At 70.6% G+C, this 55,326-nt stretch carries 52 protein-coding genes, 1 tRNA gene and 4 pseudogenes (1 of these 57 only partly in view); 30 read left to right on the forward strand and 27 right to left on the reverse strand.

Features of this window, described 5'->3' with window-relative positions; genetic code table 11:
- Positions 1–58, reverse strand: the beginning of a protein-coding gene (locus ACQ86L_RS01460; protein WP_434317377.1) for a hypothetical protein. 572 nt of this gene lie to the left of the window's left edge; the window shows 58 of its 630 coding nt (coding positions 1–58); the start codon lies at positions 56–58; the stop codon falls past the left edge of the window.
- A gap of 572 nt (positions 59–630) precedes the next feature.
- On the opposite strand from ACQ86L_RS01460, the gene ACQ86L_RS01465 reads away from it, so the two are divergent.
- The gene (locus ACQ86L_RS01465; protein ID WP_434317378.1) at positions 631–1,899 is read left to right on the forward strand and encodes an LCP family protein; all 1,269 of its coding nucleotides are present in this window, start codon (positions 631–633) and stop codon (positions 1,897–1,899) included.
- Here ACQ86L_RS01465 and ACQ86L_RS01470 read toward each other — a convergent pair whose 3' ends face one another.
- Positions 1,900–2,106 (reverse strand): DUF6186 family protein, encoded by a 207-nt coding sequence (locus ACQ86L_RS01470; RefSeq protein ID WP_370053110.1) that lies wholly within the window; start codon positions 2,104–2,106, stop codon positions 1,900–1,902. It lies immediately after the preceding gene.
- A 13-nt stretch (positions 2,107–2,119) separates the two neighbouring features.
- Entirely contained in the window at positions 2,120–2,746 is a 627-nt protein-coding gene (locus ACQ86L_RS01475) for a hypothetical protein (RefSeq protein WP_434317379.1), read from the reverse strand.
- Between the two features lie 65 nt (positions 2,747–2,811).
- Here ACQ86L_RS01475 and ACQ86L_RS01480 point away from each other — a divergent pair, with 65 nt between their 5' ends.
- Positions 2,812–4,221, forward strand: a complete 1,410-nt coding sequence (locus ACQ86L_RS01480; RefSeq protein WP_434317380.1) for an MFS transporter — start codon at positions 2,812–2,814, stop codon at positions 4,219–4,221.
- Here ACQ86L_RS01480 and ACQ86L_RS01485 read toward each other — a convergent pair.
- Positions 4,208–5,044 carry a UbiA family prenyltransferase gene (locus tag ACQ86L_RS01485; protein WP_434317381.1) on the reverse strand — a complete coding sequence of 279 codons (837 nt, stop codon included), beginning with the start codon at positions 5,042–5,044 and terminating at the stop codon, positions 4,208–4,210. The genes ACQ86L_RS01480 and ACQ86L_RS01485 overlap by 14 nt on opposite strands.
- Before the next feature lie 98 nt (positions 5,045–5,142).
- Between ACQ86L_RS01485 and ACQ86L_RS01490 the strand changes: the two genes are divergently transcribed.
- On the forward strand, positions 5,143–6,297 hold the full coding sequence (locus ACQ86L_RS01490; protein ID WP_434317382.1) for a glycoside hydrolase family 3 N-terminal domain-containing protein: 1,155 nt from the start codon (positions 5,143–5,145) through the stop codon (positions 6,295–6,297).
- A gap of 18 nt (positions 6,298–6,315) precedes the next feature.
- Here the strand turns inward: ACQ86L_RS01490 and ACQ86L_RS01495 are convergent, their stop codons facing one another.
- Entirely contained in the window at positions 6,316–7,224 is a 909-nt protein-coding gene (locus ACQ86L_RS01495) for a hypothetical protein (RefSeq protein ID WP_434317383.1), read from the reverse strand.
- Positions 7,225–7,430: 206 nt separating this feature from the next.
- On the opposite strand from ACQ86L_RS01495, the gene ACQ86L_RS01500 reads away from it, so the two are divergent.
- Complete coding sequence (locus tag ACQ86L_RS01500; protein WP_434317384.1) at positions 7,431–7,982, forward strand: YceI family protein; 552 nt, start codon at positions 7,431–7,433, stop codon at positions 7,980–7,982.
- Between the two features lie 69 nt (positions 7,983–8,051).
- On the opposite strand, the pseudogene ACQ86L_RS01505 reads toward ACQ86L_RS01500, so the two are convergent.
- From ACQ86L_RS01505 to ACQ86L_RS01535, 7 genes and pseudogenes are all read right to left on the reverse strand, one after another.
- Positions 8,052–11,443, reverse strand: a pseudogene (locus ACQ86L_RS01505) (error-prone DNA polymerase).
- 75 nt (positions 11,444–11,518) lie between these two features.
- Positions 11,519–12,379, reverse strand: a complete 861-nt coding sequence (locus ACQ86L_RS01510) for a hypothetical protein (protein WP_434317385.1) — start codon at positions 12,377–12,379, stop codon at positions 11,519–11,521.
- Positions 12,301–13,011 (reverse strand): hypothetical protein, encoded by a 711-nt coding sequence (locus ACQ86L_RS01515; protein ID WP_434317386.1) that lies wholly within the window; start codon positions 13,009–13,011, stop codon positions 12,301–12,303. The genes ACQ86L_RS01510 and ACQ86L_RS01515 overlap by 79 nt, the downstream gene beginning before the upstream one ends.
- A gap of 88 nt (positions 13,012–13,099) precedes the next feature.
- Positions 13,100–13,795: a hypothetical protein gene (locus tag ACQ86L_RS01520; RefSeq protein ID WP_434317387.1), complete on the reverse strand. Its 696-nt coding sequence runs from the start codon at positions 13,793–13,795 to the stop codon at positions 13,100–13,102.
- Positions 13,796–13,860: 65 nt separating this feature from the next.
- On the reverse strand, positions 13,861–15,078 hold the full coding sequence (locus ACQ86L_RS01525; protein ID WP_434317388.1) for a hypothetical protein: 1,218 nt from the start codon (positions 15,076–15,078) through the stop codon (positions 13,861–13,863).
- Between the two features lie 63 nt (positions 15,079–15,141).
- Positions 15,142–15,987 (reverse strand): DUF3097 domain-containing protein, encoded by an 846-nt coding sequence (locus ACQ86L_RS01530; protein ID WP_434318963.1) that lies wholly within the window; start codon positions 15,985–15,987, stop codon positions 15,142–15,144.
- A gap of 80 nt (positions 15,988–16,067) precedes the next feature.
- A complete protein-coding gene (locus tag ACQ86L_RS01535) occupies positions 16,068–16,358 on the reverse strand; it encodes a DUF6504 family protein (protein WP_434317389.1) in 291 nt (96 codons plus the stop codon).
- A 174-nt stretch (positions 16,359–16,532) separates the two neighbouring features.
- On the opposite strand from ACQ86L_RS01535, the gene ACQ86L_RS01540 reads away from it, so the two are divergent.
- Together ACQ86L_RS01540 and ACQ86L_RS01545 are read left to right on the forward strand one after the other, a co-directional pair.
- The gene (locus tag ACQ86L_RS01540; RefSeq protein WP_434318964.1) at positions 16,533–17,366 is read left to right on the forward strand and encodes an aldo/keto reductase; all 834 of its coding nucleotides are present in this window, start codon (positions 16,533–16,535) and stop codon (positions 17,364–17,366) included.
- Positions 17,367–17,399: 33 nt separating this feature from the next.
- Positions 17,400–17,882: a DUF1707 domain-containing protein gene (locus ACQ86L_RS01545; RefSeq protein ID WP_434317390.1), complete on the forward strand. Its 483-nt coding sequence runs from the start codon at positions 17,400–17,402 to the stop codon at positions 17,880–17,882.
- 65 nt (positions 17,883–17,947) lie between these two features.
- Here ACQ86L_RS01545 and ACQ86L_RS01550 read toward each other — a convergent pair whose 3' ends face one another.
- The 4 genes from ACQ86L_RS01550 to ACQ86L_RS01565 all read right to left on the reverse strand — a co-directional run bounded on the left by ACQ86L_RS01550 (position 17,948) and on the right by ACQ86L_RS01565 (position 21,174).
- Complete coding sequence (locus tag ACQ86L_RS01550) at positions 17,948–19,048, reverse strand: VIT1/CCC1 transporter family protein (protein WP_434317391.1); 1,101 nt, start codon at positions 19,046–19,048, stop codon at positions 17,948–17,950.
- Complete coding sequence (locus tag ACQ86L_RS01555; RefSeq protein ID WP_434317392.1) at positions 19,045–20,025, reverse strand: helix-turn-helix transcriptional regulator; 981 nt, start codon at positions 20,023–20,025, stop codon at positions 19,045–19,047. Before ACQ86L_RS01555 ends, ACQ86L_RS01550 begins: the two co-directional genes overlap by 4 nt.
- Positions 20,026–20,064: 39 nt before the next feature.
- Positions 20,065–21,033, reverse strand: coding sequence for a cation diffusion facilitator family transporter (locus ACQ86L_RS01560; protein WP_434317393.1), 969 nt, complete (start codon positions 21,031–21,033; stop codon positions 20,065–20,067).
- 55 nt (positions 21,034–21,088) lie between these two features.
- A tRNA-Leu gene (locus ACQ86L_RS01565) sits at positions 21,089–21,174 on the reverse strand.
- Between the two features lie 124 nt (positions 21,175–21,298).
- Between ACQ86L_RS01565 and ACQ86L_RS01570 the strand changes: the two genes are divergently transcribed.
- Both ACQ86L_RS01570 and ACQ86L_RS01575 read left to right on the forward strand, forming a co-directional pair.
- Positions 21,299–22,618: a M20/M25/M40 family metallo-hydrolase gene (locus tag ACQ86L_RS01570; protein ID WP_434317394.1), complete on the forward strand. Its 1,320-nt coding sequence runs from the start codon at positions 21,299–21,301 to the stop codon at positions 22,616–22,618.
- Between the two features lie 10 nt (positions 22,619–22,628).
- Positions 22,629–23,492: an undecaprenyl-diphosphate phosphatase gene (locus ACQ86L_RS01575; protein WP_434317395.1), complete on the forward strand. Its 864-nt coding sequence runs from the start codon at positions 22,629–22,631 to the stop codon at positions 23,490–23,492.
- Positions 23,493–23,546: 54 nt separating this feature from the next.
- On the opposite strand, the gene ACQ86L_RS01580 is transcribed toward ACQ86L_RS01575, so the two are convergent.
- Positions 23,547–24,488: a proteasome assembly chaperone family protein gene (locus ACQ86L_RS01580; RefSeq protein ID WP_434317396.1), complete on the reverse strand. Its 942-nt coding sequence runs from the start codon at positions 24,486–24,488 to the stop codon at positions 23,547–23,549.
- An 89-nt stretch (positions 24,489–24,577) separates the two neighbouring features.
- Between ACQ86L_RS01580 and ACQ86L_RS01585 the strand changes: the two genes are divergently transcribed.
- From ACQ86L_RS01585 to lnt, 10 genes and pseudogenes are all read left to right on the forward strand, one after another.
- Positions 24,578–25,282 carry an HAD family hydrolase gene (locus ACQ86L_RS01585; protein WP_434317397.1) on the forward strand — a complete coding sequence of 235 codons (705 nt, stop codon included), beginning with the start codon at positions 24,578–24,580 and terminating at the stop codon, positions 25,280–25,282.
- On the forward strand, positions 25,279–26,349 hold the full coding sequence (locus ACQ86L_RS01590) for a tRNA (adenine-N1)-methyltransferase (RefSeq protein WP_434317398.1): 1,071 nt from the start codon (positions 25,279–25,281) through the stop codon (positions 26,347–26,349). The genes ACQ86L_RS01585 and ACQ86L_RS01590 overlap by 4 nt, the downstream gene beginning before the upstream one ends.
- Before the next feature lie 83 nt (positions 26,350–26,432).
- Entirely contained in the window at positions 26,433–27,353 is a 921-nt protein-coding gene (locus tag ACQ86L_RS01595; RefSeq protein ID WP_434317399.1) for an FKBP-type peptidyl-prolyl cis-trans isomerase, read from the forward strand.
- A 20-nt stretch (positions 27,354–27,373) separates the two neighbouring features.
- Positions 27,374–28,396 (forward strand): annotated as a pseudogene (locus tag ACQ86L_RS01600) (helix-turn-helix transcriptional regulator); the annotation flags it as partial.
- 39 nt (positions 28,397–28,435) lie between these two features.
- Positions 28,436–29,389: a helix-turn-helix transcriptional regulator gene (locus ACQ86L_RS01605; RefSeq protein WP_434318965.1), complete on the forward strand. Its 954-nt coding sequence runs from the start codon at positions 28,436–28,438 to the stop codon at positions 29,387–29,389.
- A 9-nt stretch (positions 29,390–29,398) separates the two neighbouring features.
- Entirely contained in the window at positions 29,399–29,749 is a 351-nt protein-coding gene (locus ACQ86L_RS01610) for a hypothetical protein (protein ID WP_434317400.1), read from the forward strand.
- Positions 29,750–29,752: 3 nt separating this feature from the next.
- Positions 29,753–30,013, forward strand: coding sequence for a Sec-independent protein translocase subunit TatA (gene tatA, locus ACQ86L_RS01615; protein WP_434317401.1), 261 nt, complete (start codon positions 29,753–29,755; stop codon positions 30,011–30,013).
- A 43-nt stretch (positions 30,014–30,056) separates the two neighbouring features.
- Complete coding sequence (tatC, locus tag ACQ86L_RS01620; RefSeq protein WP_434318966.1) at positions 30,057–30,809, forward strand: twin-arginine translocase subunit TatC; 753 nt, start codon at positions 30,057–30,059, stop codon at positions 30,807–30,809.
- 9 nt (positions 30,810–30,818) lie between these two features.
- Positions 30,819–33,254: a DEAD/DEAH box helicase gene (locus ACQ86L_RS01625; protein ID WP_434317402.1), complete on the forward strand. Its 2,436-nt coding sequence runs from the start codon at positions 30,819–30,821 to the stop codon at positions 33,252–33,254.
- Positions 33,255–33,312: 58 nt separating this feature from the next.
- On the forward strand, positions 33,313–34,911 hold the full coding sequence (lnt, locus tag ACQ86L_RS01630; RefSeq protein WP_434317403.1) for an apolipoprotein N-acyltransferase: 1,599 nt from the start codon (positions 33,313–33,315) through the stop codon (positions 34,909–34,911).
- Positions 34,912–34,950: 39 nt separating this feature from the next.
- Here the strand turns inward: lnt and ACQ86L_RS01635 are convergent, their stop codons facing one another.
- The 4 genes from ACQ86L_RS01635 to ACQ86L_RS01650 form a co-directional block, all read right to left on the reverse strand.
- Positions 34,951–35,322, reverse strand: coding sequence for an RNA polymerase-binding protein RbpA (locus ACQ86L_RS01635; protein WP_434317404.1), 372 nt, complete (start codon positions 35,320–35,322; stop codon positions 34,951–34,953).
- Between the two features lie 116 nt (positions 35,323–35,438).
- Positions 35,439–36,188 (reverse strand): glycerophosphodiester phosphodiesterase family protein, encoded by a 750-nt coding sequence (locus tag ACQ86L_RS01640; RefSeq protein WP_434317405.1) that lies wholly within the window; start codon positions 36,186–36,188, stop codon positions 35,439–35,441.
- Entirely contained in the window at positions 36,185–37,195 is a 1,011-nt protein-coding gene (locus tag ACQ86L_RS01645) for an SPFH domain-containing protein (RefSeq protein ID WP_434317406.1), read from the reverse strand. The genes ACQ86L_RS01640 and ACQ86L_RS01645 overlap by 4 nt, the downstream gene beginning before the upstream one ends.
- The gene (locus ACQ86L_RS01650; protein WP_345835121.1) at positions 37,192–37,692 is read right to left on the reverse strand and encodes an NfeD family protein; all 501 of its coding nucleotides are present in this window, start codon (positions 37,690–37,692) and stop codon (positions 37,192–37,194) included. The genes ACQ86L_RS01645 and ACQ86L_RS01650 overlap by 4 nt, the downstream gene beginning before the upstream one ends.
- 141 nt (positions 37,693–37,833) lie before the next feature.
- Here ACQ86L_RS01650 and ACQ86L_RS01655 point away from each other — a divergent pair, with 141 nt between their 5' ends.
- Both ACQ86L_RS01655 and ACQ86L_RS01660 read left to right on the forward strand, forming a co-directional pair.
- Positions 37,834–38,622 carry an SDR family oxidoreductase gene (locus tag ACQ86L_RS01655; protein ID WP_434317407.1) on the forward strand — a complete coding sequence of 263 codons (789 nt, stop codon included), beginning with the start codon at positions 37,834–37,836 and terminating at the stop codon, positions 38,620–38,622.
- A pseudogene (locus ACQ86L_RS01660) lies at positions 38,619–40,612 on the forward strand (S9 family peptidase). Before ACQ86L_RS01655 ends, ACQ86L_RS01660 begins: the two are co-directional and overlap by 4 nt.
- On the opposite strand, the gene ACQ86L_RS01665 reads toward ACQ86L_RS01660, so the two are convergent.
- On the reverse strand, positions 40,609–41,247 hold the full coding sequence (locus tag ACQ86L_RS01665) for an HdeD family acid-resistance protein (protein WP_434317408.1): 639 nt from the start codon (positions 41,245–41,247) through the stop codon (positions 40,609–40,611). The pseudogene ACQ86L_RS01660 and the gene ACQ86L_RS01665 sit on opposite strands and share 4 nt — an antisense overlap.
- A gap of 174 nt (positions 41,248–41,421) precedes the next feature.
- On the opposite strand from ACQ86L_RS01665, the pseudogene ACQ86L_RS01670 reads away from it, so the two are divergent.
- Positions 41,422–43,802 (forward strand): annotated as a pseudogene (locus ACQ86L_RS01670) (ATP-binding cassette domain-containing protein).
- 4 nt (positions 43,803–43,806) lie between these two features.
- On the opposite strand, the gene ACQ86L_RS01675 reads toward ACQ86L_RS01670, so the two are convergent.
- Entirely contained in the window at positions 43,807–44,433 is a 627-nt protein-coding gene (locus tag ACQ86L_RS01675; RefSeq protein WP_434317409.1) for a septum formation family protein, read from the reverse strand.
- Between the two features lie 9 nt (positions 44,434–44,442).
- Positions 44,443–44,604 (reverse strand): hypothetical protein, encoded by a 162-nt coding sequence (locus ACQ86L_RS01680; protein WP_434317410.1) that lies wholly within the window; start codon positions 44,602–44,604, stop codon positions 44,443–44,445.
- Positions 44,605–44,659: 55 nt separating this feature from the next.
- On the opposite strand from ACQ86L_RS01680, the gene ACQ86L_RS01685 reads away from it, so the two are divergent.
- From ACQ86L_RS01685 to ACQ86L_RS01695, 3 genes are all read left to right on the forward strand, one after another.
- A complete protein-coding gene (locus tag ACQ86L_RS01685) occupies positions 44,660–45,172 on the forward strand; it encodes a hypothetical protein (RefSeq protein WP_434317411.1) in 513 nt (170 codons plus the stop codon).
- Between the two features lie 63 nt (positions 45,173–45,235).
- Positions 45,236–45,880 carry a hypothetical protein gene (locus ACQ86L_RS01690; RefSeq protein ID WP_434317412.1) on the forward strand — a complete coding sequence of 215 codons (645 nt, stop codon included), beginning with the start codon at positions 45,236–45,238 and terminating at the stop codon, positions 45,878–45,880.
- Positions 45,859–46,470: a S8 family serine peptidase gene (locus ACQ86L_RS01695; RefSeq protein ID WP_434317413.1), complete on the forward strand. Its 612-nt coding sequence runs from the start codon at positions 45,859–45,861 to the stop codon at positions 46,468–46,470. The genes ACQ86L_RS01690 and ACQ86L_RS01695 overlap by 22 nt, the downstream gene beginning before the upstream one ends.
- A gap of 63 nt (positions 46,471–46,533) precedes the next feature.
- On the opposite strand, the gene ACQ86L_RS01700 is transcribed toward ACQ86L_RS01695, so the two are convergent.
- Positions 46,534–47,265 (reverse strand): flavodoxin family protein, encoded by a 732-nt coding sequence (locus ACQ86L_RS01700; protein ID WP_434317414.1) that lies wholly within the window; start codon positions 47,263–47,265, stop codon positions 46,534–46,536.
- Between the two features lie 208 nt (positions 47,266–47,473).
- Between ACQ86L_RS01700 and ACQ86L_RS01705 the strand changes: the two genes are divergently transcribed.
- The 3 genes from ACQ86L_RS01705 (at position 47,474) to ACQ86L_RS01715 (ending at position 50,870) form a co-directional block, all read left to right on the forward strand.
- Positions 47,474–49,489 carry an MDR family MFS transporter gene (locus ACQ86L_RS01705; protein WP_434317415.1) on the forward strand — a complete coding sequence of 672 codons (2,016 nt, stop codon included), beginning with the start codon at positions 47,474–47,476 and terminating at the stop codon, positions 49,487–49,489.
- A gap of 62 nt (positions 49,490–49,551) precedes the next feature.
- On the forward strand, positions 49,552–50,139 hold the full coding sequence (locus ACQ86L_RS01710) for a TetR/AcrR family transcriptional regulator (protein WP_434317416.1): 588 nt from the start codon (positions 49,552–49,554) through the stop codon (positions 50,137–50,139).
- Positions 50,140–50,495: 356 nt separating this feature from the next.
- Complete coding sequence (locus tag ACQ86L_RS01715) at positions 50,496–50,870, forward strand: DUF1003 domain-containing protein (RefSeq protein ID WP_434317417.1); 375 nt, start codon at positions 50,496–50,498, stop codon at positions 50,868–50,870.
- Between the two features lie 109 nt (positions 50,871–50,979).
- On the opposite strand, the gene ACQ86L_RS01720 is transcribed toward ACQ86L_RS01715, so the two are convergent.
- On the reverse strand, positions 50,980–51,804 hold the full coding sequence (locus ACQ86L_RS01720) for an alpha/beta fold hydrolase (RefSeq protein WP_434317418.1): 825 nt from the start codon (positions 51,802–51,804) through the stop codon (positions 50,980–50,982).
- Positions 51,805–52,010: 206 nt separating this feature from the next.
- The gene (locus tag ACQ86L_RS01725; protein WP_434318967.1) at positions 52,011–52,286 is read right to left on the reverse strand and encodes an SDR family oxidoreductase; all 276 of its coding nucleotides are present in this window, start codon (positions 52,284–52,286) and stop codon (positions 52,011–52,013) included.
- On the opposite strand from ACQ86L_RS01725, the gene ACQ86L_RS01730 reads away from it, so the two are divergent.
- The 3 genes from ACQ86L_RS01730 (at position 52,258) to ACQ86L_RS01740 (ending at position 54,361) form a co-directional block, all read left to right on the forward strand.
- On the forward strand, positions 52,258–52,845 hold the full coding sequence (locus ACQ86L_RS01730) for a hypothetical protein (RefSeq protein ID WP_434317419.1): 588 nt from the start codon (positions 52,258–52,260) through the stop codon (positions 52,843–52,845). The genes ACQ86L_RS01725 and ACQ86L_RS01730 overlap by 29 nt on opposite strands.
- Positions 52,846–53,039: 194 nt before the next feature.
- Positions 53,040–54,029: an AlbA family DNA-binding domain-containing protein gene (locus ACQ86L_RS01735; protein WP_434317420.1), complete on the forward strand. Its 990-nt coding sequence runs from the start codon at positions 53,040–53,042 to the stop codon at positions 54,027–54,029.
- 41 nt (positions 54,030–54,070) lie between these two features.
- Positions 54,071–54,361, forward strand: coding sequence for a hypothetical protein (locus ACQ86L_RS01740; protein WP_434317421.1), 291 nt, complete (start codon positions 54,071–54,073; stop codon positions 54,359–54,361).
- Positions 54,362–55,326 lie beyond the last annotated feature (965 nt).

Below are 55,326 nucleotides of genomic sequence, written 5' to 3' on the forward strand. Positions count from 1 at the left end.
CGGCCGCGACGGCGACGACGGCGCCCAGGCCGATCACCGCCTTGGTTCTCCTGGACATTCCGCGCTTCTCGGGCGCGGCGGCTTGCTGCGTCATTGCTCTCCCTTGGTGTCTCGGACGGCCTCGCCGTCATCAGGGACGTGACGGTAGCACCGCGTGAATCCGATGCTCCGGCGCAGAAATCCGGGATTCTCCGCGGAGTGGACCGGCGGCGATCGCAGTGGGAGGCGCGGGAATCGTCTGGGCTTTCACCCTTGCCGCGCCCGGGCGTGTCGCGGGGGCGGTCGCGGCTCACGTACGGGTGAGATTCGCCGGCGGGGAGGGGCCGCGGGCTCTCACCTCACGGGTGGGGACTCGACCGTGACGCGGATGCCGTCGGTGGTTCCGCGGATGCGCGCGCTGTGGACGCCGGCGACCCTCCCGGCGACGGGCACCCGGCGCAGGGCGTCCGCGGCCTCCGGCGCCGCCGACAGCCGCGCCGTGCCCCGCGCCTCCGCTGTACCCGCGTGCCCCCGCAGCGCAGGAAAGCGCCCATCGCTTAGGATTCACCCAGTTCCGTTCGTCGAACCGCACCGGGGGATCCGCATGACCGACCTGCCTCGCCGTCAGCAGCGTGCGCGCGGCCCGCGCCGGTGCGGCACGGGAGGCTGCCCCGGCGGAGGCTGATCGCCTCGCTGTCGAAGCTGCTCGCGGGCGTCGTCGCGGTGGCCGTGGTCAGCAGCTTCTCGGTCGCCGCATACGCGGTGTGGGACGTCGCTCGCTCGGTCAAGCACGGCGTCACCCTCGTCACGCTGCCGGGTCACACGGCTGTACCGCAGGACATCCCGAACGTGGGCGCCATCCCGGGAGGCGTCAACCTGCTGCTGGCGGGCACCGACAGCCGCACGGGTCTCGGCGGCGTCTACAACTCGGCCGCGGAGCAGGACGCCAGCTCGGGCGCGGGCAACAACGACGTGACGATGCTGCTGCACATCGCGCAGGACCACAAGAGCATGATGGTGGTCAGCTTCCCGCGCGACCTCATGGTGCGCATCCCCACCTGCCCGACGCCGGACGGCAAGGACACGGTGAGCGGGTCGTCGTATGCGCAGTTCAACACGTCGCTGTCGCGCGGCGGGCTGGCCTGCGTCGTGCTGACGGTCGAGAAGCTCACCGGCGTGACGATCCCGTTCGCAGCCGTCATCAACTTCGACGGCGTGAGCGCGATGTCGACGGCGGTCGGCGGCGTGACGGTGTGCCTGGCGTCGAAGGTGAAGGACGACTACACCAACCCGCCGCTCGACCTCCCGGCGGGGGAGAGCACGCTCGTGGGGGACCAGGCGCTCTCGTTCCTGCGCAGCCGGCACGGCGTCGGCGACGGCAGCGACCTCGGCCGCATCTCCAACCAGCAGGTCTTCCTCTCCGCGCTCGCGCGCAAGATCGTGAGCGGGGGAGTGCTCGGCAACCCGGTGCAGCTGTACGCGCTCGCCAAGGCCGCTGTGCAGAACGTCACGCCGTCCGAGACGCTCACCAACCCGACGACCCTGGTGGAGATCGCGCTCGCGTTGAAGGACACCGGGCTGCAGAACATGGTCTTCCTGCAGTATCCGGCCGTGTCCGATCCGCAGAACGTCAACCGCGTCATCCCGGACGAGGAGGCCTCCACCGCGGTGAACAACGCGCTGGTCAACGACCAGCCGGTGGCCCTCACCGGCACGACCGGACGCGCCGCGGAGGACCCGAGCGCGACGGCGACGCCGACGCCCACCGCCACGGAGAGCGCTGCCCCGCAGACCGCGCCCGCCGCACCGACCGGCACCGGGACGCCCGCGCCGACGAACTCGTCCGGCGCGGTCGAGCTGCCCTCCAACGTCACCGGTCAGACGGCCGCGCAGCAGACCTGCACGAAGGGCAACAACTAGTCACACTGTCGGCGGCGTGACCAGGAAGTGCCAGCCGATCCACCACCAGAACAGCAGGATGGTGACTCGCGCCGCGCGGTCGGCCATCACGCGGTCGAGGAGGCTGCCGAGCGGCGCGATCCGGTCGGGACGGCGCCGGGACTGGACGACGAGCGCCACGATCAGAAGGCCGCACAGCACGAAGCCGCCGATGGTGACCCACCTCATGCCGGCCTCCCGTTCATGCCGGCCTCCCGCGCCGCAGCAGTGCGTACCCGCCGAGCAGCCAGCACGCGACCAGCAGCACCCGCGCCGGCGGCCAGGCCAGCACAGGGTCGAGCAGATCGGAGAGCGCCGGGTAGGCGGTCGTGCTCCCCGAGAGGTCCCGGCCGAGGAAGAACACGCCGATCTCCCACAGGCAGCCGGCGACGAGGACGATCGACCACAGGATCGCCGCGCGGCGCACGGCCGACCCGGGCGGCCGCGCCTCCGCCCTGGTCCGGTCGGCCCAGGCCACCGGCAGCAGCAGAACGCCGAGCCCGACGACGATCGCCGTGTCCGCCGGGCTGTAGAGCGGGGTGAAGCCGAGCGTCAGGGACGCGACCGCGATCAGCGTCCCGGCGAGGACGCGGCGGGAGACGGTGTCGCGGGCGGCGGGCATCCGCAGCGGGACGCGCAGCCAGCCGAGCGCGTCGAGCGTGAGCACCGCCGCCCCGGCGACGTAGATCGCGGAGTCCACCGGCGCGCCGCGCACGGCGTGGAAGACCGCCGTGATCACGAGCACGCCGATCCAGCCGGCCCGCATGACCGTGGTCGGGTCCGGCCGTCGCCGGCCGGAGGATCGCTCGGAGCGCGACAACTCTGACACGACGCAAACCGTACGCCCGGCGCGCGTGCTTGCGCGATCAGCACGCCGGGACGTTGAATGAGCACATGGCCACCGAGAAGATGACGTCCCTGCAGCTGCGCGTCCTGCTGATCGCGATCCTGGCCAGTTTCGTGGCGTTCCTCGACGGCGCCGTCATCAACGTGGCGCTGCCCGCGATCGACCGGGAGCTCGGCGGCGGACTGCCGTTGCAGCAGTGGGTGGTCGACGCCTACCTGGTGACGCTCGGCTCGCTGATCCTGATCGCCGGCTCGCTCTCCGACGTGTTCGGGCGCAAGCGCATCCTCTACGTCGGGCTGATCGGGTTCGGGATCACGTCGCTGCTGTGCGCGTTCGCGCCGAGCGGGGTGTTCCTGGTGCTCTCGCGGGCCCTCCAGGGCGTGGCGGGAGCGTTGCTCGTCCCCTCGTCGCTGGCCATCATCATCTCCCGGTTCGAGGGGCCGGCCCAGGCCAAGGCGATCGGGCGCTGGACGGCGTGGACCGGCATCGCCATGATCGCGGGCCCGGTGGTCGGCGGGTTCTTCGTGGACGCGCTGTCCTGGCGCTGGGTGTTCGTCATCAACGTGGTGCCCATCGCGGTGACGCTCGTGCTCATGTGGACGCTCGGCGACACCGACAAGGGGATGGGCGGCCGCGTCGACATCCTCGGCGCCGTGCTCGGGTCGGTCGGTCTGGCCGGGACGGTGTTCGCACTCATCGAGCAGGGCACCTACGGGTGGGAGAGCCCGCGGGTCTGGATCCCGTTCGTGGTCGGGGTGCTGTCGCTGATCGGCTTCTTCTTCGCCGAGACGCGGGTGAAGCAGCCGATGCTGCCCCTGGGCCTGTTCTCGGTGCACAACTTCTGGGTGGGCAACCTGGCCACGGCGTTCGTCTACGGCGCGCTGTCGTTCGGTCCGCTCATGGTGACGCTGTTCCTGCAGCAGGTCGCCGGGTTCTCGGCGTTCGTCGCGGGCTTCGTGTTCATCCCCTCGACGCTCTGCATGCTGCTGCTGTCCAGCTACTTCGGCGGCCTGGCCGGGAAGTACGGCCCCCGGTTCTTCATGGCGGTCGGGCCGATCGTGGCCTCGGCAGGCTTCCTTTGGCTGCTGATGGTCGGCACCAGCGTGGACTACTGGTTCGAGCTGCTGCCCGCGGTGCTGCTGTTCGGCGTCGGGCTGTCGATGACGGTCGCGCCGCTGACGAGCGCGATCCTGGGCTCCATCCACCCGGGCCAGGCGGGCATCGGCTCCGCGGTCAACAACGCGGTCGCCCGCATCGCCGGGCTCCTGACGGTCGCGATGGCCGGCATCGTGATCGGCCAGAAGCTGGACGTGGACGGGATGCACCGGGCGATGCTCGCGACGGCGGGCCTGCTCATCGTCGGCGGCGTGGTGTCGGCCATCGGCATCCGCAACCACGAGCCGGCCGCTGAGCCGATCGCGACGGCGGTCGAGAGGCCTCCCGCTATCCCGAAGTGATCGACTGGCCGGCCAGGGCCAGCATCGCCACGTCGACGACCGCGCAGGTCATGATGAGCTGCATGAGCAGCCGGGTCGGGCTGCGCCGCAGCAGCAGCACGACGCCCGCGACGACGGCCGCCAGCCCGATCGCGAGGCCGACGAGGAGCAGCGGACGCACCGGGAGTCCCGGCCCGAACGTGATCAGCACGGTCGCGACGGCCAGGCAGCCGAACGCGAGCAGCCCGCTGGCCCGCGCGCCGAGGCGGTGCGGGAGGCCGCGGATGCCGGTCCGGGCGTCGTCGGCGAGGTCGGGCAGCACGTTGGTGACGTGCGCCGCGACGCCGAGCAGCGCACCGGCCGCGAGGACCCACGGCGCCGGCCACGCCGGCTGCTCCTGGCCGAGCGTCGCGATCGCGGGGAGGAGCCCGAAGCTGACGGCGAACGGGACGAAGGACGCGGCGGTCGACTTGAGCCCGAGGTTGTAGGCCCAGCCGCCCGCGATCGCGACCGCGTGCGCGATCAGCGCCCCGGCGCCGAGGAACGCGGTGACGGCCAGCGAGAGGGCGAGCGCGACGAACGCGGACGCGCGCACGAGGCCGAGCGGCACGTCGCCGCGCGCCGCGGGCTTGTCCGCCCGCGCGACCTCCCGGTCCCGGGCGGCGTCGAGCCAGTCGTTGGACCAGCCGATCGACAGCTGCCCGAGCAGGATCGCGAGGGCCAGGACGGCGAGCCGGCCGGGCGGGTAGCCGAGGCCGATGCCGAGGCCGACGGCGACCACCGTCACCACCGCGGTGGGTCCAGGGTGGCTGGCGAGCAGCAGCGAGATCGGCTTGGACGCCATCCCGTCATCGTAGGACGCGCCGCCGCGGGAGGGCGACGGCACGGCGGGCACGGCGGCACTCGGAGGGGCCGTCAAGGGCTGAGGGCTACCATCGGGGGATGCGCCGCGCCCGAGGGATGACGGCCGCCGCCCTCCTGGTGCTCGCGACGACGCTCGGCGGGTGCGCGGCCAGCGGCTCGGCGCACCCTCGGGAGGCCACGCCGACTCCGGCAGTGCGGGCCTCGTCGGCGCCCGACCCGCTTCAGGGCTACGCGGACGAACGCCTGCGGAATATGACCCTCCGCCAGAAAGTCGCGAGCCTGTTCATGCTGCACGCGCCCGGCACCGATCCGGCGGCGCTGCGCCAGTTCGTGGACCGCTACGGCCTGGGCGGCGTCATCCTGATGCCGGACAACATCCCCGCGACGCCGCAGGCACTCGCGGCGGAGACCGCGGCGACCCGCGCCTCCGACCCCGCGCTGCCCCCGCTGGTCGGGATCGACGAGGAGGGCGGCGACGTGACCCGGTTGCCGTGGGACGGCCAGCCCGGGGCCGAGGCACTGCGGTCGCTGCCGCCCGCGGCGACGCAGCAGGCGTTCGCCCAGCGCGCCGCGCTCCTGAAGCAGGCCGGCGTGAACCTCAACTTCGGGACGGTCGCCGACGTGACGGCCGACCCGCACTCGTTCATCGCAGACCGCATCCTGGGAACCGACCCGGCCTCCGCCGCAGCGCGGGTGGCGGCGTCGGTGACAGGGGAGCGCGGGACGGTGCTCAGCACGCTCAAGCACTTCCCGGGCCACGGCGAGACGGAGGCCGACTCGCACCATACGGTCCCGACCGCCGCCGTCGACCACGCCCGCTGGGCCGCGCAGGACGCGCCGTCCTTCCGCGCGGGCATCGCGGCCGGCGCGGAGGTGGTGATGTTCGGCCACCTCGCCTACAGCGGGGTGGACGCGGCGCCGGCCTCCCTGTCGCCGGCCTGGCACCGCATCCTCACCGACGAGCTGGGCTTCCACGGCGTGACCATCACCGACGACCTCCGGATGCTGCAGGACACCGGGCTGCCGCAGTACCAGGACGCCGGCGCGAACGCGGTGGCCGCCCTCGCGGCGGGCAACACGATGGTGCTGATGATCCAGGGCGCGGAGGACCCGGACGCCCTGATCGACCCGGTGGTCGCCGCGGTGCAGTCCGGGCGGCTCCCGCTCGCCCAGGTGGACGCGGACGCCCGCGCGCTGCTCGTCCTGCGGGCGTCGCTCGCAGCACGCGGGTGACCGGCCGGGCGGTGGTCGTCAGTACTCGATGAGCCACATCGCGCGGTACTTCGGGAACCGCGGGAAGGTCCAGCTGAAGAACGCCGATCCGCCCGGGTTGGCGGTGTTCGACCGGGTTCCGCGCACCGCGGGGACGACCCTCATCAGGATGAGTCCGCCGACGCTGGAGCTGCGTCCGGACTGGAACGTGCCGCCGATCGGCATCCCGGAGAACGCGAACCCGGACTGCTCCTTCCAACGCAGGTTAGGGCTGGCAGTCGTGTGGACGTCGAGGCGCCAGTCGATGCTGCCGGTGATGGCCTTCGGGGCGCCGATGCCCCCGCCGAAGAGGGTGCCCGCGGGGGTGAAGGTGTTCGACGCGGAGGTCGACGCGTACTGCCACCGTCCGGTCCAGGTGTCGGTGATCGTCCCGTCCGCCGACACGGTGCGGAGGCCGTGCGAGGTCGTCGGCGTCAGGGTGTTGCTCGATGACGCGACGCCGAACGGCGAGTTGCGCGCCATGAAGAACAGCCCGTCGTTGTAGGTGACCGTCAGCGTGGTGGTGGCGGGCAGGTAACCGGGCGCACTGACGGTGATGGTGGTGGAGCCGTTCCTGTCGAGGCCGGTCACTGGGAGGGCGATGAGCGTCGCGCCGCCGGTGGCGACGGCGGTGGGGCCGTCCACGATGCCGGGCGTGCCGTAGCCGACGGAGACGGAGGCCGGGGGCCGTTCGCCCGGCGCGGGGGTGAACCGCACGGCCAGCTGTGCGGTGTGCCCGCTGCCGATCAGGTCCTCCGGGTCGACGAACGCGATGACGCCGGGGGTCGACGTCGCGTGCGCCGGGGAGGCTGTCGTGAGGGCGATGGCCGGGGCGGCCCAGGCGGCCGCGCCGACGATCGTCCGGCGTGTCGGGCGCGGATCCGGGCCGTTGGGGAAGGGTGTCGACATGGTCGGTTCTCCTGTACTCGCTCTGGCATGAAACATAACAACACTGAAAATGCTACGGATCGCCGCGCCGAGACACATCCGTCCCCAGGATGAGAATGGATGTCGTGTCAACTTTTTTCGCGAGTTCGGAATAGCCCCGGAATCCATACGGTTGCATGAACCTGACAGCGTCCGACATGCGCAAGCTTCGAGCAAGGAGAAACCGAATGAGCATCGACATCCCCGGATACAAGGCCGGCACCTGGACCATCGACCCCGTGCACAGCGAGGTCGGCTTCAGCATCCGCCACCTCATGATCAGCAAGGTCAAGGGCGTCTTCGAGAACTTCGACGCGACCTTCGTCACCGCAGAGAACCCGCTGGAGTCGACCGTCTCCGCGAAGGCCCACGTGGCCTCCATCAACACCAAGAACTCCGACCGTGACGCGCACCTGCGCACCGGCGACTTCTTCCTCGCCGAGGAGTTCCCGACCATCGACTTCGTCTCCACCGGCGTGCGCCACGAGGACGGCGAGTTCCTGGTCGACGGCGACCTCACGATCAAGGGCGTGACCAAGCCGGTCACCTTCGAGTTCGACTTCGGCGGCTTCGGCCAGGACCCGTACGGCAACTACAAGGCCGGCGCGACCGCGAAGACCAAGGTCAACCGTGAGGACTTCGGCCTCACGTACAACGCCGCGCTCGAGACCGGCGGCATGCTGCTCGGCGACGACGTCACCATCACCCTCGAGCTCCAGGCCGTGCTCGCACAGGCCTGACCTCCTCTCTGAAGGGCACGTTGTTGTCACTTTTTCCCCGTGAAAGTGACAACGACGTGCCCTTCGGCGTTAACGGAAGTCGCGGGAGGTGGTGCGGATGGCGGTGTCGAGGGGTTCCAGGCGATCGGCGATCACGTTGACCACGCCCTCCTCGCTGCGCTCCAGGATGCCGCGCACGATCATCGCGGGCGCCTGCCTGGCGACCCGGCGGTAGCGGTTCCACACCCCGACCGGGCAGATGACGTTCACCAGGCCGGTCTCATCCTCCAGGTTGAGGAAGGTCACCCCTGCCGCCGTCGCCGGTCGCTGCCGGTGGGTGACCACGCCGCCCACCTCGATGCGCCGCCCCGACTCGGCGACCGAGAGCGTGTCCGCCGCCCGGACGCCGCGCGCCGCCAGCCCGGGGCGCAGGAAGCGGATCGGGTGGTCGTCCGTGGAGATCCCGGTGGCCCACAGGTCGCTCGCGAGCTGCTCGGCGGGGAGAGCATCGGCAGCAGCGGCGGCTGCACCGTGATCGCGGTGCCCGCCAGGAACTCCGGGCGCTCCTGGGCGGCGTTGCCGGCCTCCCAGATCGCCTGCCGCGGAGACAGCCCGAAGCCTTCGAAGGCGCCGGCCGCGGCGAGCGCCTCCAGCTGCGCCACCGTCAGCCCGACCCGGCGGGAGAGGTCGCTCAGGTCGCGGTAGGGTCCTGACGCCTCGCGCTCGGCCACGATCCGCCCCGCGAGCGTCTCGCCGATGGAGGTCACCCCCGCCAGGCCCAGCCGCACCGCGTGCCCGGCGTCGCGGCGGTGCGCGGCGAAGTCGAGCGGCACGGTACGGTCGAAGCCGCCGACCGGGGGCTGGTCGTGCTCCAGGCACGGGTCCGTGCCGGTCGGTCCCTGCCGCGCCGGGTCGATGGCCTCCAGCAGCGGGAACACCCCGGAGAGCTGGATGTCGGGCCGGCGCACCACCACGCCGTGCCGGCGGGCGTCGGCCGTGAGCGTGCGCGGCGAATAGAACCCCATCGGCTGCGCGCGCAGCAGCGCCGCGAGGAACGCGCCGGGGTAGTGCAGCTTCATCCAGGAGCTGACGTAGACCAGCAGCGCGAAGCTGATCGCGTGGCTCTCGGCGAAGCCGAAGTTGGCGAACGCCTCGATCTTCGCGTAGATCGCGTCGGCGTCGTCCCCGACGATGCCGTTGTGCGCCATCCCCTCGTAGAGCTTCGCCCGCAGCGCGCCGATCTTCTCCACGCCGCGCTTGGAGCCCATCGCCCGGCGCAGCAGGTCGGCGTCCTCCGCGGTGCAGTCGCCCACCGCGACGGCCATCTGCATGAGCTGCTCCTGGAACAGCGGCACGCCCAGCGTCCGCTCCAGCACCGGCTCCAGCGCGGGGTGCAGGTAGGTCACGTCCTCCTTGCCGAGCTTGCGGCGGATGTACGGGTGCACGGCGCCGCCCTGGATGGGGCCCGGACGGATCAGCGCGATCTCGATCACGAGGTCGTAGAAGCTGCGCGGCTGCAGGCGCGGCAGTGTGCCGATCTGCGCGCGGCTCTCCACCTGGAACACGCCGATCGAGTCGGCGCGGCACAGCATGTCGTAGACGCCGGCCTCCTCCTTCGGGATGCTGTCCAGCGTCCACGCCTCGCCGAGCGACGCCTCGATGGTCCGCATGGAGTAGTCGAGCGCGGAGAGCATCCCCAGCCCGAGCAGGTCGAACTTGACCAGGCCCATCCAGGCGCAGTCGTCCTTGTCCCACTGCAGCACGGTGCGGTTCTCCATGCGGGCGTGCTCGATCGGGCACACCTCGCCGACGGGCCGGTCGGTGAGCACCATCCCGCCGGAGTGGATGCCGAGGTGGCGCGGGAACTTCAGCACCTGCTGCGCCAGGTCGACCACGGCCTCGGGGATGTCGTGCTCGTCGGTGGTCGTGACCTTGCTCCACGAGTCGATCTGCTTGCTCCAGGCGTCCTGCTGCCCGGTGGAGTGGCCGAGCGCCTTCGCCATGTCGCGCACGGCGTTCTTCGGCCGGTAGGTGATGACGTTGGCGACCTGGGCGGCGTTGTGCCTGCCGTACTTGGCGTAGACGTACTGGATGACCTCCTCGCGCCGGTCGGAGTCGAAGTCGACGTCGATGTCCGGCTCCTCCTCGCGCATGGAGGAGAGGAAGCGCTCGAACGGGAGGTCGTACTTGATCGAGTCGACCGCGGTGATCCCGAGCAGGTAGACCACCGCCGAGTTCGCCGCCGAGCCCCGGCCCTGGCAGAGGATGCCGCGGCTGCGCGCGAACCGCACGATGTCGTGGACGATGAGGAAGTAGCCGGGGAAGTCCTTCGCCTCGATCACGTCGAGCTCGCGCTCGATCCGCTCGCGCTTGGCGGGGTCGCGGTCGAGGTCGGGGTAGCGCTCGGCGGCGCCGCGCCAGGTGAGCTCGCGCAGCCGGCTCATCGGGGTGTGGCCCTCCGGGACCTCCTGCTTCGGCAGCCGCGGCCGGGCGCTGCGCAGCCGGAACGCCAGGTCGTCCGCGATGTCGGCCGTGCGCTCGACAGCGCCGGGGTAGCGCGCGAATCTGGCGGCCATCTCCCGGCCGCTGCGCAGGTGGGCGGAGGCGGAGGCCGGCAGCCAGCCGTCCATCTCGTCCAGGCTGCGCCGGGCGCGCACCGCAGAGATCGCCGTCGCGAGCGGGTACTGGGCGGGCGTGGCGTAGTGGACGTTGTTGGTGGCGACGACCGGGAGGCCGAGCCGGCCGGCGATCCGGGCGAGCACGTCGTTGTCGGTGGTGTCGCGCGGGCCGCCCTGGTCGATCAGCTCCACCAGCACGTTGTCGCGGCCGAACAGCTCGGCCAGCCGGGCGACCTCCCGCTCGGCCGCCTGCTCGCCGTGCTCGGCCAGCGCGAGGCGCACGTCGCCCTTGCGGCAGCCGGTGAGCACCATCCACTCGCCGCCGGACTGCTCGGCGAGGCTCGGGAGGTCGTACACCGGCCGGCCCTTCTCCTCGCCGGCGAGCTGGCCCGCGGTGATCGCGGCGGCCAGCCGGTGGTAGCCGGGCTGCTGCCGGGCGAGCAGGACGAGGTGGCTGCCCTCCGGGTCGGCCTCGCCGTTCTGCGGCCGGCTGAGCGAGAGCGACAGCTCGGCGCCGAACACGGTCTTGACGCGCTCGTAGGCCTCCGCGGCCTCGGCGAGCCGGACGACGCCGTACAAGCCGTCGTGGTCGGTGAGGGCGAGGCCGTGCAGGCGGAGCCGGGTGGCCTCCTCCAGCAGCTCCTCCGGCGCGCTGGCACCGTCGAGGAAGCTGAACGTGCTGTGCGCGTGCAGCTCGGCGTAGGGGACGTGGCCCTCGTCGGGCTCGTCGGACATCGGCTGCGCGACGTACTTCTGCCGCTTGCGGGAGGACGGCCGCTCCGGCTGCTCCTGCTCGCTCGTGCGCCGCCCGCTCAGCCGCCTCTCGAACTCGGCCCACGGGATCGGCGGGTTGTTCCAGCCCATCAGTCACCCTCCATCGAACTGACAGGACACGCCGTCTCGACGGTCGCCCACGCGGCGTGTCCTGTCAGATAGGTGTCAGTCATAGCGGGCCTCGGCGAACCAGGCGGTGCCGGTGAGGGAGAGCAGCCAGGCGGTGCCGTCGGCGTCGACCAGCTGGAAGCGGTGCATGGCGCGCGCGAGGCTGGCGTCCCACCAGCGCTCGCGCACCGGCCACGGCCCGGCCCAGGAGTCCACAGGGCGGGCGTCGCGGGCGGCGCCGGTGGGGGAGAAGGACACGATCGGCGCGGTGACGTCGCCGCGGTCGGTGACCTCCACCGGCTCCCCGGACGCGCTCAGCACCGCCACCGGCCGCGGCACCTCGAACACTGTGGAGGGCGCGGGCGCCGGCAGCGACCCCGGCCACGGCCGGTCGGAGCGGGCGACGCCCACCGGCCGGTCGCCCCACGGCACGAGCACCTGCCGGTCGGACAGCGCCCGGCCGCCGCCGATCGTGGCGGTGACGACGGCGTCGTGGCCGAGCATGCCCTGCACGCGGGTGAGGCCGTGGTGGATGCGCTCGTCCGCGCCGCCGCCCCAGAGGCCGTCCTCGTGGTGGCCGATGTCGTCCACGGCCTCCGGCGCGACGGCGACCTTCGCGATCGGGGAGGCCAGCCCGGAGTCGATAGAGCCGGAGCCCTGCAGCTGCCAGCGCACCCGGTCGACCACGTCGGAGGCCGAGAACAGCCGGGGGTGCTGCCAGCTCCGCTCGCTCACGTGGCCGCGCTCGTCCGTCACCTCGATGCGCAGCGACGTGCTGACCAGCCCGGCCTTGGTGAGCCCGGCCACGAACTGCTCGGCCGTGCCGCGGAACGCGAAGGTCACCTGGTCGACCCGGTCGAGGGGAGGCTCGAACTCGATCGCGCGGTCCAGGACCTTCGGCGGGGTGCGCGGCACCACAGCGGCGCCGTCCATCCCGCTGGCGAGGTCGTGGGCGTGCTCGCCGCGCTCCCCGAACCGCTCCCGGACGTCCAGCCGGTCGAGCCGCGCCAGGTCGCCGAGGGTGCGCAGGCCCAGCCGCCGCAGCAGCGGGGTGAGCTCGGTGAGGCCGAGCTGGGCGACCGGCAGCGGGGCGAGGAAGGCGGGGAGCCGCCGGGCGGGACGACGCGGACGCGGGGCGCGGTCTGCGCGATGCCCGTGGAGCGCGCGGCCTGCTCGGCGGCGAACGGCCCGTCGGCGATCCCGATCCGCACGTCCCCGAGCGCGAGCCCGAGCTCGTCCTCCAGCGCCTCCAGGCAGCGCAGCAGCTCGGCGGCCGCGGCCTCCTCGCCGCCGTAGTAGCGCGCCGGACCGCGCGCCCGCAACACGCAGGTGCCCGGCCGCACCGCCTGGACGCCCGGCGTGATCTCCTCGATGGCGGTCAGCACCGGCTCGAAGGCGCGGGCGTCCAGCACCGGGTCGTAGAGGACGATCTCCAGCTGCGGGCAGCGCGACTGCGCCTCCCTGACCCGCAGCCCCCGGGTGACGCCGTCGGCGCGCGCGTGGGAGGAGCAGGCGAACACCATCCCCTTCTCGACCAGCGCCAGCGGCACGATCCGCCGGCAGCTCCAGGCGCTGCCGGGCGGCGATGACCGGCCAGTCGGGGCACCAGAGCACGATCGCGCGGGTGACCTGCCGCACCTAACTCACCGCCTCCAGCCGGGTGGGCGCGGAGGCGCGGAACGTCTCGTCCACCGCGGGCAGCCACAGCTCGGCGCGCCGCCGCGGCCCCGCCCCGCCGCGCGGCGCGGCCTCCACCGTCACCCGCCGGGAGGAGAGGTAGCCGGCGCCGGCGCCCAGGCCGTCCCAGCCGCTGCGGACGACGGAGAGCGCTGCCTCCGCCTGCGGCCAGTCGCCGGCGACGACGAGCGTGGCCTCCCGCTGCCGCAGCCGTGCGGTCAGCCGGGCGACGTCGCCGCTCTTCGGCCGCTCCGGGGGCGCGACGGCGATCACGCCGAGCACGTCGGCCATCGCGGCGGTGACGGTCAGCCACTGCCGCCCGGGATGCGGCACCAGCACGAGCCGCTCCAGGTCGATGCCGAACCGCCCGGCGGCCTCCGCCCCGAAGTCGGGCATCCCGACCACCCCGCACCAGGCGCCCGCGGCGCTCGGCCCGGCGAGCATCGCCATCAGGAGCGTGGTGGAGCCGTGCACCGTGTAGGCGGCGCCGGCCTTGAGCGCCCCGCCGGGCAGCAGCGCGGCGAGCGCGGGATGCGTCTCCAGCGTCCGCGCGTCGAGCTTCGTCGCCTGCATCTGGCGGATGCGCGACTGCAGCTCGTGCACCTGCGCCCGGTCGGCGACCGGGTCGGGGAAGGCGGGTGCCACGGCAAGGGACATACCTCTATTTTCGAACACATGTTCGAATACCGCAAATGTATTCTGGCGCGCTGAAGTGCGCGCGATCAGACCGCGTAGAGCCGGCGGGACTGGACGATGTCGGGCAGGTTGTACCGCTCCCAGTTCTCCCGCTTCACGAAGTACGAGTGGTCGAAGTAGCCTTCCCGCCGCCGCCAGTGCACCATCACGGGGAAGTGCGGAAGCTTCTGCGGGTCGAACTTCAGCCGGCTCGTCCAGTGCCGGGTGCCGTCCGCCAGCACGACGAGGTCCAGCCGGGTCCGCATCACGACCACGCCGCCCACCTTCGCCCGGATGGCCGCCCACTCGGCGTCCGGCCGCTCGATGGCCGGGGTGTGCAGCAGCACGAGGAGCCGGATCCCCTGGCCCGCGGCGGCCGCCGACAGCGCCACGTTGCCGCCGTGGCTGTGCGCGAAGACCGTGTCCAGCCGGTCGTTCTGCGGCGAGACCCGGCGGGTCCAGACCGGGAGGTCGGCGGCGCCCTGCCCACGGTCCGCGTCCGAGTAGCCGCCGTTCCACATGAAGTAGTCGGGCCGGGAGTCGTACAGGTCGTCCCTGACCCGATCCCGGAGGAAGTCGTGCATCGGGGAGCCCGGCACGTACCAGCCGTCGTCGTCCGCGACGAGCCCCCAGGTGCCGTGGATGGTCGTGCTCACGCTCGCCCCGAGCGGCACAGGGGCGGTCGGTCCCGGCCCCGGCACGGGCGCCGGCCCCGGCACCGGCTCCGGCCCGAGCGCGGCGAGCGCGATCCCGCGCTCCAGTTCGTCGGAGGAGCCCGCGGCCGCGCTCAGGAGCTCGGCGCTGACCCGGAGTTCACCCCGCGACAGTCCCAGGAGCGCGGCCGCCGCCGCGGCGCCCTCGACCCCTCCCGCGCGCTGGCGCAGGTTGAGCAGGGCGACCAGGACCTCCGGGCGGCGCGTGCCGTCGACCTCCTGCCACAGCAGCGACGCCGTCTCCGAGCTGCCCGGACCTCCGTCGAAGCCGGGCAGGCCTCGGTCGGCGAGCGCGATGTCGGTCGACTCGTCGAGCCGCTCCTGCGCGTACCGGACGGAGTCGACCTCCTCGCCTGCCGCAGCGAGCTGCGGGATCGCCAGCTCGTCGCCCTCGTCTTGGAGCGCGGCCGCGGCCGCCGGGCTCCCGAACGCGTAGGTCGCCATCCCGAGGTACTGCGCCGCCCGCGACGCCAGCGCCGACGGCAACTCGCTCTCGAAGGCCTCGACGCCAGGAAGCGGTTCGAGCTCGTCTGCCAGGCCGACGTCGGACACGTGGGACCCCCTCGTTTCGAGGCAGGATAGCGCCGCCGGAACCGACGGTGGAAGTGCCCGCCCCTACCGCGCCACCGGCTCCGTCACGAAGTCGATCAGCCGCTCCACCCGCCCGAGCAGCTCCGGTTCCAGGTCGGCGAACGTCCGCACCCGGCCGAGGATGAGCTTCCAGGCCCGCGCGATGTCCGCCTGCGTCTCGTGCGGCAGGCCGAGCGCTTCGCAGATGCCGTGCTTCCACTCGATGGAGCGGGGGATGGCCGGCCAGGCCTCCAGCCCGACCCGCGCGGGCTTCACGGCCTGCCAGATGTCGATGTACGGGTGGCCGACCACGAGCACGTGCGCGCCGAACGGCCCGCGCGCCACCTTCTCGGCGATCCGGCTCTCCTTGGATCCGGGGACCAGGTGGTCGACCAGCACGCCGACGCGGCGGCCGCGATCGGGAGCGAACTCGCGCACGATCGCGTCCAGGTCGTCCACACCCTCCAGGTACTCCACGACGACGCCCTCCACCCGGAGGTCGTCACCCCAGACGCGCTCCACCAGCTCTGCGTCATGGCGGCCCTCCACGAAGATGCGGCTGGCGCGGGCGACGCGCGCCTTCTGCTCGCCGACCGCGAACGATCCGGAGGCCGTGCGCCCACGCCCGGCCGGGGCGCGGCTCGGCACGACGAGCCGCACGGGTTCCCCGTCGATCAGGAAGGAGGCGCCGATAGGGAACACGCGCTTCGCCCCGAAGTAGTCCTCCAGCTCGACGGTCTGCGCCTCCAGCCGGACGATCGCGCCGCAGAACCCGGTGCCGGCCTCCTCGACCACGAGGTCGCGCACGGCCTCCACCGTCGGCACGGCCTTCCGGCCGGCGTTCTTCCAGTCGGTGGCCAGCACATCGGAGCCGTAGCGGTCGTCGTCCATCACGTTGAAGGAGGCTAGGGGATGGGCGGGGTGGGGTGGGGGAGGCTCCCCGCGTGAAGGTGGGATGCGCGCCCCAAGCCTCAATCGAAGATCCGCACCAGCCGCCAGCTCCGGTCGTCCGCGTCGTGCCGCACGTCGAACACGTGCGCCACCCCGCCGTCGCTGGTCGCCTGGAAGCGCCAGCCGCCGATCTCCCGCGGCAGCACGCCGACGCCGTACCGGTGCTCGCCGAAGGGGCGCCACCACGCGCAGATCTCCGCCCACACGGTCGGGGTGTCGCTCACCCGGTAGCGCGTGGAGCGCCAGACCAGGCGGGTCGGGATGCCGTCCTCGGTGGTCCACACGGCCACCGCCTCGTCGATATCGGTCATGGGCTCGGGTTCCTCTCGAATCGAACGTATGTTCGAATGCAAGTGTAAACCCGTCCGCGCGATGTGTGTGAGACTGACCACCCGGGGAGACGGCGAGGAGACGACGTGGTCGTAGTTGACGAGGTGCAGGAAACAGATCCCGGGTGGCGGCTCGGAACCCTGCGAGTGAGCCGGATGGGCTTCGGGGCGATGCGGCTGGCATCCGCTGCGGCTTTCGGACAGGGCCCGAGCCGGGACCGCGCCGAATCCATCGCGGTGCTGCGGCGCGCTCGCGAGTTGGGGGTCACTCATTTCGACACGGCCGCGTTCTACTTCTCCGCACTGCGATCGGCCAACGAGTTGATCAACGCCGCGTTCCCCGACCAGGACGACGATCTCGTCATCGCCACCAAGGTCGGTCCGTCCCGGAACGCGTCCGGCGAATGGGCGGACCCGGCCCGACCGGATCAGTTGCGTGGGCAGGTGGAGGAGAACCTGCGCCAACTCGGCCGGGACCGGCTCGACCTCGTCTATCTGCGAGCCTTCGGCTCAGGCTCCGTCGGTGAGCACTTCGGCGCCCTTGCGGAGTTGCAGGCCGAGGGTCTCATCGGCAATCTGGGCCTCTCGAACGTCTCGACAGCACAACTCACCGAGGCGGCCGGTATCGCCTCGGTCGTCAGCGTCCAGAACCGCTTCGGGCTGGACCAGCGCACACCGGAGGCGCTGGCCGTCCTCGACGAGACGACCCGCCGACACATCGCCTTCGTGCCGTATTTCGCGATGGCGGGGACGGCAGGAGAGCGCGGACGCTCCGCTGAGACGAATCCGGTCGTGACGGACATCGCGAGCAGGCACGGCGCGAGCACGGCGCAGATCAGGCTGGCGTGGACCCTCCACCAGGGCCCGAACGTGTTGGCCATCCCCGGCACCGGCGACATCGCGCACCTCGAACAGAATGTCGCCGCCGCACGCATCCGCCTCAGCCGCGAGGAGCTCGACAGGCTGGAAACCAGCGCGCGTCCCCGGTGATCATCGGGTGGCGCGCCCTGCCATACTGACCGCATGACAGACTTCGGGGATCCGTCGAACGCGTCGTTGCGCCTCAGCCACGACGAACGGGAGCGCGCCGTCGCCGCGCTGCAGTCGCACGCCGCGCAGGGGAGGCTGAGCGAGGCCGAGCTGGAGGCGCGCGTCGCCGCCGCACGGTCGGCCGTCACGCGCGGCGACCTCCAGCCGTTGTTCTCCGACCTCCCGGGCGTGCTGCACTTGGATGGCGACGGCGCCGCACCGAGCGCGCCGGCTGCCGCCGCGTGGCAGGCGTCCCAGCCGGGGCCGAGCCCGTGGGGCTACCCGCCGGCGCCCGGCGAGCACGGCCGGCCGGTCACCCGCTGGGGGCTGCTCGTCGTCTCGATCATGCCGTTCGTCGCGGTCATCCTGTTCTTCCTGACCGGGATGGCCTGGGGCTACGCGTACAGCTGGCTGTGGTTCCTGCTCATCCCGCTCGCCGGCGCGCTCGTGTACGGCGTCGACGGCCGGAGGCGCTGACATTCGGCACGAATGGCGGCTTTCGCGCCGTCATTCGCGCCATTCGGCACGAATGTGGGAGCGCGTCAGCCGACGGTCGCGCCGAACAGCAGCCCCAGCAGGTACGTCGCGGCCGCCGCGCCGTAGCCGATCGCGAGCTGCCGCAGCGCGCGCTTCAGCGGCGACGCGCCCGACAGCAGTCCGACGATCGCGCCGGTCCCGAGCAGCACCAGGCCGACGAGCACGGCGGCGACCACGATCGCCGCGGTGCCGGTCAGCCCGAAGATGAACGGCAGGATCGGGATGAGCGCGCCGGAGGCGAAGAAGCAGAAGCTCGACACGGCGGCGCTCCAGCCGTTGCCGACGGCCTCGTGGTCGTCCTCGACGGCGCCGGGCACAGCGACCGGTGACGTGTAGGCGCCAAGGGTCGTCAGCACCTCGTGGGCGTGCTCCTGCGCCTCCGCCTGGTCCATGCCGCGCGCCCGGTAGACGAGCGTGAGCTCGTTCGCGTCCACGTCGAGGTGGGACAGCGCCGAGCTCGTCGCCGGGTTCGGGCTGGAGGCCTCCAGCAGCTCGCGCTGCGACCGCACGGACACGTACTCGCCCGCGCCCATCGACAGCGCGCCGGCGAGGAGGCCGGAGATGCCCGTGAGCAGGACGACGTGGCTCGGGACGCCGCTCGCGGCCACACCGAGGACGAGCGCGAGGTTGCTGACCAGGCCGTCGTTGGCGCCGAACACGGCCGCGCGGAACGTCCCGGAGAGCCGCTGCCGGCCGCGGGCGGCGAGCGCGCGCACGACCTCTTCGTGCACCTGCTCGTCCGCCGCCATCTGCGGCGTTGCGTCGGCGTCGTCCGAGTACGGCGAGCGCGCCTCCGCCCGCTGTGCGAGCGCGAGCACGAACACCGAGCCGAACCGGCGGGCCAGGAAGCCGAGCATCCGGGTGCGGATGTCGCCGCGCAGCGGGCGGCCCACCTGGTCGCCGAGGAGGTCGACCCAGTGCTGCTCGTGGCGGCGCTCGGCCTCCGCGAGCGCGAGCAGGATCTCCCGCTCCTCGCCCTCGCGACGGCCGGCGAGGTCGCGGTAGACGGCGGCCTCTGCACGCTCGTCGGCCAGGTACTGGCGCCAGCGCTTGATGTCGGCGTGCGTCGGGGTGCGCGGGACGGGGGAGGGCTCGGGGGTGCTCATCGGGTGACGAGTCTACCGGCGGCGGCGAACCGGTCGCCCCAGACGGCGGCCAGCTCGCGGACCTCGGGAGGCCCCTCGATCGTGAAGGGCGCGGCGACCGCGGCCAGCCCGAACAGCGCCCACTCGGGGGAGTCCGCGGTGATGCGAACGCGGGTGCGTGCCGTGCCGTCCGCCGCCGCGGCCTCGGGTGAGGCCTCCGCCCAGCGCCCGATGGCCTTCTCCACGTCGGCGAGCGGAGCCGCGATCACCGCGTCCACGACGAGGGATTCAACCGCCTCGGCGAGCGAGTCCCGGACGTACTCCGCGGCGTCGGCCGCAGGCAGGGTCCGCGGCCGGAACCGCGCTCCGGTCGGCCGCGGCTCGGCCATCCGGTCGAGTCGGAAGCTCCGCCAGTCGAACCGGCCGAGATCGTACGCGACGAGGTACCAGCGCCGCCCGACCGAGACCAGCCGGTGCGGCTCCACCGTGCGCTCCGACGGGTCCCCGTCCCGCCGCACGTACGAGAAAACCAGCCGCTCCTCGTCGCGGCAGGCCTGGGCGACGACGGTCAGCAGCTCGGCGTCGACCACCGGGCCGGGCCGCAGCTCGGAGGCGAGCGTGGCGACACGGAGGGCGTCCACCCTGCGGCGCAGGCGCGGCGGCATCACCTGCACCACCTTGGCCAGCGCCCGGACGGACGCGTCCGCGACCCCGGCGACGCCGCTCTGCGCCGCGGTGCGCAGGCCGACCGCGAGCGCCACGGCCTCCTCGTCGTCCACGACGAGCGGAGGCAGCGAGGCACCGGCGGCCAGCTGATAGCCGCCCGCGACGCCGCGCGTGGCGTCGACCGGATAGCCGAGGTCGCGCAGCCGCTCCACGTCGCGCCGGAGGGTGCGCGGCGACACCTCCAGCCGGTCGGCGAGCTCCTGGCCCGGCCAGTACCGGTGGGTCTGCAGGAGCGACAGGAGCTGGAGGGTGCGCGAACCGGTGCTGGCCATGCGCCCAGTCTGCCGCGTGAACCGGTCAGGATGTGTCCGCTATCGAAGGTCCTCCGTGTCGGAGTCCCGCGGGAGGAGGGCGGGAGCGCCGCGCTTGGACAGCGTCAGCACCGCCTCCGCGACGTGCTCGTTGCGCTCCAGCGACTGCGCGACCGCATACAGGTCGTCGGCGACGTCCGCCTCCCGGTCGTCGCCCACCAGGTCGACGGCCGCGACCAGGAACACCCGCTCCGGCCCCACGTACTCCAGGTGCAGGTAGGTGACCCGCTCGACCTCCGGGTGCTGGAGGATCGCGGCGAGCGCCGCTTGCTGCACCCGGTCCGGAGCCGGTTCGCCGAGCAGGAAGCGGCGGTTCCGGTCGATGAGCACGACCGCGACGACCGCCAGCAGGATGCCGACCAGGATGGAGCCGACCGCGTCGTACACCGCGTTGCCGGTGAGCTCGTGCAGCAGAACGCCGAAGAAGGCGATCACGAGCCCGATCAGCGCGGCGGCGTCCTCCGCGAACACCGCGCGCAGCGTCGGGTTCGACGTGCTGAGCACGTGCTCCAGCGTCCCGGTGTCGCGTTCGGCCGCCATGGACCTGGCCTGGCGGAAGGACTGGGCGAACGAGATGCCCTCGAACACGAAGGCCACGGCGAGCACGATGTAGTTGATCAGATAGTCCTTGTCCGGCTCGCCGGTGCCGAGCTGCGAGAGCCCGTGCAGGATCGACACGACCGCGCCCGCGGTGAACAGCCCGACGGCGGCGAACAGCGACCAGACGTACGCCTCCCGGCCGTAACCGCTGGGGTGGAGGTCGTCGCTCGGCCGGGCCGCGCGCCGCTCGGCTTGCAGCAGGAAGACCTCGTTGCCGGCATCCGCCCAGGAGTGCGCGGCCTCCGCCACCATCGACGCGGACCCGGTGATGATCGCCGCGACCGTCTTCGCGAGCGCGACCACGATGTTGGCGCCGAGCGCGAGCAGCACGGTGAACAGACTCTCCCCGGAGCGCTTACGGTTCGCCATGCCCGCCACACTACGACCGAAGGCCCCGATCTTTCGATCGGGGCCTTCGGTGTCTGTGTCCGAGGGGGACTTGAACCCCCACGCCCTATACGGGCACTAGCACCTCAAGCTAGCGCGTCTGCCATTTCCGCCACCCGGACGGGTGTTTTCCGGCCGCCGAAGCTTCCGGCTGCCGAAGAAAGACATTAGCACGAAACCGACTTCCGCTCTGACATCGTCGCGCACCCCGGGCGTGGCGTGACGGGCCGCCCGGTAGCGTTGGGGGATGACCGACTCCACCGACACCGCAGCGACCGGGCTGGACGAGACCGCGATCATCGCGCGCGACCTGATCCGCTTCGACACCACCAACTACGGCGAGGGCCGGTCCAACGGCGAGACCGAGGCCGCCGAGTACGTGGAGGCGCGGCTGAGCGCGATGGGCCTGGCCCCGCAGCTCTTCGAGTCCGACCCCGGCCGCACCAGCGTGGTCGCACGGGTGCAGGGGCGCAACTCCGCGAAGCCCGCCCTCGTGGTGCACGGCCACCTCGACGTCGTCCCGGCCGACCCGCGAAACTGGTCGGTGGACCCGTTCGGCGGCGTCGTCAAGGACGGCCTGCTCTGGGGCCGCGGCGCGGTCGACATGAAGAACATGGACGCGATGATCCTGACCGCGGTCGGCGACATCCTGGCCGCGGGCGAGCAGCCGGAGCGCGACCTGGTGCTCGCCTTCTTCGCCGACGAGGAGGACGGCGGCCGGCGCGGCTCGCACTTCCTGGTGGACACCCAGCCGCAGCTCTTCGCCGGCGCCACGGAGGCCATCAGCGAGGTCGGCGGCTACTCCATCGACCTCGGCGGACAGCGTGCCTACCTGCTGCAGACCGGGGAGAAGTCCCTGGTCTGGATCAAGCTGATCGCCCGCGGCCGCGCCGCGCACGGCTCCCGGCTCATCCGCGAGAACGCGATCACCCGGCTCGCCGAAGCCGTGCTCGCGATCGGCAGACGCGAGTGGCCGATCCAGCTCACCGACACCACGTCCCGCCTGATCGCCGAGCTCGGCCGCCTGCTCGACGTCGACCCGGAGCAGGTGGGCCCCGACGAGGTCGTGCTGCGCACCGGCACGGCGGCGGGCTTCATCCTCGCGACCCTGCGCGCCACCAGCAACCCGACGCTGCTGGACGCCGGCTACAAGCACAACGTCATCCCCGACACGGCGGAGGCGCTCATCGACATCCGCACGCTGCCCGGCGACGAGGACCGCGTGCTCGCCGAGGTGCGCGAGCTGGTCGGCGACGACGTGGAGGTGCAGATCATGCACCGCGACATCGGCCTGGAGGCGGAGTTCGGCGGCGAGCTGGTCGACGCCATCACCGGCACTTTGGAGCGGCACGATCCGGGCGCTCCCGTGCTGCCGTACCTGCTCTCCGGGGGCACCGACAACAAGGCGCTCAGCCTGCTCGGGATCACCGGCTACGGCTTCGCGCCGCTGCGGCTGCCGAGCGACCTCGACTTCCCCGGGATGTTCCACGGGGTCGACGAGCGGGTCCCGCTGGAGGCACTAGTGTTCGGCAGGTCCGTCCTGCGCGACCTGCTGCGCAGCTACTGAAAGAGCCTTCGTGGAATTCCTCAACGCCCTGATCCTGGGTGTCGTCCAGGGACTCACCGAGTTCCTGCCGATCTCCTCCAGCGCCCACATCCGCATCGTCGGGACGCTGCTCGGGACCGGCGCAGACCCCGGCGCCCGCTTCACCGCGATCATCCAGCTCGGCACGGAGGCCGCCGTGCTGCTGTACTTCTGGCGCGACATCACCCGCATCGTCACCCGCTGGTTCCAGGCACTCCTCGGCCGCATCCCGCGCAACGACCCCGACGCGCGGATGGGCTGGCTGGTCATCGTCGGCAGCATCCCGATCGTGGTGCTCGGCTTGCTCTTCCAGGACGCGATCGAGACCACCTTCCGGTCGCTCTGGATCGTGGCGACGACGCTCATCGTCTTCGGCGTCCTGCTCGGGATCGCGGATTGGGTGGGAGCCAAGACCCGCCGCCTGCGCGAGCTCACCTGGGGTCACGGCATCATCTTCGGCTTCGCCCAGGCGCTCGCCCTCATCCCCGGCGTCTCGCGCTCGGGCGGCACGATCACGGCCGGGCTGTTCATGGGCTACCAGCGCCGGGCTGCCGCGCGGTACTCGTTCCTGCTGGCCATCCCCGCGGTCTTCGGCAGCGGCCTCTACCAGCTCTACAAGGCGTTCAAAGAGCCGTGCACCGCGGCGCTCGAAGCCGCGGGCACCTGCACCGCGGAGGTCTTCGGCCCCGTCGAGACGGCGGCCGCGACGGTCGTCGCCTTCGCGGTCGGGCTCGTCGTGATCGCCTTCTTCATGGGCTACATCTCACGGCGCAGCTTCCTGCCGTTCGTGATCTACCGGATCGCGCTCGGCGGGCTGCTGATGGTGTTGCTCGGGACCGGCGTGCTGGCCGACTGACGGCGTCCCGACACGCCCGGGGAGCCAGGGCGGCCGGGTGAATTCGCGCGGGAATCAGCCCCGGCGCGGGTCGTCGCCCGCTTTGCCGTCGCGTCCGTCCCTGCCGTCGCGCCCGTCGCCGCGGCGGCGGAGGTAGCGCTCGAACTCCTGCGCGATCGCCTCGCCGCTCGCCTCGGGGGAGTCGACGGTGTCGCGCGCCTGCTCCAGCTGCTGGATGTAGGCGGCCATCTCCTCGTCGTCGGAGGCGAGCGCGTCGATGCCGGCCTCCCAGGCGGCGGCCTCCTCGACCAGCGACCCGCGCGGGATGGTGACGTCGACCAGCTCCTCCAGCTTGTCGATGAGCGCCAGCACGGCCTTCGGGCTCGGCGCGTTGTGCACGTAGTGCGGCACGGACGCCCAGATCGAGACGGTCGGGATGCCGACGTCCTCCGCCCCCTCGGCGAGCGCGCTGAGGATGCCGACCGGCCCCTCGTAGGTGGAGCGCTCGATCCCGAGCTCGGCCCGGACGGCGGCCGACTCGCTGGTGGCGAAGACGGAGATCGGACGGGTGTGCGGGACGTCGGCGAGCATCGCGCCGAGGAAGACGATCACGCCGATGTCCTCGGCGAGCGCCGCGTCCATGATCTCGGCGGTGAAGCTCTTCCAGCTCCGCGACGGCTCGGTGCCGAGCAGCAGGAAGATGTTGCCCGCGTTGTCGCCGGTCACGTCGAGCTCGGCGTCGCCGGCGAGCGCGTCGCCGACGCGACCGGGGCGCGCGGGGCCCATCACGACCGCGGACGGCCAGACCAGGCGCCGGCGGCCGTCGTCGTCCGTGACGACCGGACGGTTGAACTGGAAGTCGAAGTAGAGCTCCGGGTCCACCTCGGCGATCGGGACGACGTCGAGCTGCTCCTTGAGCGTCTTGACGGCGCCGCTCGCCGCTTCGCCTGCGTCGTTCCATCCTTCGAAGGCCACCACCAGGATGCGCCCGCCGAGGATGCTCTTCGCGTCAGTCACGTGGCCTACTCGTCCTCTCGTCGGCGCGCCGGTCGGCCGCCGTTCTCACCAGGATAGGCCCCGACCCCGTCGCGATAGACTTGCCGGTCGTGACCGATCTGACCACGAACCCGCTGCCGGCCGCTGTCTTCTGGGACATGGACGGCACCCTCGTCGACACCGAGCCGTACTGGATGGCCTCCGAGCAGGAGCTCGTCGGCTCGTTCGGCGGCGTCTGGACGCACGACGACGGTCTGCTGCTGGTGGGCCTGGGGCTGTGGAACTCGGCCGAGATCCTGCGCTCGCGCGGCGTGGAGCTGGAGCCGGACGAGATCGTGCAATGGCTGACCGAGCGGGTGCGGCAGCGGCTCGCCGAGCAGGGCGTCCCGTGGCGTCCGGGCGCGCGGGAGCTGCTCAGATCGCTGCGCGACCAGGGCGTTCGCACGGCGCTGGTGACCATGTCGGTCCGCAGCATGGCGGAGCAGATCGTCGCGGCCATCCCGTTCGACGCGTTCGACATCATCGTCAGCGGCGACGAGGTCGCCGACCCCAAGCCGCACCCGGCGCCGTACCTGCGCGCCGCCGAGCTGCTGGGCGTCGAGCCGGGCGACGCGGTGGCGATCGAGGACTCCCTGGTCGGGCTGTCCTCCGCCGTGGCCTCCGGCGCCGCGACGATCGGCGTGCCGCACATCGTGCCGCTGCCGGAGTCGGACGAGCACACCCTGTGGGACACGCTGGAGGGCCGCACGGCCGAGGACATCGCGGCCGTGGCCGCCGGGCGGCGCGCCGCTATCGATCAGGAGGACGCACGATGACTGAAGAGCGCCGCAGTTCCGGCCCGTTCCGGGTGGGCGATCGTGTCCAGCTCACCGGTCCCAAGGGCCGTATGAACACGATCACGCTGGAGCCGGGCAAGCTGTTCCACAGCCACCGCGGCGTGCTCGCGCACGACGCCATCATCGGGCTGCCGGACGGATCGGTGGTCGTCAACAACGCCGGCGTGGAGCACCTGGCGCTGCGCCCGCTGCTCAACGACTTCGTCATGTCCATGCCCCGCGGCGCGGCGATCATCTACCCGAAGGACGCCGCGCAGATCCTCGCCCTGGCGGACATCTTCCCCGGCGCCACGGTCGTGGAGGCCGGCGTCGGCTCCGGCGCCCTGTCGCTCTGGCTGCTGCGCGCGATCGGCCCGCAGGGCCGCCTGCTGTCGTTCGAGCGACGCGAGGAGTTCGCCGACGTGGCACGAGCCAACGCCGCGACCTTCCTCGGCAGCGACCCCGAGAACTGGACCGTCACCGTCGGCGACCTCCAGGAGGAGCTGACCGCCGCCGTCGAGCCCGCGAGCGTCGACCGCGTCGTGCTCGACATGCTCGCGCCGTGGGAGACCCTCGACGCGGTCACCGCCGCGCTCAAGCCCGGCGGCGTCGTGCTCTGCTACGTCGCGACCGTCACGCAGCTCTCCCGCGTCGCGGAGGCGATCCGGGCCACCGGCCACTACACGCACCCGCAGTCGAGCGAGACGATGGTCCGCGGCTGGCACGTGGAGGGCCTCGCCGTGCGGCCGGACCACCGGATGATCGCGCACACCGGTTTCCTGATCACCGCGCGCCGCCTGGCGCCGGACACGGTCCTCCCCGAGCTCAAGCGCCGCCCGTCGAAGAGCGACTACGACGACGCCGACGTCGAGGCCTGGACCCCGGGCGCGCTGGGCGAGCGGCAGTCCAGCCCGAAGAGCCTGCGCAAGCGGATGCGGGAGGCCGCGGCCAGCGCGACGCTCGCGCGCGAGGGCGGCGCGGGGGCCCGGGCGACGCCGACGCGCCCGGTGACGAGCGCGACCCGCACGTCGACTAGCATGGTTGAGGTCGTGAGGCGCGCCGCCTGAGACGACCACCCCCACCGCTCGCATCCAAGAACGCTCGCATCGAGAATGCCCGCATCGAGAATGCCCGCATCGAAAGAGGACCCGTGCGCAGAGCTACCGCACTCGGAAGATCGTCCGTCGCCCTCCTCGCCGTCGGCATCGTCGCCGCGGCGCTGACCGGATGTTCGTCCAACCCGAACGCCGACTGCGGCTCCGCCCTCAAGAGCGGGCAGGCGTCGGACCTGGTGAAGGCCTCCGGCCCGATCGGCAAGCAGCCGAAGATCAGCTTCCCGACGCCGGTCGACACCACGACCTCCGAGCGCACGATCCTCACCACGGGCACCGGCCAGCCGGTGATCAACGGACAGATGGTCGAGATCCAGTACACGCTGCTCGACGGGCAGACCGGCCAGGTCGGCGAGAAGGGCAGCTACGGCGGCGACACCACGCCGATCACCATCGGCAACTCCAACGCGGCGATCAGCAAGGGCCTGCTCTGCGCCCCGGTCGGCTCGCGCGTCGCCGTCGCGATCTCGCCGAAGGACTCCGGCGGGGCCGGGTCGGGCAACACGACCATCCTCGTCGCCGACATCGTCCACGCCTACCTCCCGGCGGCCAACGGCGCCGTCCGTCCCTCGGTCTCCGGCTTCCCGACCGTCGTGCTCGCGCCGACGGGCCAGCCGGGCATCACGATCCCGTCCTCCGGCGGCGCCCCCAAGACCGTCCGCACCGAGACGCTCAGGCAGGGCGACGGCGAGGAGGTCAAGGCCGACTCGCAGGTCGTCCTGCACTACACCGCGGTCGGCTGGGACCAGAAGAACGTCGTGATGAGCAGCTGGCAGAGCAAGTCGCCCGACATCGTGGTGATGAGCACCGGCCAGAGCGCGCTCAACCAGGCGCTGCCGCAGGAGGTCCTGAAGCCGCTGGTCGGCCAGAAGGTCGGCTCGCAGCTCGTCATCGAGGCCCCCGCGAACGGCAACGTCCCCGCCGCTGCCTGGGTGGTCGACATCCTCGGAGTCCGCTGAGTCCCGACTAGGATGGTCGGGTGCCCCGATCCTCGTCTTCGCCCGCGCGCGTCCCGGTCGAGGAGCGTCTCTTCAGCCTCGTGCTGGCGCTGCTCGCGACCGAGAACGGCCTGACGAAGAACGAGATCCTCTCGACCGTCCAGGGCTACCGCCAGCGCTACGAGGCGCACGGCGACAACAGCAGCCTCGAGCGTCAGTTCGAGCGCGACAAGGACGACATCCGCGAGCTCGGCGTCCCGCTGGAGACGGTCGAGTCGCCGGAGGCCGCAGGCAACAACCAGCTGCTGCGCTACCGCATCCCGAAGGGCGCATACGATCTCCCGGCCGACGTGGTGTTCTCCCCGATGGAGATCACCCTGCTCGGGCTCGCCGCCACGGTGTGGCGCGAAGGCTCGCTGTCGGGGGAGTCGCGCCGCGCGCTGATGAAGCTGCGCTCGCTCGGCGTGGAGGCCGACGAGCCGGTCGTCGGCTACGCGCCGCGCCTGCGCGCCCGCGAGAGCGCCTTCGAGCCGCTGAGCCAGGCGCTGGAACGCCACGCCATCGTCCAGTTCCCGTACCTCAAGCCCGGTGAGAGCGCGTCGCGCGTGCGCACGGTCGCACCGCTCGCGCTCGTGCAGCACCAGGGCCGCTGGCACCTGCAGGGCATCGACCAGGAGGCCGGAGGCTCGCGCACCTTCCTGCTCTCGCGCATGGTCGGGCCGGTCAAGGTCACGAACCGCACGTTCACCCCGGAGGGCGACGACTTCGCCGAGCGGGCGCTGGAGGACCTGGAGCGGATCTGGGCGGCGAACGTCGCCGAGATCGAGGTGACGGCGGGCACCGACGCCGCGACCCGGCTGCGCAAGCGCTACGGCGACGCCGTCCCGGCCGAGCACGAAGGCGAGGCGTTCCGGCTCACGGTGAACTTCTCGGACATCAACATCCTCGCCGACCAGCTCGCCGCCTTCGGCCCGGAGGTGCTGGTGCTGGCCCCGGAGGAGCTGCGCGGCAAGGTGGTCGAGCGGCTGGTGGCGGTCGCCGAGGCGCACGAGAGCGCCGCCGACGCGGGGAGGGGAGCGCCCGTGGCTGAGCGCAGACGCCCGATGCAGGCGCAGGACAAGCTGGCGTTCCTGCTCGCCCTGGTCCCGTACCTGATGGACCGCGACCGGGTCACCGTGGCGGAGGCGGCAGAGCACTTCGGCGTGGACGAGGAGAGCATGCGCGACGCAGTGCGGCTCATCGCCGTCTCCGGCATCCCGGGCGAGACGAACGCGTACCAGCCGGGCGACCTGTTCGACATCTCCTGGGACGAGTTCGAGGAGAACGACCGCATCGTCCTCACCCACCAGGTCGCGATCGACGACTCGCCGCGGTTCTCCGCGCGGGAGGCCGCCGCGCTGATCGCCGGCCTCCAGTACCTCACCGCGCTTCCCGAGAACGCCGACCGCGACGTGATCGGCTCCCTGATGGCCAAGCTGGCCCGCGGTGCGTCCGCCGCGCCGAGCCAGGTCGCCGTCGCGCGCTCCGAGTCGGACGAGGCGCTCGCGACCATCCGCGAGGCCGTCATCGCCGGCACCCAGCTCGAGTTCGACTACCTCAACTCGCGCGGGGAGCGGGAGCGCCGCCGCGTCGACCCGCTGCGCGTCGAGTCCGTCGACCAGGACTGGTACCTGCGCGGCTGGGACCACCTCCGCACCGCCATCCGCACCTTCCGCCTCGACCGCATCGACGGCCTGATGACGACGAAGGAGCCGATCACCTACCGGCCGGGCGACCTCAAGCTCCCGGAGACGCTCTTCGAGGGCACGCCGGAGGATCAGCTGGTCACCGTCGAGGTGTCCGCCTCCGCCATCCCGCTCATCGAGGACTACATCCCCGAGGGCGCAGCGCGCGAGGAGCGCGACGGCGTCATCCGCACGAGCGTGCGCGTCGCGCACTTCCACGGCCTGAAGCGCCTGGTCGCCGGGCTCGCCGGAGTGCTCACCGTGCTCGACCCTCCCGAGGCCCGCCGGCTCGTCGCAGAGTGGGCGCGTGCGGGCGCCGACCGCTACCGTTAGGCTCCCTGCATGCCGTGGTGGTCGTGGGTCGTCATCTGGGTCGTGCTCGTGCTCGGCCTCCTCGGCATGCTCGCGTTCTTCGCCTGGTGGCTGTTCCGCAAGGTCATGGCCGCAGGCCGCGAGGCGAGCGCGCTGATCGAGAAGGCGGACATCCTCAGGCAACGCTCGGATGACATGCGGTACACTGAGTTTCACAGCGCGGTCTTCGCCGACGCGGACGTGCTCCGCGCCGAACGCGAGCAGGCGGTGGCCGACCGTGAGGTCGCACGGCAAGCTCGCAGAGACCAGCGGGTCAGGCGCGGTAAAATACTCGTCAGGGCGGATCCGTTCCGCTACTCGTACTTGAACAGAAGGACGTAAATCATGCTCGGCGGCCTCACCGGATGGCACCTGCTCATCATTCTCGCGGTCATCCTCCTTCTCTTCGGTGCGCCCAAGCTTCCCGCCCTCGCGAAGAGCATCGGCCAGTCCATGCGCATCTTCAAGGGCGAGGTCGACGAGATGAAGAAGGACGGCAAGGACGACGGCGCGAACACCGACGCGTCGACCGCCGCCCCCAGCGCCTCTGCGCCCACCACCGCTGCGCCGACCGCCGACTCGACCGAGTCCAAGCCGAAGCAGTAGCTGCGTGGCCTCCACCAAGCGAGGCAAGAACCGCGAAGGCCGGATGTCGCTGGCCGAGCACTTCGTAGAGCTTCGTAAACGTCTGTTCCGCGCTGCGATCGGCCTGCTGGTCGGCGCGGTCGCGGGCTGGATCCTCGCCGGTCCCGTGATGGACGCGCTGCGCGCTCCGATCACGGAGATCGCGAAGCAGCAGGGCCGCGAGGCGCTGCTGAACTACGGCAGCATCACCGGGGCATTCGACCTGAAGATGCAGATGGCGATCACCATCGGCGTGATCATCTCCAGCCCCATCTGGCTGTGGCAGATCTGGGCGTTCTTCGTGCCGGCGCTGACGCGCAAAGAGCTCAAGTACGCCTTCGGCTTCTTCTTCACCGCGGTGCCGCTGTTCATCGCGGGAGGCGTGGCCGGCTGGCTGCTCGTGCCGCACATGGTCAGCCTCCTGACCAGCTTCGCCCCCGAGCAGGACGCGGCGATCATCGACGCCAAGACCTACATCGACTTCGTGACCAAGCTCGTCCTCGCGGTGGGCGTGGCCTTCGTGCTGCCGGTGTTCCTGGTGCTGCTCAACTTCGTCGGCGTGCTGAGCGCCAAGTCGATCATCGCCTCCTGGCGCTGGGCGATCATCCTGATCGCGCTCTTCACCGCCATCGCGACGCCCGCCGCGGACGTGCTCTCGATGTTCCTGCTGGCCGTGCCGATGGTGCTGCTCTACTTCGGCGCCTACGGGGTCGCCTGGCTGCACGACCGCCGCGCGGCCAAGGCGGCGATGCGGCTGGAGGCCGAGCTCGCGGCATAGGCTGGTCGCGTGACCGACCAGCAGCAGCTCTCCCCGGCCGAACGCTTCGCCGCCTCGCGGCAGCGGGCGCAGCAGCCCGTGCTGGAGACGTTCCGGGCAGGGCTGCGCTTCGACCTGGACCCGTTCCAGCGCGAGGCGTGCGCGAGCCTGGAGAACGGCCGCAGCGTGCTCGTGGCCGCCCCGACCGGCGCGGGCAAGACCATCGTCGCCGAGTTCGCGGTGTTCCTCGCCATGCGCGAGGCGAACGCGAAGGTGTTCTATACGACGCCGATGAAGGCGCTGAGCAACCAGAAGTTCCAGGAGTTCGTGGAGGCCTACGGGCCGGAGTCGGTCGGGCTGCTGACCGGCGACACGAACATCAACTCGCACGCCCGCATCGTGGTGATGACCACCGAGGTGCTGCGCAACATGCTCTACGCGGACTCCGACCTCCTCGGTGATCTGGCCTACGTGGTGATGGACGAGGTGCACTACCTGGCGGACCGGTTCCGCGGGGCCGTCTGGGAGGAGGTCATCATCCACCTGCCGCAGGCGGTGCGGATGGTCTCGCTCAGCGCCACGGTCTCCAACGCCGAGGAGTTCGGCGACTGGCTGCAGGCGGTGCGCGGCGACACCGACGTGGTGGTCTCCGAGGAGCGCCCGGTGCCGCTGGAGCAGCACATCCTGATGCGCTCCAAGCTGATCGACCTGTTCGACTCGTCGGGGCTCGCCTCGACCAACCGGGTGAACCCCGAGCTCGTGCAGATGGCGCGCTACGGCGGCCGGACGCTCTCCAGCCGGCAGATGCGCGATGTGGGGCGCTACCACTCGCGCGGCGGCCGCCCCGACACCTTCCGGATGAACCGCGCCGACTTCGTCCGGATGCTGAACGAGCACAACCTCCTCCCGGCGATCTTCTTCATCTTCAGCCGCAACGGCTGCGACGCCGCCGTCCGCCAGACCCTCCGCGAAGGCGTCCGGCTCACCGAGCAGCGCGAGCGCGACGAGATCCGCGCCATCGTCGAGGAGCGCTGCCGGACCCTGCTGGACGAGGACCTCGCCGTTCTGGGCTACTGGGAGTGGCTGGAGGGCCTGGAGCGCGGTGTCGCGGCTCACCACGCCGGCATGCTGCCCGCCTTCAAGGAGGTCGTGGAGGAGCTCTTCCGCCGGAAGCTGGTCAAGGTGGTCTTCGCGACCGAGACGCTGGCGCTGGGCATCAACATGCCCGCCCGCACGGTCGTGCTGGAGAAGCTGGAGAAGTTCAACGGCGAGGCCCGCGTGCCGATCACACCGGGGGAGTACACCCAGCTCACCGGCCGCGCCGGGCGCCGCGGCATCGACGTCGAGGGCCACTCCGTCATCCAGTGGGAGGACGGCCTCGACCCGCAATCGGTCGCCTCGCTGGCCTCCCGCCGCAGCTACCCGCTCAACTCCAGCTTCCGCCCCACCTACAACATGGCCGTCAACCTCATCGACCAGTTCGGGCGGGTGCGCACCCGCGAGATCCTGGAGTCATCGTTCGCGCAGTTCCAGGCCGACCGCGCGGTGGTCGACCTCGCCCGCAAGGTGCGCCAGCAGGAGGAGTCCCTGGCCGGCTACGAGAAGGCGATGGAGTGCCACCTCGGCGACTTCCGCGAGTACTCGCGCATCCGCCGTGAGCTCAGCGACCTGGAGAAGAAGGGCCAGCGCATCGAGAACGCTTCCAAGGCCGACCGCGAGCGGCGCCAGCGCCAGCTCGCCGCGCTTCGGAAGCGGATGCGGGAGCACCCGTGCCACCGCTGCCCCGACCGCGAGCAGCACGCCCGCTGGTCGGAGCGGTGGTGGAAGCTCAAGCGCGACACCGATCGGCTCAGCGCCCAGATCCAGTCCCGCACGGGAGCGGTCGCGAAGGTCTTCGACCGCGTCTCCGACGTGCTGCTGGAGCTCGGCTACCTGGCCGAGGAGGACGGTGAGACGGTGCTGACCGTGCACGGCCGCACGCTCAAGCGGATCTACGGCGAGCGGGACCTGCTCGTCGCCGAGTGCCTGCGCCGCGGCTACTGGAAGGAGCTGGACGCCGCCGGCCTCGCCGCGATGGCGTGCGCGCTGGTCTTCGAGCCGCGCCGTGACGACGGTCTCGCGCATGACCGCAACCTCCCGCGCGGCGCCTTCCGCCCGGCCCTGGAGCGCACCACCGACCTCTGGGCCCGGCTGGACGACCTGGAGCGCGACAACCGCCTTCCGGGCAGCGAGCCGGTCTCCACCGCGCTGGCGCTGGCGATGCACCAGTGGGCGCGCGGCGCGGCGCTGGACGTCGTGCTGCGCGAGGCCGACATGGCCGCCGGCGACTTCGTGCGCTGGGCGAAGCAGACGATCGACCTCCTGGACCAGCTCTCTCTCGTGGCGCAGGGCAACGTCGGCCGCACGGCACGGCAGGCGCTGGAGTCGATCCGCCGCGGCATCGTCGCGTACTCCGCCGTTGCCTGAGCGCACGGGAGCGGCGCCTGTGCGGGACACAGGGCCCGATGCCTTAAGCTCTCCCTTCGTGACCCGACGCCCACGCGCGCCCCGACGGCGGCCGCCCCTGCCGGCAGCGCCCCTGCCGCTCTGGCTCGCGATCGTCGTGGCCGTCGGAGCCGGGCCCGTCCTCGCGGCCGGCTTCCCGGGGCAGAACCTGTGGCCGCTGACGTTCGTCGGCATCGGGATGGTGCTGCTCGCGCAGCGCGGCCGCACGGCCGGAACCGCTTTCCTCGTCGGCTGGCTGGCGGGCGAGGCCTTCTACCTGGTGCACGTGTCGTGGACGTCGCTGTACCTGGGGCCGGTGCCGTGGGTCGCGCTCTCGACGCTCGAAGCCTTGTTCTGGGGCGCAGGCGGCATCCTCCTGACGTTGGCGTACCGCTGGGTGCCGCGGGCATGGCCGGGGATCGCGGGGCGTCTGGGGCTGGTGCCGGTCGTCGTCGCGGGACTCTGGGTGCTGCGGGAGTACGTGACGGGCAACTGGCCGTACGGCGGCTTCTCCTGGGGCCGGGTCGCCGAGTCGCAGTCGCTGAGCCCGTATGCGCCGCTGGTCGCCTGGCTCGGCATCTCCGGCCTGAGCTTCGTCATGGTCTGGCTGGTCGCGCTGCTGATCGAGCTGTTCTTCGCCGTGGACGTGCGCGCCGTCCTCCGCGGCGCGATCGCCCTGGGCGCGGTGGCGCTGGTGCTGGCCGTGCCGTCGTGGCCGGCGACCACGCACGGGACCACGCGGATCGCCGCGGTCCAGGGCAACGGACCCGCCGGGTACTTCGACAACGCCCCGGTGGGCGCGGTGCTGGACACCCAGATCACCGAGACGCTGAAGATCCCGTTCTCGCAGTCGTCGGGCGACAAGAAGGTCGACATGGTGGTGTGGCCGGAAGGCGCTGCGCTGCCGGATCCGACCCGCGACCCGGGGACGGCCTCCGTCCTCGACGCGCTCAGCCGGCGCTTCGGCGCGCCCTTCATCGTCGGGACGATCACCTACCGCGACGGCAAGTACTTCAACACCTCGCTGCAGTGGGAGGCGGGCAAGGGCGCCGTCGACTACTACGACAAGAAGCACCCCGTCCCGTTCGGCGAGTACGTGCCGGACCGATCGTTCTGGCGGCCGTTCGCGCCGTCGCTCATCGACCTCATCGGCCGCGACTACACTCCAGGGACCCGCGACAACGTCTTCGACATCGGGGGAGTGCGCGCCGGCATCTCGATCTGCTTCGACATCGTGGACGACCAGCTCCTCACCGACATGATGAACGACGACGCCCAGGTCATCCTCGCGCAGACCAACAACGCGGACTTCGGCGAGACCGACGAGAACGAGCAGCAGCTCGCGATCGCCCGGCTGCGCGCGATCGAGTCCGGCCGGGCCCTGGTGAACATCTCGACCGTCGGCAGCAGCCAGATCATCGCGCCGGACGGGAGGACGATCACCGAGATCCCGCCGTTCACGCCCGGCCACATGGTCGCGGACGTGCCGCTCGGCACCACGACGACGCCGTCCACGCTGCTCAGCCGCGGCATCGAGTTCTTCGTCGCGGGCCTCGGCCTGTTCGGCCTGCTGGCGGCGGCGCTGTGCCGCAGGCTGCCGCCTCCGGACACGAGAAAGCCGCTCCCACCGGAACGGTGAGAGCGGCTGTTCGGGATGCCGAGCGGCTGTGCCTGAAGATCAGGCGGTGTGCTTGTGCTCGGTCGTCCCGCGGCGTGCGCGCAGGTACTGCAGCCGCTCCTCGAGGAGCTCTTCGAGCTCGGCCCGGGTGCGACGCTCCAGGAGCATGTCCCAGTGGCTGCGCGGCGTCTTGACGTCCGAGTGGTCGATCTCGACGGGCTTGTCGTCGACCAGCAAGCGGGCCTCGTGGCCGCAGTGCTTGCACTCCCATCCCTTGGGAGGCTCGGCCTCGGCGGCGAAGACCATATCGGTCTCCGTGCCGCAGTCGGGGCACAGGTACGTATAACGGGAACGCGGAGAGTAGACGACGCCTTCTTCACTTTGTAAGCTCTGGGCGCCAAGCCTCATTCCGCGCAAACTGCGATCTGCCATCGTGTGGTCTCCTCTTCGCGCGAATCCTCACAGTTATAAACCAGCAAGCTGGGGATTCTCTTTCCGGACGCCGCCTTCTCTCAGTGGGCTCACAGCGTCGAGCTCGGCACGACGGTCTATTTTCGTGCGTCGACCAGGGCTTTCAGGAGGTCGCAGCGGTTGGTGACGATTCCGTCGACTCCCAGGTCGAGCAGTCGGGTCATGTCGGCGACGTCGTCCACCGTCCAGACGTGCACCTCGGCTCCGGCGGCCTGGATCGCGCGGACCGTGCGGGCGGTGACCAGGCGGACCGGGCCGCGGCGCTCCGGGATCTGCACGGCGGCGAACCCGCGCAGCGCCCGCCGGGTGAGGGGTCGCACCCCCAGCTTCGAACCGAGCAGCGCGGGCACGAACTCCGAGACCGAGGGCGACACCGCGACCTCGGGGAGGGCGGAGGTCGCGGCTCTCCTGCGCGCGGCCGAGAAGCTGGTGAGGAGGACCCGATCGGCCGCGCGCGTCTTCACGATCGCGGCGGCGGCCGGGGCCGCGGCGCGCTCGTCCTTGATGTCGATGTTGAAGCGCGCCTGCGGGAAGGCGTCCAGCGCCTCGGCCAGCGAGGAGAACGACTGGCCGTCGCCGAGCGGGAAGCGCCGCAGTTCGGCCAGGGTGAGCTGCTCCACGCGCACGTCGCGGCCGGCCACCCGGGTCAGGTCGGGATCGTGGCTGATCACGGCCTCGCCGTCGGCCGAGGCGTGCACGTCCGTCTCCAGATGCGTCGCACCCGCGCTCAGCGCCTTCAGGAACGCGAGCAGCGTGTTCTCCGGCGCCTCCACGGCCAGGCCGCGGTGCGCGATGATGCGCGGCCGCGGCCCGTCGAGGAAGGTCACGCCGGGGGAGCGGGCGGGGAAGTAGGACCGGTGGCGCCGGCGGCGGCTGCCTCCACGGACGGTGCGGCCTGGGTGCCGGCCGGGACCGCATCCAGCCCGGCCGCGGCCGCGCCCTTCGGTCCGAGCGCAGCACCGATGCCCTTCAGCGCCTCCGTGAGCTCGCTCGGGATGATCCAGAGCTTGTTCGCGGAGCCTTCGGCGAGCTTCGGCAGCGTCTGCAGGTACTGGTAGGCCAGCAGCAGGTTGTCCGGGTTCCCCTCGTGGATGGCGCTGAAGACCGTGGTGATCGCCTTCGCCTCGCCATCCGCGCGGAGCACGGCCGCCTTCGCGTCGCCCTCCGCCTTGAGGATCGCGGCCTGCCGCAGGCCCTCCGCGTTGAGGATCTCGGACTGCTTCGTGCCCTCGGCCGTCAGGATCAGCGCACGACGGTCGCGCTCGGCGCGCATCTGCTTCTCCATCGAGTCCTGGATGGACACGGGCGGGTCGATCGCCTTCAGCTCGACGCGGGATACTCGGATGCCCCACTTGCCGGTGGCCTCGTCGAGCACCAGGCGGAGCTGGCCGTTGATGTTGTCGCGGCTGGTCAGGGCGGCCTCGAGGTTCAGGCCGCCGACCACGTTACGGAGGGTGGTCGTGGTGAGCTGCTCCACGGCGCCGAGGTAGTTGGCGATCTCGTACGTCGCGGCGCGGGCGTCGGTGACCTGGAAGTAGACGACGGTGTCGATCGAGACGACCAGGTTGTCCTCGGTGATGACCGGCTGCGGCGGGAACGAGACGACCTGCTCGCGGAGGTCGATGAGCGGGCGCACCTTGTCGATGAACGGGACGACGACGTTGAGGCCGGGGGTGAGCGTCTTGTGGTACCGACCGAGCCGCTCCACCACCCCGGCCCGCGCCTGCGGGATGATCCGGATGGCGCGGAACAGCGTGACCAGCACGAAGATCGCGATCACCAGGATGATGATCGAGACGACGATGGTCGCGACGAGCTGGGTGACTTCGGTCACGTCAGGCTCCTCTCGGTGAGGTCGCCGGCTCCCGCCGACACCGGTGACGGGGCGACGACGGCCGTCGCGCCCTCGATGCTCAGGACGATGACATGCTCGCCGGGCACCAGTTCGGCGGGGCCGGACTGGGCGGGCGAGAGCCGCGCGGTCCAGGTCTCCCCGACGGACAGCTTGACCAGGCCCGCGGTGCGCGAGACGGTCGAGACGACGACGCCGTTCATGCCGATCAGCGCGTCCACGTTGCTCTTGGTGGGGTCGCCTCCGCGCTTGAGCCTGTGCAGCAGCGGCGGCCGGATGAAGAAGACCAGGACCACCGAGATCGCGGCCGCGATGATGAGCTGCAGCCACCATGGCGCGCCGAACAGCCCGGCGATCAGCCCGCCGAAGCTGCCGATCGCGATCATGAGGAAGACGAAGTCGAGCGTCAGCATCTCGATGATCACGAAGACGAGGATGAGGACGAGCCAGGCGATCCAGGCGAAGGACGTGATGTCCATGAGCGGCCCCCTCTCTACACATCACCATGTGTCTACACATCACTATGTACTTGCTAGAACGCTAGCATTCCCGCGGCCCACCGGACGGAACGCACTTGGTAGTCTCAGAAAGCCGTGTCGTCAATCGCTCTAGGAGTACCCGTGTCCAACGCTTCCGCGTCCGCCAGCCCGCTCGAACAGGGCAGCCTCACCGGCAAACGCGCCCTCGTCACCGGTTCGTCGCGCGGCATCGGCGCCGACACCGTGCAGTACCTGGCCGACGCCGGCGCCGCGGTCGCGATCAACTACCGCAACAAGGAGGCGCGCGCGGTCAAGCTGGCCGACGCCATCCGCGAGCAGGGCGGTTCCGCGATCACCGTCGGCGCCGACCTCACCGACCCGACCTCGGTCGGCGCGCTCTTCCGGGCGATCGACGCCGAGTGGGGCGGCCTCGACATCCTCGTCCTCAACGCGTCGGGCGGCATGGAGTCCGGGATGGCCGAGGACTACGCCATGCAGCTCAACCGCGACGCGCAGGTGAACGTCCTGACGTCGGCGCTGCCGCTCATGGCCGCCGGCTCGCGCGTCGTGTTCGTCACCAGCCACCAGGCGCACTTCATCCGCTCGACGCCGACCATGCCGGAGTACGAGGCGGTCGCGCTGAGCAAGCGGGCGGGCGAGGACGCGCTGCGGGCGCTGCTGCCGGAGCTCGACGCGAAGGGCGTCGAGTTCGTGGTGGTCTCCGGCGACATGATCGAGGGCACCATCACCGCGACGCTGCTCAACCGGCTCAACCCGGGCGCGATCGACGCCCGCAAGGAGGCCGCCGGCCGCCTCTACAACGTCGGCGAGTTCGCCGCGGAGGTCGCGTCGGCCGTGGTTGACCCGGTTCCGGCCGACCACACCCGCCTCGTCGGCGACGTCTCCAGCTTCGAGCCGATCAGCGAATGAGGGCCGCCGACCTCGAGCTCCTGACCGGGGTCTCGCGTCCCACCGTCCACCCGGCAGGAGGCCGCGCGGTCGTCTCGGTGACGCATCCCTCGCTCGCCGCCGACGCGACGATCGGCCAGCTCTGGAACATCCCGCTCTCCGGGCATGCGGCGCCGCGGCGGCTCACGCGCGGCTTCCGCGACAGCGCCCCGAAGTTCTCCCCGGACGGGCGCCTGATCGCGTTCCTGCGCGGCGGCCCGAAGTCGCCGTCCCAGCTCATGGTGGTCGACGCCGCGGGCGGCGAGCCGGTGGTCGTCACCGACCGCAAGCTGGGCGTGACCGAGTTCGCCTGGGCTCCGGACGGCCGCTCGCTCGCCTTCGTCAGCCGCGATCCCGAGCAAGGGCGCTACGGCACCGTGGAGGGCATCGACCCGAACGGGGAGCGGGCCCGCCGGATCGAGACTCTGAAATATCAGGCTAACGGACTCGGCTACATCACCGACCGGCGCTCGCACGTCTACCTCGTGGCCGTCCCCGACGTCTGGGCGGAGCCTCCGGTTGCGCCGATCGCCGAGGCCGACGGCTCGACCCGCCCGGCGCCGGCAGTGGCGACGCCGCGCGCGCTGACCGGCGGGGACTGGGACGACTCGACGATCGCGTTCTCGCCGGACGGCTCGACGCTCGCGTTCGTCTCCTCCCGTCACGACAGCCGGGACGACGACCTGCGTTCGAACGTCTTCCTGGTGCCCGTCGACGGCGGGCGCGAGCCCTCCGACGCGACGGGGGAGCACGGCAGCTTCTCGGTCGTCGCCGTCGCCTACGGCCTCAACGGCGCGCTCTACTTCAGCGCGCAGGACGTGGGCCAGGGCGGCAGGGACTTCGTGGCCAAGAACACCGCGCTGTACGTGATCGACCACCCGGGGCCGCTCCGCGCCTCCTGACGGATCCGGAGACGGTCGACCTCACCGAGTCGGACATCGTCGCCTTCCGCGACGACAGCGTGCTGGTGTGCGACCGCCGCCGGGGCGCGCTCGTCCTGACCGAGGTGAAGGCCGACGGCGCCACACGCAGGCTCACCGACGACCTCACCGTGGTGAACGGCGTCGGCGCGTCGGGCGAGACGATCGTGGTGAGCGTCTCGGACGCCGGCACCGCGGGCGACGTCGCCGTGATCGACGGCGACGGCCTCCGGCGGCTCACCGACTTCTCCCGCGCGCTGCGCGCGGCCGGCGTGATCGCCCCGCGCGAGCTCACGGTGACGGGCCGCGACGGCTATCCGATCCACGGCTGGGTGGTGGTGCCGGAGGGCGCAGGGCCGCATCCCGTGCTCCTGAACATCCACGGCGGGCCGTTCGCGGCCTACACCGCGGCGCTCTTCGACGAGGCGCAGGTCTACGCCGCGGCGGGCTACGCCGTGGTGATGAGCAACCCGCGCGGGTCGGCCGGCTACGGCCAGGAGCACGGCCGCGTCATCCGGCAGCGGATGGGCACCGTCGACCTGGCGGACGTCCTGGACTTCCTGGACGGCGCCATCGCCGAGACCCGGGGCCTCGACGCCGAGCGCGTCGGCGTGATGGGCGGCTCCTACGGCGGCTACCTGACGGCGTGGACGATCGCGCACGACCACCGCTTCGCCGCGGCCATTGTGGAGCGCGGCTACCTCGACCCCGCCGCCTTCATCGGCACCAGCGACATCGGCAGCTTCTTCAGCGACGAGTACACCGGCACCGATCCGTCCGGGATCGCGGCGCAGAGCCCGCAGGCCGTGGTCGACCGGGTGCGGACGCCCACCCTGGTTATGCACTCGTCCAGCGACCTGCGCTGCCCGCTCGGCCAGGCCGAGCGGTACTACGCGGCGCTGAAGCGCGGCGGCGTCGAGGCCGAGCTGGTGATCTTCCCCGGGGAGGACCACGAGCTCAGCCGCAGCGGCCGGCCGCGGCACCGTCGCGAGCGGTTCGAGATCATCCTGGACTGGTGGGACCGGTACGTGCCGGTGAAGCCCCGACGCTAGGCGGCGGCGGGCGCGGCGGGCGCCGCGGTGGTCTTCAGCGCCTCGCGCCCGAAGGTGAACGCGCGGACGATCCCGATGATGCCGAGCACGATCAGGGCGATCGCGGCGAACAGGATCAGGAACACCGCCGACGACGCCGGCAGGAACAGCACCACGAGACCGGCGACGATGCTGAGGATGCCGTAGGCGATCGCCCACCCGGCGGAGCGGGCGCGCCCTGCCTCCACCAGCGCCATCACGCCCTCGATGATCCAGCCGACGCCGATGAAGGCGAGGGCGAAGATCACCAGCACGGTCGCCGCGGTCGACACGTTCTTCAGGGTCACGACGGCGAGGAACACCAGCAGCACCCCGAGGATGATGTTCAGCGTGCGGATGCCGCCGCCGATGCCGCGGGCGAAGATCCCGACGCCGAGGCGCATGATGCCGGCGATGAGGAAGTAGATGCCGAGGAACACCGCCAGCACGGCGATGGTCTTCGCGGGCCAGAACAGCAGCACGACGCCGAGGATGACCGCGACGGCGCCGCTGACGCCCATCACGGCCCGGATGGCGTTGATGGCGGAACGCGTCATCTCCGAGGCGTCCAGCGAGAGGTCGCGGACGGCGGAGTCGAGAGGATCGGTGGAGGACATCGCACACACCTTTCAGTCGTTCGGCCACAGTGTCGGATGGCCGCTTACGCGCAGAATACTGAAAATCTCCTGTGCATATCAGACCCATTCTCGCGAGGCCGCGGTCACGGGGGAGGGAGCGGGTCGTCGGCACCTGGTTAGATCGGAAACACACCGAAACGGACGGAGCAGGCGATGACCACGGCGACCAGCGCGACCACGGCCGAGGGCGGACAGGAGCGGGCGGACAGCCACGACGTCATCCGGGTGCGCGGCGCACGTGAGAACAACCTCAAGGATGTCAGCGTCGAGCTCCCGAAGCGCCGGCTGACCGTGTTCACCGGGGTGTCCGGCTCCGGCAAGAGCTCGCTGGTGTTCGGCACGATCGCCGCCGAGTCGCAGCGTCTCATCAACGAGACCTACAGCGCGTTCGTGCAGGGCTTCATGCCGTCGCTGGCACGGCCCGACGTGGACGTGCTGGAGGGGCTCACCACGGCGATCCTCGTCGACCAGGAGCGGATGGGGGCCAACGCGCGGTCGACGGTCGGCACGGTCACCGACGCGAACGCCATGCTGCGCATCCTGTTCAGCCGGCTCGGCCGGCCGCACATCGGCTCGCCGCAGGCCTTCTCGTTCAACATCCCCACCGTGCGCGGCGCCGGCGCCATCTCCATCGAGGGCAAGGGGACGGTGAAGCGCAGCTTCGAGCAGACCGGCGGCATGTGCCCGCGCTGCGAGGGGATGGGCACCGCCTCCGAGATCGACCTGACCCAGCTCTACGACGAGTCGAAGTCGCTGTCCGGCGGCGCGATCACCGTGCCCGGCTTCACGGCGGACGGCTGGTCGGTGCGGATGTTCAGCGAGTCCGGCTTCTTCGACGCGGCCAAGCCGATCCAGGACTACTCGGAGACCGAGCTGCGCGACTTCCTCTACAAGGAGCCGGTGAAGGTCAAGATCAACGGCATCAACCTCACCTACGAGGGCCTGGTGCCGCGCGTCCAGAAGTCGATGCTGTCGAAGGACGTCGAGGCCATGCAGCCGCACATCCGGGCCTTCGTGGAGCGCGCGGTCACCTTCGCGCCCTGCCCGGAGTGCGCAGGGACGAGGCTCAACGAGGGCGCGCGGTCGTCGCTGATCCGCGGCGTCAGTATCGCGGATGTATGCGCGATGCAGCTCAGCGACCTGGCGGAGTGGGTGCGCGGGCTGAATGAGCCGTCCGTCGCGCCGCTGCTGGCCAACCTCCAGGGCACGCTCGACTCGTTCGTGGACATCGGCCTCGGCTACCTGTCGCTCGACCGGCCCTCCGGCACGCTGTCGGGCGGGGAGGCGCAGCGCACCAAGATGATCCGCCACCTGGGGTCGTCGCTCACCGACATCACCTACGTCTTCGACGAGCCGTCGGTCGGCCTCCACCCGCACGACATGCGACGGATGAACGAACTGCTCGTCCAGCTCCGCGACAAAGGCAACACGGTGCTGGTGGTGGAGCACAAGCCGGAGATGATCGTCATCGCCGACCACGTGGTTGACCTCGGGCCGCGCGCGGGCACGGCCGGGGAGAGATCGTCTACGAGGGGACCATCGAGGGACTGCGGGGGAGCGGCACGCTCACGGGGCGGCATCTGGACGACCGCGCGCGGGTCAAGGAGTCGGTGCGGACGCCGTCCGGGCGGCTGGAGGTGCGCGGCGCGACCTCCCACAACCTGCAGGACGTGGACGTCGACATCCCGCTCGGCGTGCTGGTCGTGGTCACCGGCGTGGCCGGCTCGGGCAAGAGCTCGCTCATCCACGGCTCGGTGTCACCGCGCGATGGCGTCGTCTCCGTCGACCAGGCGGCGATCCGCGGCTCGCGGCGCAGCAACCCGGCCACGTACACCGGCCTGCTGGAGCCGATCCGCAAGGCGTTCGCGAAGGCCAACGGCGTCAAGCCGGCGCTGTTCAGCGCGAACTCCGAGGGCGCCTGCCCGAACTGCAACGGCGCCGGCGTCATCTATACCGACCTCGGCGTGATGGCCGGCGTCTCGACGGTCTGTGAGGTCTGCGAGGGCAAGCGCTTCGACGCCTCCGTGCTGGAGTACCGGTTCGGCGGCCTCGACATCAGCGAGGTGCTGGCGTTGTCCGTAGAGGATGCGGAGACGTTCTTCGCGAGCGGCGAGTCGCGCATCCCGGCCGCGCACGCGATCCTGCAGCGTCTGGCGGACGTCGGTCTCGGCTATCTGACCATCGGCCAGCCGCTGACGACGCTGTCCGGCGGCGAGCGCCAGCGCCTCAAGCTCGCGACGCACATGGCCGAGAAGGGCGGCATCTACGTGCTGGACGAGCCGACCACCGGCCTGCACCTGGCCGACGTCGAGCAGCTCCTCGGCCTCCTGGACCGGCTGGTCGACTCGGGCAAGTCGGTGATCGTCATCGAGCACCACCAGGCTGTGATGGCGCACGCCGACTGGATCGTGGACCTCGGCCCGGGAGCAGGCCACGAAGGCGGCCGCGTCGTGTTCGAGGGGACGCCCGCCGACCTGGTCGCGACCCGTGCGACGCTGACCGGGCAGCACCTGGCGGAGTACGTCGGAGCGTGACGTCCTAGTGGGCCGCTACCGCGGTCCCGGTGAGCTCGTGACGTGAGTACGTGTCCACGAAGCACTCGTAGGCGCGGTCTCCGGAGGCCCACTGGGTCGCGCTGTCGGGATAGCGCAGCTCCACCTGCACGTCCTCGTTCCACACCGCGACCCAGTCCCAGTCCAGCAAGCCCGGGGCGGTGCAGAGGTCGCCGACCTGGGCGTTGAGCGCCTGCGCGCCGGGGAACGGTGCGTCGGCGGACTGGGGGAGGACGCCCTTGGAGAGCACCTGGGCGATGTGCGGCGACCCGCAGTCGATGACGGCGTAGGAGCTCGCCGACGGTGACGGGAAGACCTGGAGGCACGCGCCGACGGCGATGCCGCCGACCGGTTGCTCGGGGACGGTCGCGACCGGCGGCGTGTGGGTCGGGCGTGGCGGCAGCCCGAGCGGCGTGGGAGCCGGGTCCAGCGGGTGCGGCGGAGCGGACGAGGCCGCCGTTGTGTCAGCCTGCGCCTGGCCAGGAGATCGGCCGTTCGCGAAGGCGGCCACCGAGAGGAGGGCGACCGCGGCGGCGGCGGTCGCGGCTACGAGGACCGTCCAGCCGCGGCGCGACAGGCCGTCCTGGCTCGCGGGCGATCGGCGGTCTCTCACCGCCTCATCCTACGTTCGGCCGTCGAGATCGCGAGGGGTGCCGCAGAAGGCGCACACCAGGGTGAACCGCGGGCTCCGGTCGACGGTGACGATGGACGGGTAGGCGGTCCGGCCCTGGCATTGCGGGCAGCTGCTCGTGGTGTCGGGTGCGCGGGTGTCGAGGGTCGTCATGCGTAGGAGACCCGAGCGGAGCGTCGTCGTGACGCGGGTGGGTAGCCTGGAGCCCGTGGAAGAATCCGAACCGACCCGGCTGAGCGTCGGCGGAGCCTCTCGCGCGGACCTGCGCACGGCCCTGCAGTCGCACGGTGTGCTGTTGAACGCACACGCCGAGACGCTGCTCGATCACGAGGCGTTCGATGTGCGGGAACCGGTGGAGCTGACCGTCGTCGTGCGCGACCTGGCCGAACTGGGCCTCGGCGACGGAGGGAGCCTCCAGGAGGTCTTCACGGCGGCACGGGAGCAGGGATTGTCGTTGTGCCCTCCCGACACCGGCCCGTACCTCCGGCTGGCGCTGCGGTCGCAGCCGAACGCACCCGATTCTGTGCTGTCGGCGGGACGCTCGCCCGCGGGCGCGATCAAGGTCGCCGCCGCGCCGCTCAGCGACGACGTCGAGTTCCCGAAGGGCTTCTACTTGCGCGTGGTCGACGGCGTGCGGTGGCTGCGCGGTTACCGCTGCGACGACGAGTACCGGTTCGCGGCCGGCGACCGGTTCGCGTTCACGCTGCCGTCTCTGTCCTGACATTGATGTGCGATATGCTGCGGGTGAACGCATAAGTGCGTGCTCACCAGTAAGGAAACATCGATGCGAAAATCAATCACCAGAGGGCTCGTCGGAGCGGCGGTCGTCGCTCCGATCGTGCTGAGCACCGGCGTGTCCGCGGTCGCCGCCCCCGAGAGCGACCAATGGACGCGGTCGAACATCGCCATGAACCTGGGCGCCGACGCGTCAGGGGCGTACACGGATGCTGAGGGTGCCCGGTTCGACGGGGCGGGCCAGTTCGTGTTCGACCTCGATGGGGCGTTCACCGGGGGCAACGCGCTCATGAACGATGCGGACGGGCGCTCCAAGGTCGCGGACGAGCTCTGCTTCGGGCTTGGCGCCGACAAGACTGCGTGGGGGAACCTCTGCGATGAGGCGAACGTGCTCGACAAGCCGTACCTCTACACGGGACCGTCGTACTTCAGCGTGGGTGCCGGCAGCGCAGCGCCGTCGCCGCAGTGCGTGACTTCGGGGGGCAAACTCTGCCACGACTATCACGGCACGGCGACGGCCGGAGCCGTCGTGGGTCAGCCGGGCGTGCGGTGGGAGCTCAACGCGGACGGCTCCTACACCCAGGTCTCCACGGCGGGTGCCGCGACCGGCGCGAGGGTGGTCGCGGTGAAGGTCGGCGGGGGCGCGACGTCGGGCGAGGATGACGAGCACGGATGGTCGGGGAGTCCATCGTGAACGCCCTCAACTGGATCGACAACGTGGCGACCGACGAGCCCGTTTACCGCGGCAAGATCGCCGCCGTGACCATGTCGGTCGCCGCGAACCCGATCGGGGTCGGGGGCACCTGCTCCGCCATCGGGCGGGCCATCGACGATGCGGCCGGACGGCTCACGGCCAAAGGCATCGCCGTCATCATGTCGGCCGGCAACGACGGCCTCGACTCGCTGGGCGCCTGGAACTGCGGAAAGAACGTGATCACGGTCGGCGCCACCAAGACGCTCGAGCCGCATGTGCGTGCCAGCTACTCCAACTATGCCGCTAGTACGCGCCTGTACGCTCCGGTCGGCGAGGGCAATCACCTGACGCGCGACGGCGTGCTGCTCCCGTACACGAGCGTGGGCACGTACTACGCGATGGGAACGTCCTTCTCCGCGCCGCAGGTGGCGGGCGCCTTCGCCGTTCTCCGTGAGAAGTTCTCCACCGGCCCGACGGTCGACCAGCTGGTCGAACTGCTCGCGACAACCGGAACGCCGGTCACGGGTCCCGACTCGCCCGCCTCCGCTCGCGACATCGACATCCGGGCAGCGCTCAACGCGACCCCCTGAGACCGCCTGTCGCCTTCGGTCGGCCGTTGCCCGCGTGACGCGGCGACGGCCGACCGCGGTGTTTCATGACCGGTACTCGGGGTTCGGGAAGTCGAACCGCGCCCCTGCGTCCCACTCCTTGCGCTGGTTGCCGTAGTCGGGGAAGCCGCCCGCGTCCTTCAGTAGCCGGGCCAGGTGCAGCAGGTTCCAGGTGAGGAAGGTCGTGTTCCGGTTCGTGAAGTCGTTGTCGAACCCCACACGCCGGCCGTCCTCGAGCTCATCCCCGTAGCTGGGGCCGGGGCCGGCCTCGCCGATCCAGCCGGCGTCCGCCTGCGGAGGGATCGCGTAGCCGATGTGCTGCAGGCTGTAGAGGACGTTGGACGCGCAGTGCTTGATGCCGTCCTCGTTGCCGGTGATGAGGCAGCCGCCCGTGCGGCCGTAGTACAGCCACTGGCCCTTCTCGTTGAGCTCGCCCGAGTGCGCGTAGAGCCGCTCGATGATCTTCTTGGTCTCGCTGCTGTTGTCGCCGAGCCAGATCGGGCCGGCGATCACGAGGATGTCGGCGGCGAGCACTCGCGGGAACAGCTCGGGCCAGCCGTCCACCTCCCAGCCGTACTCGCGCATGTCGGGGTAGACGCCGGTGGCGATCGGGTGGTCGACGGCGCGGAACTGATCCACCTGCACCCCCTGGTCGGACATGATCGACGCGCTCACGTCGATCAGCGACTGGGTGTGGCTGCGCCCGGGGGAGCGGGTGAGGGTCGTGTTGATGAAGAGCGCTTTCAGATCGCTGTAGTCGGTGTCCCGTGGGCTCATGGGTCACACGGTAGACAGCGGGCGTTCAGCTGTCCAGCGGGAATCTTTCGCGGATCGTGAGCGTTTGCAGCAAACGCATATGTGCATTCGTGTATGATTGCAGTGTCTGCAAAAAAGTATCGTCCAAAAGGAACCCGTCTTGTCTACAACCACTGCGCCCGTGAGGGTGCAATCCGCGGCTCCCGCGCCGCGCGAATCGAAGCCGATCATGTCGCATCGGCAGATTCTCCTCGTCATCTACGGCCTCATGGCCGGGATGTTCCTGTCGTCGCTGGATCAGACGATCGTCGGCACGGCCATCCGCACCATCGGTGACGACCTCCACGGACTCAACGACCAGGCGTGGGTCACCACGGCGTACCTGATCACGTCCACGATCGCGGTCCCGATCTACGGCAAGCTGTCCGACATCTTCGGCCGCCGCCCGCTGTACATCTTCGGAATCGTCGTGTTCCTGCTCGGCTCCCTGCTCTCGGCGTTCTCGACGTCGATGATGATGCTGGCCGCCTTCCGCGCGTTCCAGGGGATCGGCGCCGGCGCGCTGATGTCCCTCCCGCTGGCGATCATGGGCGATATCCTCGCCCCGCGTGAGCGCGCAAAGTACCAGGGCTACTTCCTCGCCGTCTTCGGCATCTCGTCCGTCATCGGCCCGCTCATCGGCGGCCTGTTCGCCGGGGCGAACCAGATCCTCTTCGTCACCGGATGGCGCTGGGTCTTCCTCATCAACGTCCCGATCGGTATCGTCGCGCTGCTCATGGTGCTGGCCTTCCTGCACCTGCCGAAGTTCCACAAGGCCGAGAAGCCGCGCATCGACTGGTGGGGCGCGACCGCGGTCATCGCGACGCTCGTCCCCGTGCTGCTGGTCGCCGAGCAGGGGCGCGACTGGGGCTGGAGCTCCGCCGCGTCCATCAGCTGCTACGTGATCGCAGCCGTCGGCCTGATCTCCTTCATCCTCATCGAGCGTGCCATGAAGGACGACGCGATCATCCCGCTGCGCCTGTTCCGGTCCCGGGTGTTCTCGATGGCGACCGTGCTCGGCGTGCTCGTCGGCTTCGGGATGTTCGGCGCCATGCTGACCCTCCCGCTGTACCTGCAGATCGTCTTCGGGCTGAGCCCGACGGCGTCCGGCTTCGCCACGCTGCCGATGATGGCGGGCCTGATGATCGCCTCCATCGCGTCGGGCCAGATCATCGCCCGCACGGGCAAGTACCGGATCTTCCCCGTCACCGGAACGCTGTTCACGGCGGGCGGCTTCTTCGTGCTCACCTTCCTCACGATCGACAAGCCGCTCTGGTTCCTGATGATCGCGATGTTCCTCATCGGGCTCGGACTCGGCCAGATGATGCAGACGCTCACCCTGGCCAGCCAGAACGCGGTCGCGCCGAACCAGATGGGCGTCGCGACCGGCGCGTCCACCTTCTTCCGCCAGATCGGTGGAACCCTCGGCGTCGCCGTGCTGCTCTCGGTGCTCTTCGCCGCCCTGCCGGGCAACATCGTCACGGCGACGGCCGACCAGAAGACCCTGAGTTCCGCGCTGGATGCCGCACTGACGCCGGAGGTGGCGACCGCGCCGCACAACAAGGCCATCATGAAGCAGCTCTGGACGCCGATCGTCACCCCGGTCGAGAAGAGCATCCAGGACGAGCTCACCGCCGGCGCGACGAAGGCGAAGGCCGCCGCCGGCGCCGCCGTGACCCAGAAGGTCACCGCGGCCGTCGACGCGCAGGTCGCCGCCGGGACCATCCCGGCCGAGGCCGCGGCGCCGATCATCGCCCAGCAGGTCGCCGCGGCGACGCCGCAGGCCGAGGCCGCAGCACTCGAGGCGGTCGCGAAGGCGGCCCACGCCACGGTCGTGAACGGGACGGTCGAAGTGAACTGGGCGAACGCGAGCCAGCGCGCCTTCTACGTCGACAAGGTCACCCCGACGCTCGCCGACAAGCTGAAGAAGGGCGACTCGAAGGCGAACAGTTCGAGCAGCAGCTCGACGAGTGACACCTCGTTCCTCGACGGCGCCGACCAGCGCCTGAGCAAGCCGTTCATGGTCGGGTTCAACGATTCCGTGGTCCTGGTCTACACGATCGGACTCGGAGTGATCCTGCTGGCCTTCGTCCTCACCCTGTTCTTCAAGGTGCCGCCGCTGCGGAAGACCTCCGCGCTGCAGCAGCAGGTCGACGAGGGCGGCGCGACCGTGACCGGGAGCATCCGGGCGGTGCCGGCGAACTGATCGGGGGAGTGGGCGACGTCCCCGTGGCGCCGCCCACCCCGCTCGGTCGGAAGCATCGGATCATGACCGCAATCGACATCCACCCCGAGGCTGTCGGCCTCCGGGAGCGCAAGAAGTTCCAGACCCGCACGGCCATCCACGAAGCGGCGTTCCGCCTCATCGACTCGCAGGGGTTGGACGCGACGACGGTCGAGCAGATCTGCCACGAGGCAGACGTCTCGGGCCGCACCTTCTTCAACTACTTCTCCTCCAAGGCCGCGGCGGCCCTGGCGTTCCAGGAACCCACCATCCACCCGGACGTCGAGCAGGCGTTCCTCGCCGACCCCGGCAGCCTGGTCATGGCCCTGTGCGAGGTGATCGGCAGCGGCTCCGAGCACGGCCCGGACCTGGTCCGGATGAAGCAGCTCCTGCACCGCCGCCCCGAGCTCCTGACGACCGCGACCCGGATCATGGTGGAGGTGCGGGAGATGTACGTCGACCTCGCCGCCCGCCGCGCGCGCAGCAGATCGGAGGCGGAGCTCGCCGTCATCCTCGTGATGGCCGCACTCAGCAAGGTCCTGCACGACGACAACGCGTCGGAGGAGCCGATCAGCGCGCAGCTGAAGGCGACGGTGCGGCAGCTGCTCGCCCTCCGGTGCGACGAGGCATGACCGACGCCGAGGGGGAGCGGGGGACGTGCAGCCGGGGGAGCGGGCGCAGTGGGTCGGCTTTTCCTCGCTGTAATGTGCCAGCCTAGCGAAGCGCGTTCCGGGGCGGATGGGGCACTGCGCCTGCCCGCGCCACGCTGATCACCCACGCCTCGGCTCCCGGGCTCCGTGACGCCCGCGCAGTACGCTCGGCCCATCGGCGGGAGGAACCCGCCGCGAGCCTGGAGCAGAGCGATGTCGCAGCCGTCTTCCCGAACCGGAACATCCACCTCCGCCGCACCCGCCCCCGGCGCCGGCGCCCGTTCCTCCGGCCCAGCCGTCTGCTCGCCAACGCTCCTCATGAGAAGCTGCATCCGGCGGTGCTCGCCGAGGCCGAACGGCGCGCGTCGAGCGTCCAACTGCGGATCGCCGACGCGATCACCGCGTTCGCCGGCTCGATGATGTTCGTCTACCTGCACATCGCGCTCTTCGCGGTCTGGATGCTCGTGTTCGAGAAGAGCCCGTGGCCGACGCTGACACTGATCGTCTCGCTGGAGGCGATCTTCCTCTCGACCTTCGTGATGATCGGCCAGAACCGGCAGGCCGCCTTCCAGCAGGCGAAAGCCGACCACGACTACATCGCCCAGCAGAAGCTGCTGGAGGAGAACACCGAGCTCACGCGCACGATCCACCGGCTGACGCAGGAGATCCACGCCAGGATGCCCGAGAGCGGCACTCCGTCGGCCGGCGCCTGACGCGAGTGCAGGTAGCCAGTGCCGATGGGGAAGACAGCGTCGTCGTCCCGTTGATCGACCTGCTTGTGTGCGGCGGCCGGGAGCGGCCGCCGCACACGTGGCATCTCTGTCAGGCCTGAAGCCATTCGAGGATGTCGGCGTTGATGATGTCGGCCTGCGTCGTGGGCATGCCGTGGGGGAATCCGGGGTAGGCCTTGAGTGTCCCGTTCTGCACGAGTTTGACCGAGAGCGCCCCTGCGTCGGCGAACGGGACGATCTGGTCGTCTTCGCCGTGCATGACAAGGGTCGGGACAGTGATCTTCTTCAGGTCTTCGGTGAAGTCGGTCTGTGAGAAGGCGACGATCCCGTCGTAGTGCGCTTTGGCGCCGCCCATCATGCCCTGGCGCCACCAGTTCTCGATGATGGCTTCGGATGCCTCAACGCCGGGCCGGTTGAATCCGTAGAACGGGCCGGCCGGGAGGGCGCGATAGAAGTTCGATCGGTTCGCGGCGAGCTGGGCCTGGAGGTCGTCGAAGACGCTCTTGGGCAGACCGCCGGGGTTGTTCTCGGTCTGGACCATGATCGGCGGGACGGCGCTGATCAGAATGGCGCGCGCCACACGCTCCTCGCCGTATTGTGCGATGTAGTGTGCGACCTCGCCGCCGCCTGTCGAGTGGCCGACGTGGATCGCGTCGTGCAGGTCGAGGTGGGCGGTCAGGGCGGCCAGGTCGGCGGCGTAGTGGTCCATGTCGTGACCTTCGGAGGTCTGCGTCGAGCGGCCGTGGCCTCGGCGGTCGTGCGCGATGACCCGGTAGCCCTTGCTCAGGAAGAAGAGCAGCTGGGTGTCCCAGTCGTCCGAGGAGAGAGGCCAGCCGTGGCTGAAGACAATGGGCTGACCCTGGCCCCAGTCCTTGTAGAAGATCTCGGTGCCGTCGTCGGTAGTGATCGTGCTCATCGGTTTGCTCCTTTTCCGTTGTGTAGCGGGTTCATGGTTCTGTCGGCAGATGGGTTCTAGAAGACGAAGGTGTGCAGCTCGACGATCCGGCCGCTCCGCGTGAGTGCGATGGGTGCAGATGGGCGCGCATCAGCTCGGTGACGGTATCGGTCATGGTGGATTCCCTTCGGTAGACAAGAAGCTAGCGGTGCCGCATTAACGCGTCGTTACGCGGTCCGGCCCCCGTCCACCGTGACAGCCGAACCGGTGACGTAGGCAGCCTCATCCGAAGCGAGGAATGCAGCGACGTTTCCGACGTCTGAGCTTGAGCCGAGGAGTTGCAGAGGAGTGAGTAGGCAGAGGGCCGCGCGCAGATGGACTGGCGGGATCGGGAGCCGATGAGGCGGGAATAGTCGCTGGTCCGCGCACGGACCCGGCGTCCTACCTCGGTACCACAGGGCGAGGGGTGAACGGATGGCCAGGTCGTGGTGGGCGCGAGCGATCGTCGGCGCGGTCTGCGGTCTGGCGTGGGCGTGCGCGCTTCGTGCCTACATGGCTCTGCTCGCCGGATCGGAATCGCAGTTCAACTGGCCGGGGACGTTCTTCGGCATCCTTCTGCCCGGCGTGCTCGTCGGCGCAGCCCTCGGTTCCGCGTCGTCACTGAGCCGTGATCGCCGGGCGATCCTGCGGTGGACGGCCGCGTCGCCGCTGCTCTTCGCCGTCTTCACGCTCCTGTTGCCCGGTGTGTTCGTCGCTCTCGTGACGACCGGCATCGGAGGAGGCGCGATCGCGGTCCCGCTGGCGGGCATCCTCGGCGGATATGCATTCGCGGGCCGGCGCACGTGGCTGCGAGTGGTCGGGGCCGTGGTGGCGGCCGGAGTGCTCGCCGGTCTCGTGTGGGCAGTCCCGCTCATCGCCGGCCTGCCGCTCGCCACCCCGCACGGCGCATGGGCGGCGCTCCTGATCGCGTCGCTGCTCGTGGTCGAGATGCTGGCCGCGTCTATCCCGTTCGCGCGACTTCGGGCTGAGAGTAGCGCGGAGACGCCGGTAGCGACGTTGTAAATGGATTGCCACAGCGCGGACTTGAAAACGGCCGTTAGTTGACTGGCAGGAGCGGGAGTTGCACAGGAGTGAGTAGGTTTCTCCTTCGCGGATCGAAACTACGGCGGCCACCGCACCGTGTCCGACCCGCAGACTGTGAGCATACGGGTGACTAGTGAGCAACTGGTGCTCGTTCGACCTTCTACGATCGTGCTGTGACGTTCAACCTCGATACTTCTCGTGCCTTGCGCACTCACGCCCAGCTTGTTGATTTGATTCAAGCTGTCGTCAGTGCCGCGCCTGAAGACGAGTCTCGGGCGGTCGAGTGGAAGAGCGGATATTCCGACTTAGGTAGTAGTGAAGCATCGTTCGCTCTCGCTCGCGCCATTCTCGGGATGGCCAATCGATCTGTGTCCGTCTCAGCCGCCACCTTCGAGGGAGTGGGATACGTGGTTGTCGGAGCAGAGCCCGGCGGGATCGAGGGCCAGGCAATCCCTGACAGCGCGGAACTTCTTCATGCGATTCGACGGTATACGGGCCATGGTTGGCCGCTCTGGGACCCACGCAGCGTTGACGTTGAGGGCGTCAGCGTGCTCGTTATCACTGTAGAGCCGCCGCGAGACGGTGACCGTATCGCCCTCCTGCAGAAGGGCTATCAACCATCGAGGGGGCCTCTTGTCCCTGAGGGGGCCATCTTCGTGCGCCAGCCGGGCTCCACGGAGCGGGCGTCAAGAGCTGACTTGGAACTGCTCCAAGATCGGTTGCTAGCGGCTGTCTCTAGTCAGGAGGCAGCCGTCCGCGCTGATCGCATCGAACGGGCACGCCAGCTCGTTGGCGGCGCGGTGAGCGCAGCCCATCGCTGGGCAGATTCGATACAAATCCTCACCATCATGTCTGCCGGCGATCGCTGGAAGAGCGGAGACTGGATGGAGTACGTCAACACCGACTCCGGTCGCCAGATGGCTGAAGACATGCAGACGATGAAGGACTCGGCCCGGCAGCTCCGACTACTGGTGAGTGATCCTGAGCTACTTGCACCGCTCGCGGTCGCGATGCAGGAGCAGAGCAACGGCGAAGCGTTCTCTGGACTCCATAAATCCCCCGTAACGGGCGAGGCTCGATCCGTCGCGTACGCGCACATCAACCGGGTGAAGCGCGCATGGGACTCGGTAGAAGAAGCCGCGGTGCGGGCTCTAGCGGAGTAGAGCCCGCACGACAAGGTACAAACCTTCGCTAGGGTGCCGTCATGGACGATGAAGTGCTTGCATACCTCAACAGCCGCCAGGGAGCGGACGAGGCTTCAAGGGTCTCGACCTACCGGGTCTGGATCCACAGTCGCGATGTGACTGTCGAGGTCTACGATCACGGTCCGAGCGCTGACGCTTTACGGTACAGCGTGGCCGCTTACTTGTCTGATCTCCCCGAATCAGACCGAAATGCGGCAACCCGCGGTTACAGCCTCGGCAACCCCGAGCCGCGGCTCCGCGACGCTCTGAGCAACGTTCACTGGTGGGAATTCGACAACATTGAGGAGTAGCAGTTATCACTGGGGCTCCTGGGCGCTCGGCTAGCAATCGTAGCCGGCGGTCCGGTCGTCATACGGCGAGGGTGGCCCAGATGAGGCCCGCGGTGCATCCAACGAGCCCGATCGTCGCTATCACAAGGGTCCGTGATGCGATGGAATCCGTTGCAGCCCTGAGAGGCGTCGCTCCGTGGAAACCTGCATTAGATGCAGAAATCCACGCCGTCAGCGGCACCCCGGCGTTGCGTTGCCCCGGAATCACAGGACAGCGATCCGTACGGAACCATCTGCCATCAGCAATTTGCCCGCCGCGACCGCACCGCGTGAGTTCCTGCATCTAATGCAACTCCCGCGAGTTTCTGCGCTGTTAATATTTATTATGTCGCGCGTGCCTTGAGGGGTTTACCTGGGAGCCCGGGGGACGTTGACCCGCGAGACGCCGCGGACGGCCTCTCTTTTACCGCGCTCGGTTGACCCCACGCGGGTCTTGGAGCTCGACGGCACGCCGGTTGGTGATCCGCGCTGCGACGATCCCTTGAGTGCGTGAGCGCAATCACCGAGATTTGCCCCTGAGGGCTGCGGGATTCTGAATGAACTCATATGCACGACACCATGTCCCGTCTCATTTGATCTTTGGTGTTCCCCAAACGGGGGTCAGGCATATCTGAGGAATTACTCATATTTCTGCTTGGTGTTCGGCTGTCGGATAGGGAATTCTCATGGAACCGGCCGTTTGGTTCCGGGGGAGTGGAGCGGTCGTGTCGGTTTCATTGCGTGTGCGTTGGGTTCGCTTTGTCGCAGTGCTCGCCGCTGCTGGGTTGCTTGCCGGGTTTGCGGTGGTGGCGTCGCAGGTGGCGCAGGCGGCGGTGACGGGTACGGCGGGGGAGTACGTGCCCGCCCAGGGGCGCATCTTGGACACCCGCAACGGGATCGGCGGTTACAGCACCCCGATGGCAGCAGCATTTACACGACCCTTCTGT

The organism is Leifsonia sp. P73 (assembly GCF_051059105.1).
Classification (GTDB): domain Bacteria; phylum Actinomycetota; class Actinomycetes; order Actinomycetales; family Microbacteriaceae; genus Leifsonia.

Excerpts from the sequence above, each read along its gene's own strand:
- ACQ86L_RS01470 (WP_370053110.1), bottom strand. The coding sequence starts at position 2,106 with ATGAGGTGGGTCACCATCGGCGGCTTCGTGCTGTGCGGCCTTCTGATC.
- ACQ86L_RS01480 (WP_434317380.1), top strand. The coding sequence starts at position 2,812 with ATGGCCACCGAGAAGATGACGTCCCTGCAGCTGCGCGTCCTGCTGATC.
- ACQ86L_RS01485 (WP_434317381.1), bottom strand. The coding sequence starts at position 5,044 with ATGGCGTCCAAGCCGATCTCGCTGCTGCTCGCCAGCCACCCTGGACCC.
- ACQ86L_RS01490 (WP_434317382.1), top strand. The coding sequence starts at position 5,143 with ATGCGCCGCGCCCGAGGGATGACGGCCGCCGCCCTCCTGGTGCTCGCG.
- ACQ86L_RS01495 (WP_434317383.1), bottom strand. The coding sequence starts at position 7,224 with ATGTCGACACCCTTCCCCAACGGCCCGGATCCGCGCCCGACACGCCGG.
- ACQ86L_RS01500 (WP_434317384.1), top strand. The coding sequence starts at position 7,431 with ATGAGCATCGACATCCCCGGATACAAGGCCGGCACCTGGACCATCGAC.
- ACQ86L_RS01520 (WP_434317387.1), bottom strand. The coding sequence starts at position 13,795 with ATGTCCCTTGCCGTGGCACCCGCCTTCCCCGACCCGGTCGCCGACCGG.
- ACQ86L_RS01530 (WP_434318963.1), bottom strand. The coding sequence starts at position 15,987 with ATGGACGACGACCGCTACGGCTCCGATGTGCTGGCCACCGACTGGAAG.
- ACQ86L_RS01535 (WP_434317389.1), bottom strand. The coding sequence starts at position 16,358 with ATGACCGATATCGACGAGGCGGTGGCCGTGTGGACCACCGAGGACGGC.
- ACQ86L_RS01540 (WP_434318964.1), top strand. The coding sequence starts at position 16,533 with ATGGGCTTCGGGGCGATGCGGCTGGCATCCGCTGCGGCTTTCGGACAG.
- ACQ86L_RS01545 (WP_434317390.1), top strand. The coding sequence starts at position 17,400 with ATGACAGACTTCGGGGATCCGTCGAACGCGTCGTTGCGCCTCAGCCAC.
- ACQ86L_RS01550 (WP_434317391.1), bottom strand. The coding sequence starts at position 19,048 with ATGAGCACCCCCGAGCCCTCCCCCGTCCCGCGCACCCCGACGCACGCC.
- ACQ86L_RS01555 (WP_434317392.1), bottom strand. The coding sequence starts at position 20,025 with ATGGCCAGCACCGGTTCGCGCACCCTCCAGCTCCTGTCGCTCCTGCAG.
- ACQ86L_RS01560 (WP_434317393.1), bottom strand. The coding sequence starts at position 21,033 with ATGGCGAACCGTAAGCGCTCCGGGGAGAGTCTGTTCACCGTGCTGCTC.
- ACQ86L_RS01570 (WP_434317394.1), top strand. The coding sequence starts at position 21,299 with ATGACCGACTCCACCGACACCGCAGCGACCGGGCTGGACGAGACCGCG.
- ACQ86L_RS01590 (WP_434317398.1), top strand. The coding sequence starts at position 25,279 with ATGACTGAAGAGCGCCGCAGTTCCGGCCCGTTCCGGGTGGGCGATCGT.
- ACQ86L_RS01605 (WP_434318965.1), top strand. The coding sequence starts at position 28,436 with ATGCAGGCGCAGGACAAGCTGGCGTTCCTGCTCGCCCTGGTCCCGTAC.
- ACQ86L_RS01610 (WP_434317400.1), top strand. The coding sequence starts at position 29,399 with ATGCCGTGGTGGTCGTGGGTCGTCATCTGGGTCGTGCTCGTGCTCGGC.
- tatA (WP_434317401.1), top strand. The coding sequence starts at position 29,753 with ATGCTCGGCGGCCTCACCGGATGGCACCTGCTCATCATTCTCGCGGTC.
- tatC (WP_434318966.1), top strand. The coding sequence starts at position 30,057 with ATGTCGCTGGCCGAGCACTTCGTAGAGCTTCGTAAACGTCTGTTCCGC.
- ACQ86L_RS01635 (WP_434317404.1), bottom strand. The coding sequence starts at position 35,322 with ATGGCAGATCGCAGTTTGCGCGGAATGAGGCTTGGCGCCCAGAGCTTA.
- ACQ86L_RS01650 (WP_345835121.1), bottom strand. The coding sequence starts at position 37,692 with ATGGACATCACGTCCTTCGCCTGGATCGCCTGGCTCGTCCTCATCCTC.
- ACQ86L_RS01665 (WP_434317408.1), bottom strand. The coding sequence starts at position 41,247 with ATGTCCTCCACCGATCCTCTCGACTCCGCCGTCCGCGACCTCTCGCTG.
- ACQ86L_RS01680 (WP_434317410.1), bottom strand. The coding sequence starts at position 44,604 with ATGACGACCCTCGACACCCGCGCACCCGACACCACGAGCAGCTGCCCG.
- ACQ86L_RS01690 (WP_434317412.1), top strand. The coding sequence starts at position 45,236 with ATGCGAAAATCAATCACCAGAGGGCTCGTCGGAGCGGCGGTCGTCGCT.
- ACQ86L_RS01695 (WP_434317413.1), top strand. The coding sequence starts at position 45,859 with ATGGTCGGGGAGTCCATCGTGAACGCCCTCAACTGGATCGACAACGTG.
- ACQ86L_RS01700 (WP_434317414.1), bottom strand. The coding sequence starts at position 47,265 with ATGAGCCCACGGGACACCGACTACAGCGATCTGAAAGCGCTCTTCATC.
- ACQ86L_RS01705 (WP_434317415.1), top strand. The coding sequence starts at position 47,474 with ATGTCGCATCGGCAGATTCTCCTCGTCATCTACGGCCTCATGGCCGGG.
- ACQ86L_RS01710 (WP_434317416.1), top strand. The coding sequence starts at position 49,552 with ATGACCGCAATCGACATCCACCCCGAGGCTGTCGGCCTCCGGGAGCGC.
- ACQ86L_RS01720 (WP_434317418.1), bottom strand. The coding sequence starts at position 51,804 with ATGAGCACGATCACTACCGACGACGGCACCGAGATCTTCTACAAGGAC.
- ACQ86L_RS01730 (WP_434317419.1), top strand. The coding sequence starts at position 52,258 with ATGGCCAGGTCGTGGTGGGCGCGAGCGATCGTCGGCGCGGTCTGCGGT.
- ACQ86L_RS01740 (WP_434317421.1), top strand. The coding sequence starts at position 54,071 with ATGGACGATGAAGTGCTTGCATACCTCAACAGCCGCCAGGGAGCGGAC.